This window comes from Kitasatospora sp. NPDC001095 (assembly GCF_053598615.1).
Genome location: NZ_JBSFKQ010000010.1, coordinates 57672 through 115342, shown reverse-complemented (window position 1 = coordinate 115342; position 57671 = coordinate 57672). Strand labels below are relative to the sequence as shown.

The following is a 57671-nucleotide window of genomic DNA, read 5'->3' as shown; positions in this document are numbered from 1 at the left end:
GCACCGCACGGCGCCGTCCCCGCCCAGAAGCCGATCGCCGCCGGTCCGGCGCCGTGGAGCGAGCAGCTGCACTCCGCGCTGACCGGCCTCGGCTACGCCCCGCGCGAGGCGGACGAGGCGGTCGCCGCCGTCACCCCGGAGGCCGAGGCGCAGCCGACGCCGGACGTCGGCGCCCTGCTCAGGCTCGCCCTGCGCGGCCTCAACCGCGCCCGCTGATCACCTGACGATCTGTCTGCTTGTCGACACTGGAGACTCTGGAGCCCGCGAGGATGTACGACTCGGAACCCGCCGACCGGCTGGTCACGGCCGCCGCCGACGGCGAGGACCAGGCGGTGGAGGCGGCGCTGCGCCCCAAGCTGCTGGACGAGTTCATCGGCCAGGAGCGGGTGCGCGAGCAGCTGTCGCTGGTGCTCCAGGCCGCCCGCAAGCGCGGCAGCGCGCCCGACCACGTGCTGCTGAGCGGCCCGCCCGGGCTCGGCAAGACCACCCTGTCCATGATCATCGCCGCCGAGCTGGGCGCCCCGATCCGGATCACCTCCGGCCCGGCCATCCAGCACGCGGGTGACCTCGCGGCGATCCTCTCCTCGCTCACCGAGGGCGAGGTGCTCTTCCTCGACGAGATCCACCGGATGTCCCGGCCGGCCGAGGAGATGCTCTACATGGCGATGGAGGACTTCCGGGTCGACGTGATCGTCGGCAAGGGACCGGGCGCCACCGCCATCCCGCTGGAGCTGCCGCCCTTCACCCTGGTCGGCGCCACCACCAGGGCCGGCCTGCTGCCGCCGCCGCTGCGCGACCGCTTCGGCTTCACCGGGCACATGGAGTTCTACGCCCCGGCCGAGCTCCAGCGGGTGGTGCACCGCTCGGCCGCGCTGCTGGACGTGGAGATAGACCCGGCCGGTGCGGCCGAGATCGCCGGGCGCTCGCGGGGCACCCCGCGCATCGCCAACCGGCTGCTGCGCCGGGTCCGCGACTACGCCCAGGTCCGGCACGACGGCCTGGTCAACGCCGAGATCGCCGCCCAGGCGCTGGACGTCTACGAGGTGGACGCCCGCGGGCTGGACCGGCTGGACCGCGCGGTGCTGGACGCGCTGCTGCGGCTGTTCGGCGGCGGTCCGGTCGGTTTGTCGACACTCGCCGTCGCCGTGGGGGAGGAGTCCGAGACGGTCGAGGAGGTCGCCGAGCCCTTCCTGGTCCGCGAGGGGCTGCTCGCCCGCACTCCGCGTGGTCGGATCGCCACCGCTGCCGCCTGGCAGCACCTCGGCCTGACTCCGCCGGTCCAGACCACTCGCAGAAGTGTTCCGGCGCAGTCGGAGCTGTTCCCCGCCGACGAAAGTTGACCGCCATCGGCTGAACGGGTGAGATCGGCGGGTCGGCTCCCGTCCGGTGCTCCCGAGGTGGCGCGGGGAGTGGCCCGGAGCGAAGTCCGGTGAAACTGTGCAGGCGGAGGGTCGCCACTTTCGGCGGCAGGATGCGATGCTTGGCGTTGTCCGATCGATTCGGGGTCGCCTAGACTCCGCCGGACCGCCCCTCTCACCTGACGGGCCGACCAATACCACACAGGCCGCCGGCCGGCGGCCCGTAAAGGACCCTGGCTGCAGTGAACCTCATCATCCTTCTCCTCCCGATCATCGCGATCGTGCTCATGTTCCGGTCGCAGAAGAAGCGCCAGCAGCAGATGCAGCAGATGCAGACGGCGCTGGAGCCCGGGGCGGGGGTGCGCACCATCGGTGGCCTGTACGCCCAGGTGAAGGCGGTCAACGAGGAGACCGTCGAGCTGGAGATCGCGCCCGGCGTGGTCACCCACTTCACCAAGAGCGCCGTCGCGGCCGTCCTGGACCCCCAGGAGTACGACGCGATCATCAACGGCCGCCCCGCCGATGACGAGCTGCCCGAGCCGGAGGCCGAGGACGCCGACGCCGCGCCGGTCGAGGACAAGCCGCTGACGCTCACCAAGGACAGCGCCGCGAAGGGCGATGCCGAGGGCGGGGCTCCCGAGAGCAAGTAGTACGGCCGGGCAACCCGCCCGGCCGCGCGGCATCCGCCGCGAGCCCACAGGACCTCAGGGCCGCAGAACCGCCGTACCCCCGTCCCGACTATCGCCGGCCGGGGGTACGGCCGGGAAAGTGGCATGGACAGGGAGAAACGAGCAAGGTGGCAACACCCAAGTCGCGCCCGCGCGACGGCTACCCAGGGCGGGCGCTGGCCCTCATCCTGGTCGTCACCGTCGGACTGGTCGCCCTCATGTTCGGGACGGGCACCACCAAGCCCCGGCTCGGGATCGATCTCGCCGGTGGCACCAGCATCACGCTGACCGCGAAGTCGTCCGATCCCAAGGCTCTCAACAAGTCCAACATGGACATCGCCGTCGGGATCATCGAGCGCCGCGTCAACGGCATGGGTGTCTCCGAGGCGGAGGTCCAGACCCAGGGCTCGGACACGATCATCGTGAACATCCCCAAGGGCGGTGACCGGCAGAACGCGGCGGACCAGGTGGGTACCACCGCGAAGCTGTTCTTCCGCCCGGTCCTGGCCGTTGCCCCCAGCGGCATCTCCGCACCGGAGCCGACCGGCACCCCGTCCGCGGCCGCCACCGGCACCCCGGGCGCCACGCCGGCCGCCACCCCCTCCGCCGGTGCCCAGTCCGCGGCCCCGAGCGCCACCAAGCAGGGTCGCCCCGCGAGCGAGGCGCTGGCCGCCGAGGGCGCCAGCCCGACCGCCGCCGCCACCGGTGCCGCCCCCGCCGCCACCGGTGCCGCCCCCGCCGCCACCGGCAGCGCGGCCCCGGCCGCCACCGGCGCCCCGAGCACCCCGGCCGTCCCGCAGACCCCGGCCGACATCAGCAACGCGATGACCCAGGGCACCGTGCCGCCCGAGCTGGCCGCCGCCTTCGCCGCCCTGGACTGCTCCAAGCCGGACGTCCGCGCCGCCCAGACCGGCGCCGAGGACAAGGCCGTCGTCGCCTGCTCCCAGAAGGCCGAGAACGGCTACTACGAGAAGCTGGCCCTCGGCCCCGCGGCCGTGAAGGGCGCGGACGTCTCCAAGGCCCAGGCCAGCATCGACACCCAGACGGGTGCCGGCTGGCAGGTCCAGCTGCAGTTCAACGGCACCGGCACCGACGCCTTCGCCAAGGTCACCGGCCAGCTGGCCGCCCAGGCCCCGCCGACCAACCAGTTCGCCATCGTGCTGGACAACCAGGTGGTCTCCCACCCGCAGGTCAACGGGCCGATCCCGGGTGGCAGCGCGGTCATCACCGGCCGCTTCAGCCAGGCCGAGGCACAGGACCTCGCCAACGTGCTGAGCTACGGCGCCCTGCCGCTGGAGTTCGCCAAGAGCGACATCACCACCGTCTCCCCGGCGCTCGGCAGCGACCAGCTCAAGGCCGGTCTGGTCGCCGGCCTGATCGGCATGGTCCTGGTGGTCGCCTACTCGCTGATCTACTACCGCGGCCTCGGCCTGGTCTCGATCGCCGGTCTGCTCGTCTCGGCGGCCCTGACCTACTCGATCATGAGCCTGCTCGGCAACGCGATCGGCTTCGCGCTGAACCTGCCGGCGGTCTGCGGTGCGATCGTCGCGATCGGCATCACCGCCGACTCCTTCATCGTGTACTTCGAGCGCATCCGCGACGAGGTCCGCGAGGGCGCCCCGCTGCGCCCGGCGGTCCAGCGGGCCTGGCCGCGCGCCCGGCGCACCATCCTGGTCTCGGACTTCGTGTCCTTCCTCTGTGCCGCCGTGCTCTACGTGGTCTCGGTCGGCAAGGTCCAGGGCTTCGCGTTCACCCTGGGTCTGACCACCCTGCTCGACGTGGTGGTGATCTTCCTCTTCACCAAGCCGCTGATCACGCTGCTGGCCCGCCGGAAGTTCTTCCTGAACGGCCACCCGTGGTCCGGCCTGGACCCGAAGCGGCTGGGCGCCCGCCCGCCGCTGCGCAGCAGCCGTCGCCGTAGCCCCTCCTCTGCCGCCGTGAAGGAGGCCTGACACCGTGTCACGCTTCTCCAACCTGGGCCACCGGCTCTACCAGGGCGAAGTCAGCTTCGACTTCGTCGGACGCCGTAAGCTCTGGTACTCCATCTCCGGCGTGATCGTGCTGGTCGCGGCGATCGGCCTGGCCATGGGCCTGCACCTGGGCATCGAGTTCAAGGGCGGCTCGGTCTACACCGTGGCCAAGCCCGGCCTGACGGTCTCCCAGGCGCAGGACACCGCCAACGGGGTCGTCTCCTCGCACCCGCTGGTGCAGTCGACCGACAGCGGCAAGATCCGCATCCAGGTCAGCACCGAGGAGCCGAAGAGCTCGGACGAGATCCGCTCCGAGCTCTCGCAGAAGCTCGGCGTGCCGCTGGACACCGTCGAGGCCCAGGTGATCGGCCCCAGCTGGGGCAAGCAGATCTCCCAGAAGGCGCTCACCGGCCTGATCGTCTTCATGGTCCTGGTGACGGTCTACCTGGCGATCGCCTTCGAGTGGCGGATGGCGGTCTCCGCCCTGGTCGCCCTCATCCACGACCTCCTGATCACCATCGGCGTGTACGCCCTGGTGGGCTTCGAGGTCACCCCGGGTACGGTGATCGGCTTCCTGACCATCCTCGGTTACTCGCTCTACGACACGGTCGTCGTCTTCGACACCGTGAAGGAGAACACCAAGGGGATCACCAAGCAGAACAAGCTCACCTACAGCGAGGCCGCCAACGCCGGCCTCAACCAGACCCTGGTGCGCTCGCTCAACACCACCGTGGTGGCGCTGCTGCCGGTCGCCGCGCTGCTGTTCATCGGTGGCGGCCTGCTGGGCGCCGGCACCCTGAACGACATCTCGCTCGCGCTGTTCATCGGCCTCGCGGCCGGTGCCTACTCCTCGATCTGCGTCGCCACCCCGCTGCTGGCGCAGCTCAAGGAGGAGCAGCCGGAGATGAAGGCGCTGCGCAAGCGGGTCCTGCAGCACCGGGCCGCCGCGGCCGCCAAGGCCGAGGCCGCGGACGGTGCCGAGGCGGACGGGGAGCCGACGGGCGAGGAGCAGCCTGCGGGTATGGTCGGACAGCGTGGCCGGTCGGCCGGCACCGCCCGTGCCAAGGGCCGTCCGTCCACCAAGCGCTGACCCCGGGCAGGACCCCGGGCCCCACCGGACCGTTAAGGACAGAACCGTGACCACCGTCGACACCGCACTGGCCGAGCTGCTGAACAGCCGGATCCGGGACGTCCCGGACTACCCGAAGCCGGGTGTGCTGTTCAAGGACATCGCGCCGCTGCTCGCCGACGCCGAGGCCTTCGGCGCCCTGACCGGCGCGCTGGCGGACCGGGCCGCGCAGCTCGGTGCGACCAAGGTGGTGGGCCTGGAGGCGCGCGGCTTCGTGCTGGCGGCTCCGGCGGCCTTCGCGGCCGGGCTCGGCTTCGTGCCGATCCGCAAGCAGGGCAAGCTGCCCGGTGAGGTGTTCCGGCGCTCGTACGAGCTGGAGTATGGCTCGGCGACGCTGGAGGTGCAGTGCGACGCCTTCGCTCCCGGTGAGCGGGTGCTGGTGGTGGACGACGTGCTGGCCACCGGCGGCACCATCGGCGCCTCGCTGGACCTGGTGAAGGAGGCCGGGGCCGAGCTGGCGGGCGTCGTGGTGCTGATGGAGCTGGGCTTCCTGGACGGCCGCGAGCGGCTGGCCGGGCACCTGGACGGCGCTCCGCTGGAGACGCTGGTCACGGTCTGACGGACACCTTGGAAGGACGGCGGTCGGAACATCCGACCGCCGTCCTTCCGTTTCCTGGCACGGCCGGATGAACACCCCGGCGCCAGGCTCGGTACCATGAAGATTCATCCCCTCCCGGTTCTGCCCGACCGTTCGGGTCCCGGCAGGGGGCGGCCCCGGTGCCCCGAGGAGTTGTCCTTGCCCGACGAGGTTGTGCCCACGGCCGCAGCGGCCACCCCCGAAAACCGTCCCACGCCCTCGGGGGCCACCCCGGCACGCCCGGCGCCGACCTCGTCGCGTTCGCTCGGCCCCTCCGGCCGCGGCTCCACCGGCGGCATGCGAGCCCGGCTGGCCCGCCTGGGCGGCCAGCGCTCCAGCGTGCTCAACCCCGTCCTGGAGCCGCTGTTCCGCTCGATCCGGGCCAACGACCCCAAGGCCGACCCGGCGCTGCTGCGCGACATAGAGAAGGCGTACGCGGTCGCCGAGAAGTGGCACCGCGGGCAGAAGCGCAAGAGCGGCGACCCGTACATCACCCACCCGCTGGCGGTGGCGACGATCCTGGCCGAGCTCGGCATGGACGCCCCGACCCTGATGGCCGGGCTGCTGCACGACACCGTCGAGGACACCGACTACGGCCTGGAGACCCTGCGCAAGGACTTCGGCGACTCGGTGGCCCTGCTGGTGGACGGCGTCACCAAGCTGGACCGGGTCAAGTTCGGCGAGGCCGCGCAGGCCGAGACCGTCCGCAAGATGGTCGTGGCGATGGCCAAGGACCCGCGGGTCCTGGTGATCAAGCTGGCCGACCGCCTGCACAACATGCGCACGATGCGCTACCTCAAGCGGGAGAAGCAGGAGAAGAAGGCCCGCGAGACGCTGGAGATCTACGCCCCGCTGGCGCACCGGCTGGGCATGAACACCATCAAGTGGGAGCTGGAGGACCTCGCCTTCGCGATCCTCTACCCCAAGATGTACGACGAGATCGTCCGGCTGGTCGCCGAGCGCGCCCCCAAGCGGGACGAGTACCTGGCGACCGTCATCGACCAGGTCCAGGCGGACCTGCGCGGCGCCCGGATCACCGCCTCCGTCACCGGCCGGCCGAAGCACTACTACTCGGTCTACCAGAAGATGATCGTCCGGGGCCGGGACTTCGCCGAGATCTACGACCTGGTGGGCATCCGGGTCCTGGTCGACACCGTCCGCGACTGCTACGCGGCGCTGGGCACCATCCACGCGCGGTGGAACCCGGTGCCGGGGCGGTTCAAGGACTACATCGCGATGCCCAAGTTCAACATGTACCAGTCGCTGCACACCACGGTGATCGGTCCCGGGGGCAAGCCGGTCGAGCTGCAGATCCGCACCTTCGACATGCACCGGCGGGCCGAGTACGGCATCGCCGCGCACTGGAAGTACAAGCAGCGCGCGGTGGCCGGGGCGTCCAAGGTGCGTACCGACACCCCGACCCAGGTCCGCAAGGACGACAAGGCCGGCGCCGTCAACGAGATGGCCTGGCTGCGGCAGCTGCTGGACTGGCAGAAGGAGACCGCCGACCCGGGCGAGTTCCTGGAGTCGTTGCGCTTCGACCTGGCCAGCAACGAGGTCTTCGTCTTCACCCCCAAGGGCGACGTGATAGCCCTGCCGGCCGGGGCCACCCCGGTCGACTTCGCCTTCGCCGTGCACACCGAGGTCGGCTACCGGACGATAGGCGCCCGGGTCAACGGGCGGCTGGTGCCGCTGGAGTCGACCCTGGAGAACGGCGACACCGTCGAGGTGTTCACCTCCAAGGCGGAGAACGCCGGCCCGTCCCGGGACTGGCTGGGCTTCGTCAAGTCGCCGCGCGCCCGCAACAAGATCCGCGCCTGGTTCTCCAAGGAGCGCCGCGAGGAGGCGATCGAGCACGGCAAGGAGGCGATCGTCCGGGCGATGCGCAAGCAGGGCCTGCCGATCCAGCGGATCCTGACCGGCGACTCGCTGGTCACCCTGGCCCACGAGATGCGCTACCCCGACATCTCCTCGCTCTACGCCGCGATCGGCGAGGGCCACGTCGCCGCGCCGAACATCGTGCAGAAGCTGGTGCAGGCGCTCGGTGGCGAGGAGGGCGCGACCGAGGACCTGGCGGAGACCGCCACCCCGACCCACGACAACCGCCGTGCGGCGCGCCGCCGGGCCAAGGGCGACCCGGGGGTGATCGTCAAGGGTGTCGAGGACGTCTGGGTCAAGCTCTCCCGCTGCTGCACCCCGGTGCCGGGCGACCCGATCGTCGGCTTCGTGACCCGCGGCAACGGCGTCTCGGTGCACCGCGCGGACTGCGTCAACGTGGACGCGCTGAGCCAGCAGCCGGAGCGCATGATCGACGTCGAGTGGGCGGCCACCCAGTCCTCGGTCTTCCTGGTGGCCATCCAGGTCGAGGCGCTGGACCGCTCCCGGCTGCTCTCGGACGTCACCCGGGTGCTGTCCGACCAGCACGTCAACATCCTGTCGGCGGCGGTGCAGACCTCCCGGGACCGGGTGGCGATGAGCCGCTTCACCTTCGAGATGGGCGACCCGAAGCACCTGGGCCACGTGCTCAAGGCGGTGCGCGGCGTCGAGGGCGTGTACGACGTCTACCGCGTCACCTCCGCCCGCAAGTAGCGGCGCCGCCCCGCCCCGCCCTGGGGCGGCAACAGCGCGGAAGGCCCCCCGGGAGTGCTCCCGGGGGGCCTTCGCGGTTCGGCGGGTCAGGGCGGTCAGCCGCTGAACTCCTCCTGGCTCTTGTGCGCCTGGTCCAGCAGGGTCCGCACGCCGGCCAGCTCGGACTCCAGCTTGGCGACCTTGGAGGAGTTGCCGGCCGCGCGGGCCTTGTCCAGGTCGGCCTGGATCTTGTCGGCCTTCGCCTGGAACAGGCCCACCATGCCGGCCGCGCGGGCCTTGGCCTCCGGGTTGGAGCGCTTCCACTCGGCCTCCTCGGCCTCGCGGATGGCCCGCTCGACCGCGTTCAGCCGGCCGTCCAGCTTCGGACGGACCTCGCGCGGCACGTGGCCGATGGCCTCCCAGCGCTCGTTGACCTCGCGCAGCGCGGCCTTGGCGGCCTTGAGGTCGGTGATCGGCAGGATCGCCTCGGCCTCGGCGGCCAGCGCCTCCTTGAGCTTCTGGTTCTCCACCTGCTCGGCGTCCCGCTCGCTGAACACCGCGGAGCGGGCCTGGAAGAAGACGTCCTGGGCGCCGCGGAACCGCGCCCACAGCTCGTCCTCGATGTCCCGCTGGGCCCGGCCGGCGGCCTTCCAGCGCGCCATCAGGTCGCGGTAGGAGGCGGCGGTGCTGCCCCACTCCGTGGACGAGGACAGCGCCTCGGCCTCGGCGACCAGCGACTCCTTGGTCTGCCGCGCCCTCTCGCGCTCGGCGTCCAGGGTGGCGAAGTGCGCCTTGCGGTGCTTGGAGAAGACCGAGCGGGCGTGCGAGAAGCGGTGCCACAGCTCGTCGTCGCTCTTGCGGTCAAGCCGCGGCAGGCCCTTCCAGGTGTCCACCAGGGCGCGCAGCCGGTCCCCGGCCTCCCGCCACTGGGTGGACTCGGCGAGCTGCTCGGCCTCGGAGACCAGGGCCTCCTTGGCCGAACGGGCCTCGTCCTGGGCCTTGGCGCGAGCGGCCTTGCGCTGCTCGCGCCGGCTCTCGATCTCACCGGCGAGCGTGTCCAGCCGCTTGGCCAGGCCCTCCAGGTCGCCGACCGCGTGCCCCTCGACCACCTGGGCACGCAGGTGCTCCAGCGCGGCCTGGGCGTCCTTCGCGGCCAGGTCGGTGGTGCGCACCCGCTTCTCCAGCAGGCCGATCTCCACCTCGATGCCCTGGTACTTGCGCTCGAAGTAGGCGAGGGCCTCCTCGGGCGAGCCGGCCTGCCAGGAACCGACGACGCGTTCACCGTCGGCCGTCCTGACGTAGACCGTGCCCTGCTCGTCCACACGGCCCCACGGGTCGCTGCTCATAGCGCGTCCTCCACATGACGTCGCGCCCGCGCCGGGGCGGCGCGCGTCCGTCGTCCACAGTTGATGTGCGACGGACCGAAAGAGTCCGCCGTCCCCGTCCGCCGTGCCTTGCTGCCGAGGGTGACGGCTAGGCGGGTCCGGGCACCCTATACAACGCCAACATAGGCGACCAGGACCGGTGCTGTCCGCATCCGGGCCGGGCGATTTCGGTCCGGGGCCGTGCGGGGGCGGCGCGCACGCCGCCCGCCGACGGCCCCGGAGTCGGTCAACCCTTCGCCACCGTAACGGAGTTGAAGGTGACGTCGGCCATCGGGTGGCCGTCGGGCGAGCCTTCCAGGGTGCCCGCGGCGGCGATCTTCTGCACCGCGTCCAGACCGCCGGTGATCTTGCCGAAGGGCGTGTAGTTCGGCGGCAGCTTGGTGTCCTTGTAGACCAGGAAGAACTGGCTGCCGTTGGTGCCCGGGCCCGAGTTGGCCATCGCCACGGTGCCGGCCGGGTAGGTCGCGCCGGCCAGGTTCTCGTCCGCGAACTTGTAGCCGGGACCGCCGGTGCCGCCCGGGACGGTCGCGCTGGCGGTCGGGTCGCCGCACTGGAGCACGAAGATGCCGTCGGTGGTGAGGCGGTGGCACTTGGTGTGGTCGAAGTACTTCTCGCCGGCCAGGAAGGCGAAGGAGTTCACGGTGTGCGGGGCCTTGGCCGCGTCCAGCGCGATCGTCACCTTGCCGCAGTTGCTGTCCAGCGTCATGGCGTACGAGCCGCTCGGATCGATCGTCATCGGCGGCTCGGCCTGCCACTGCTTGCCGTTGGGCGCGCCCGGCGCCGGGGCGGCGCAGCCCTCGACCGGCTTGCGGGTCGGGGTGGTCGGCTCCGCGGTCGGCGCGGCCTGGGCGCTGTTCGCGGCCGAGGCCTTCTTGTCGCCCTTGTCGTCCGAACTGAACGCGCCGGTGGCGATCAGGGTGCCACCGCCGGCCAGCACCACGACCGCGAGCGAGGCGCCCAGGATCGTGTTGCGCCGCTTGCGCGCGGCCTCGGCCGCGACCCGGCGCTCCAACTGGCGCTCGTACTTCTCTCGGGCGAGCTGCCGCCGCCGCTGTTCGCTGCTGACCACCGGCCGTGTCTCCTACGGATGTGCGGGAAAAGTGGATGGATTCCGGAGCGGATCATCGCATCCCTCGGCGGCCAAGTGTAGGGACCCGGCCCGTAAGAACGCGGTGAACCTGTCAGGCCGCGCGCCCCGCCACCGCCATCTGGTTCGCAACCGGACCCGGACCGCCGGTAGGCTGCGCTTACACCACTTGACTTGCATCCCGTAGCCGTCGCCGACCACATAACGAAGGACGAGCGTGTTCATCGCCGGATTCCCCGCTGGAGCCTGGGGCACCAACTGCTACCTGGTCGCTCCGGCGGCGGGCGAGGAGTGCGTCATCGTCGATCCCGGCCACCAGGCGGCCCGGGGCGTCGAGGAGATGGTCCGCGAGCACCGGCTGAAGCCCGTCGCCGTGCTGCTCACCCACGGCCACATCGACCACGTGGCCTCGGTGGTCCCGGTCTGCGGCGCCCGCGGCGTCCCGGCCTGGATCCACCCCGAGGACCGCTACATGATGTCCGACCCGGAGAAGGCGCTCGGCCGCTCCCTGGGCACCCAGCTGATGGGCGAGCTCACCGTCGGCGAGCCCGACGACGTGCGCGAGCTCACCGACGGCAGCGTGCTGGAGCTGGCCGGCCTGAAGCTCACGGTGGACCACGCCCCGGGCCATACCGGGGGGTCGGTGACCTTCCGGACGCCCGGTGCCGAGGACCTCCCCCCGGTGCTGTTCTCGGGTGACCTGCTGTTCGCCGGCTCCATAGGGCGTACCGACCTCCCGGGCGGGGACAGCGAGGCGATCATGAACTCGCTGGCCCGGGTGTGCCTGCCCCTCGACGACTCCACCGTGGTCCTCTCCGGCCACGGCGGTCAGACCACCATCGGCCGCGAGCGCGCCACCAACCCCTACCTCCGACAGGCAGCAGGGGCGGCGGGCGCCCCGGCTTTCCCGCGACGAGGAATGTGACGGAAGAGAAGTTGAGCACCTTCACCGCCCCCAAGGGCACCTACGACCTGCTGCCCCCCAGCTCCGCGACGTTCCTGGCGATCCGCGACCGGCTCTCCGAGCCCTCCCGCCGGGCCGGTTACGGCTACGTCGAGACCCCGGTCTTCGAGGACGTGAAGCTGTTCTCCCGCGGTGTCGGCGAGTCCACCGACATCGTCTCCAAGGAGATGTACACCCTCACCACCAAGGGCGGCGACGAGCTCGCGCTGCGCCCCGAGGGCACCGCCCCGGTGCTGCGCGCCGCCCTCCAGGCCAACCTGCACAAGCAGGGCAACCTGCCGGTCAAGCTCTGGTACTCCGCCTCGTACTACCGCTACGAGCGCGCCCAGAAGGGCCGCTACCGCCAGTTCTCCCAGGTCGGCGCCGAGGCGATCGGCGCGGAGGACCCGGCGCTCGACGCCGAGCTGGTCATCCTGGCCGACGACGCCTTCAGCTCGCTCGGGGTGCGGAACTACTCGCTGCTGCTCAACAGCCTCGGCGACAAGCAGTGCCGCCCCGTCTACCGCGCCGCGCTGATCGAGTTCCTCTCCGGCCTGGACCTGGACGAGGAGACCCGCCGCCGCGCCGAGATCAACCCGCTGCGCGTCCTCGACGACAAGCGCGAGTCCGTGCAGGCCCAGCTGGTCGACGCGCCGATGCTGCGCGACTACCTGTGCGAGGAGTGCAAGGCGTACCACGAGAAGGTGCGCGAGCTGCTCACCGCGGCGGGCGTGGCCTACGTGGACGACCCCAAGCTGGTGCGCGGCCTGGACTACTACACCCGCACCACCTTCGAGTTCGTGCACAACGGCCTCGGCGCCCAGTCCGCGATCGGCGGCGGCGGCCGCTACGACGGCCTGTCCGAGATGATCGGCGGCCCGGCGCTGCCGTCCGTCGGCTGGGCGCTCGGCGTGGACCGCACCTTCCTCGCGATGGAGGCCGAGGGCATCGCCCTGGAGCTGCCGTCCGCCACCGCCGTGTACGCCGTCGCGCTCGGCGAGGAGGCCAAGGACGTCCTGTTCGCCAAGGTGACCGAGCTGCGCCGGGCCGGTGTGGCCACCGACCTCGCCTTCGGCGTCAAGAGCATCAAGAACGCCATGAAGTCCGCCGACCGGTCCGGCGCCCGCTTCGCCCTGATCGCCGGGGACCGGGACCTCGCCGAGGGCGTCGTCCAGCTCAAGGACCTGAGCACCGGCGAGCAGACCCCCGTCGCCCTCGACGCACTCGTCACCACCCTGAAGGAGAAGCAGCTGTGATCCGCACGCACGACGCGGGCACGCTCCGCCCGGAGCACGCAGGCACCACCGTCACCCTGGCCGGCTGGGTCGCCCGCCGCCGCGACCACGGCGGCGTCGCCTTCATCGATCTGCGCGACGCCTCCGGCACCGTGCAGATCGTGGTCCGCGACCTCGACTCGGTGCACGGCCTGCGCGCCGAGTACTGCGTCAAGGTCGTCGGCGACGTCCGGGTCCGCCCCGAGGGCAACGAGAACCCGGACATCCCGACCGGCGCCGTCGAGGTCGTCGTCAGCGAGATCGAGGTGCTCTCCGAGGCCGCCCCGCTGCCCTTCCCGGTCGCCGAGTACGAGCCGGGCACGGTCAACGAGGAGGTCCGGCTGCGCTACCGCTACCTGGACCTGCGCCGTGAGGGCCCGGCCAAGGGCCTGCGCCTGCGCTCCAAGGTCAACAACATCATCCGCCGGGTGATGGAGGAGAACGACTACCTCGACATCGAGACGCCGTACCTCACCCGCTCCACCCCCGAGGGCGCCCGCGACTTCCTCGTCCCGGTCCGCCTCCAGCCCGGCCACTGGTACGCCCTGCCGCAGTCGCCCCAGCTGTTCAAGCAGCTGCTGATGGTGGCCGGCATGGAGCGCTACTACCAGATCGCCCGCTGCTTCCGCGACGAGGACTTCCGCGCCGACCGGCAGCCGGAGTTCACCCAGCTGGACATCGAGGCCTCCTTCGTCGACCAGGAGGACATCCTGGCCCTCGGCGAGAAGATCATCGGCGCCATCTGGCGCGAGGTGCACGGCTACGAGGTCCCGAACCCGCTGCCGCGGATGACCTACGCGGACGCCATGGGCCGCTACGGCTCGGACAAGCCGGACGTCCGCTTCGGCCAGGAGCTCACCGACCTGACCGAGTACTTCAAGGGCACCGACTTCCGCGTCTTCCAGGCCCCGTACGTCGGCGCCGTGGTCATGCCCGGCGGTGCCTCGCAGCCGCGCAAGCAGCTGGACGCCTGGCAGGACTGGGCCAAGGCGCGCGGCGCCAAGGGCCTGGCGTACGTCCTCATCGACGCCGAGACCGGCGAGCTGCGCGGCCCGGTCGCCAAGAACCTCTCCGAGGAGCACCTGGCCGGCCTCGCCGCCGCCGCGGGCGCCAAGAACGGCGACGCGATCTTCTTCGCGGCCGGCAAGGAGCGCGCCTCGCAGGAGCTGCTCGGCGCCGCCCGTCTGGAGATCGGCCGCCGCTGCGAGCTGATCGACGAGTCCAAGTGGGCCTTCCTCTGGGTCGTCGACTTCCCGATGTTCGAGCCGATCGAGGACGACAAGGGTCAGTTCCAGGGCTGGCACGCGGTGCACCACCCGTTCACCGCCCCGACCGCGGAGTCGCTGGCCACCTTCGACACCGACCCGGGCTCGGCGCTGTCCAACGCCTACGACCTGGTCCTCAACGGCTCGGAGCTGGGCGGCGGTTCGATCCGTATCCACCAGCGCGACGTGCAGAAGCGGGCGTTCGACGCGATCGGCCTCTCCGAGGAGGAGGCGGCCTCGCAGTTCGGCTTCCTGCTGGACGCCTTCAACTACGGCCCGCCGCCGCACGGTGGTGTCGCCTTCGGCCTGGACCGCATCGTCACGCTGCTGGGCGGGTACGACACCATCCGGGACGTCATCGCCTTCCCGAAGACGTCCACCGGCGGCGACCCGCTGACCGGTGCCCCGACCCCGATCACCCCGGCACAGCGCCGCGAGGCCGGCGTGGACGCCCAGCCGAAGGTCCGCGAGGACGCCAAGGGCGAGGCTCAGCCCAAGTCCTGACACCGCGTCATCCGCTAACCTGCAACGGCCCCGGACGGTCCACCCACCGTCCGGGGCCGGTCCACAACGGTGTGTGACACAGGGAGGGTTGACTCAATGCAGGTCACAACGAGAGTCGAATGTCCGGATGACGCCCCGGCGACCAGGCGCGTCCACATGGCCGCGTTCCCAGGGCCGGACGAGGCGGACCTGGTGGACGCGCTGCGCCGCGATCCCGCCTGGCTGCCCGGCCTGTCCGTGGTGGCGGTCGACGAGGCCGGGCTGGTGATCGGGCACGCGCTGCTGAGCCGGCTGCGGGTCGGCGACGGCAGGGGGCTGGCGCTCGCGCCGGTCGCGGTGGCGCCCGAGTGGCAGCGCCGGGGCGTCGGCGAGCTGGTCGTCCGGGCCGCGCTGACGGCGGCCGAGGACGCGGGCGAGAAGCTCGTGGTCGTCCTCGGCGATCCGGAGTACTACAAGCGGTTCGGCTTCGCGCCGGCCGGGCGGCACGAGGTCACCGGCCCGTTCGAGGTGCCGGAGACGTACTTCCAGGCGCTGCCGCTGACGGGGTACGACGGCGGCCCGCGCGGGCTCTGCCGCTACCCCGAGCCCTTCCTCGCCCTCTAGGGCCCGTCTCCCTCGGGTGCCTCTCCCAGGGCCGGTCCACGAGACCGCCCCGGTCGCCACGGCCCCGCCGACCTGCGGATCCGGCCAGCGGCGCCTACGGTGAGTGCGCATCAGCATTCGACCGAACGGAGGACCCGAGGGTGGCCGAGCAGCAGCGCAGCGGCAAGCCGGAGAAGCTGGCCAAGAGGCCGTACGAGAGGGAGCTGCTGCGGCTCCAGCAGGAGCTGGTGAAGCTCCAGGAGTGGGTGCGGGTCGAGGGCGCCCGGCTGGTGGTGGTCTTCGAGGGGCGTGACGCGGCGGGCAAGGGCGGAGCGATCCAGCGGGTGACGGAGTACCTGAACCCGCGCATCGCCCGGGTCGCGGCGCTGCCCACGCCGACCGAGCGGCAGAAGACCCAGTGGTACTTCCAGCGCTACGTCGAGCACCTGCCGGCCGCCGGGGAGATCGTGCTGTTCGACCGCAGCTGGTACAACCGCGCGGGCGTCGAGCGCGTGATGGGCTTCTGCGACGACGACGAGTACTGGCAGTTCCTGCACCAGTGCCCGACCTTCGAACGGATGCTGATCGAGTCGGGCATCCTGCTGCGCAAGTACTGGTTCTCGGTGAGCGACACCGAGCAGGAGCGGCGGTTCCGGGACCGGCTGGCGGACCCGATGAAGCGCTGGAAGCTCTCCCCGATGGACGTCGAGTCGATCACCCGCTGGGAGGACTACTCGCGGGCCAAGGACGAGATGTTCCTCCACACCGACGTCCCGGACTCGCCCTGGCACGTGGTGGAGAGCGACGACAAGCGCCGGGCCAGGATCAACATGATCGCCCACCTGCTGTCCACCGTGCCGTACCAGGAGACGAAGGTCCCGCAGATCAGGCTGCCGCGCCGCCCCGCGTCGCGCGGCTACCAGCGCCCCCCGCGTGACCTGCAGAAGTACGTCCCGGACCACGCCGCCGCGCTGGAGTAGCGGCCCGGGCTGTCCGGGGCCTCGCATAGGCTTCCGGTGTGGACGAACCGGACCTCTTCACCGCCGCAGCCGAGGAACGCCAGACCAGGGAGCCCGGCCGGGCGCCCCTGGCCGTACGGATGCGTCCGCGCACCCTGGACGAGGTGGCCGGGCAGCGGCAGCTGCTGAAGCCAGGCTCGCCGCTGCGCCGGCTGGTCGCGGGCTCGCGCGGCCCGGCGGCGACCAGCTCGGTGATCCTCTGGGGGCCGCCCGGCACCGGCAAGACCACCCTGGCGCACGTGATCAGCCAGGCCGTCGAGGGCCGCTTCGTGGAACTGTCCGCGATCACCGCCGGGGTCAAGGAGGTCCGGGCGGTGATCGACGGCGCCCGGCGGGCGGTCGGGATGTCCGGCCGGGAGACGGTGCTTTTCCTGGACGAGATCCACCGCTTCTCCAAGGCCCAGCAGGACTCTCTGCTGCCGGCCGTGGAGAACCGGTGGGTCACCCTGATCGCGGCGACGACGGAGAACCCGTACTTCTCGGTGATCTCCCCGCTGCTGTCCCGCTCGCTGCTGCTCACCCTGGAGTCGCTGACCGACGAGGACATCCGGGCGCTGCTGCGCCGCGCGGTGGCCGACGAGCGCGGCCTGGAGGGCGCGCTGGAACTGTCCGCGGAGGCCGAGGACCACCTGGTGCGCCTGGCCGGCGGGGACGCCCGCAAGGCGCTCACCACCCTGGAGGCGGCGGCCGGGGCGGCGCTGGAGGAGGGTGAGCCGAGCATCACGCTGGCCCTCACCGAGACGGCGGTCAACCACGCGGCGGTGCGTTACGACAAGGACGGCGACCAGCACTACGACGTGGCCAGCGCGCTGATCAAGTCGATCCGCGGCAGCGACGTGGACGCCACCCTGCACTACCTGGCCCGGATGATCGAGGCGGGGGAGGACCCGCGGTTCATCGCCCGCCGACTGATGATCTCGGCCAGCGAGGACGTCGGCCTGGCGGACCCGACGGCCCTGCAGACGGCGGTGGCGGCGGCCCAGGCGGTGGCCCTGATCGGCTTCCCGGAGGCCCGGATCATCCTCTCCCAGGCGGCCATCGCGCTGGCCCTCGCGCCCAAGTCCAACGCCGCCTACCTGGCGATCGACGCGGCGCTGGCGGACGTCCGGCAGGGCCTGGCCGGCGCCGTCCCGTCCCACCTGCGGGACGCCCACTACGGCGGCGCGGGCAAGCTCGGCCACGGCAAGGGCTACCGGTACCCGCACGACCTGCCGGAGGGCATCGCCGCCCAGCAGTACGCGCCGGACGCGGTGCACGGCAAGGAGTACTACCAGCCGACCAGGCGCGGCGGCGAGGCCCGGTACGCGGACGTGGTGGAGTGGACGCGCGGGCGGCTGCGGGGGGAGCGCAGGGCGGAGAAGAAGGACGGGAGGAAGCCCGAGGAGCAGCCCGGGGAAAAGGGCGAGTGATCCACCGGTATACTTCGTCGGAGTGCCATGTCCCGGGACGGCGGCGGGGGAGACCCCACCGACCGGCCGCACCAGCGGGGCATCGGCGGTAGGCCTCCTCCGGGAGGCCCGCACCAGGAGCGTCGCGCACCGTCACCGGTGTCGCGGGCGGCCCGGGTTCCCGGGTCCGTCCGTGTGACCAGCACTTCCGTGCCCGGCTCCGGAGAGCGGCTGATCCCATCGCGCAGGCGGCGGGGTTTTCTCCGGGTCGCGACATGCGACCTCCGTCAACACCTGGTGAAGCCGTATTCGTAAGCAAGGAAGGTTTGGTTCATGGCGAACCAGAAGCGTCCCAAGGTCAAGATCGCGCGCGCGCTCGGTGTGCCGCTGACCCCGAAGTCCGTCAAGTACTTCGAGGCCCGCCCGTACCCGCCCGGCCAGCACGGCCGTGGCCGCAAGCAGAACTCGGACTACAAGGTCCGTCTGCTCGAGAAGCAGCGTCTGCGCGCTCAGTACGACCTGAGCGAGAAGCAGATGGCGCGCGCGTTCGACCGCGCGAAGAAGGCCGAGGGCAAGACCGGTGAGGCGCTCGTCGCCGACCTGGAGACCCGTCTGGACTCCCTGGTCCTGCGTTCGGGCATCGCCCGCACCATCTACCAGGCCCGCCAGATGGTCGTCCACGGCCACATCGAGGTCAACGGTGGCAAGGTCAACAAGCCGTCGTTCCAGATGAAGCCGGGCTACGTGGTGACCGTCCGCGAGCGCAGCAAGGAGAAGGTCCCCTTCCAGGTCGCCCGTGAGGGTGGCTACGCGGGTGAGGGCCAGACCCCGAAGTACCTCGAGGTCAACCTGAAGGCCCTGGCCTTCCGCCTGGACCGTGCGCCGCAGCGCAAGGAGGTCCCGGTGATCTGTGACGAGCAGCTGGTCGTCGAGTACTACTCGCGCTGACCCGGCTTCGCTCTTCGCGAACACCAGCGAGCCCCCGTCGCCTTCCGAGGCGACGGGGGCTCGCCCCTTTTCCCGCCCGCGTCAGATGCTCTCGCCGGTCATCGCGGCGGCCAGCCGCAGGTGGGGGCGGGCCTCCTCGGCGCGGCCCTGGCGCTCCAGGGTGCGGCCGAGCATCAGCCGGGCGTAGTCCTCGGCCGGGTCGGCCTCCAGGATCCGCAGCAGCTCGGCCTCGGCGCGGCGCAGCTGGGCCGAGTGGAAGTAGCTGCGGGCCAGCAGCAGCCGGACGGAGAGGTTGGTCGGCTCCTCGGCCAGTACGCCTTCGAGCATGCGGGCCGCGTCGGTGTAGGCCTTGGAGTCGAAGTAGAACTTCGCCATGCGGTACTCGTCGGCGGCGTTGTTGACGGCCATGGTGTTCCTTCCGGGCGGTTACTTGCCTCCTCAAGCAATCGGCAAGTTTCAACTATTCCGCGCCGGTGAGGGCGCCGACGCGGGCAGCGCCGAGCGGGTGCCCGGGGCCGGCGCCGAGCCCCCGCCGCCGAGCGCCCGGACGACCGCCGCGTCCAGGTCCAGCAGGGTGCCGGCCTCGTAACAGTCCTCGTACTCCTGGGCGGTCAGCCCGGCCAGGGCCCGCTCCGCGCACTCCTGGTGCGGGCCGAAGAAGCTCCGCGAGCCCAGGAACGGGTTGCCGACCGTGCGCCAGAGCCGGTGCGCGGCTCCCTGCAGCACCCGGGCCTCGCGCAGGTCACCCGGCTCGCCCGGTCTGCCCGGCTCCGTCTCCAGCAGCGCCAGCAGGTCGACGCCCAGCGCGAGGCCGAGCAGGTCGTGGAAGAGGTGGTGCAGCCGTACGCACTCCCGGGCCAGCGTCCGGGCGGGCTGGACGGCGCCGTCCAGCCAGTGCGAGTACGCCATCGCGTAGTGCACGTACCCGTAGGCCCACTGCTCGCCGTGCTCCTCGCACAGCTCGCGGGCCTGGCGGAACCAGAGCTCTCCGCTGTCCGGGTCGCCCTGGAACAGGTAGGCCAGGCCCAGTTCCAACATGGCCATCACCACGTTGCTGTTGAGCTCGCCGATGGTCCGGTAGTGCCAGAGCGCCTCCTCGAACAGCTCGGCGGCCCGGTCGGGGTCGTCGCCGACCAGCGCGACACAGCCCTGGCGGTGGACGGCGTAGGCCAGGGCCCGGTCGTCGCCGGTGTTCAGCGCCTGGCGGCGGCAGTCCTCCAGTGCCGGTCGGGCGAAGCCGAGGTCGCCCTGGAGGACGGCCAGGTGACCGGTGACCCAGAGCGCCTTCGCCCGGACGTCGGTCGGCTCGCGGTCCAGGGCGAGCGCGCGGTCCAGCCAGTGCCGGCCCTCGTCGAGGTGGCCGCAGCCGACCCAGTAGAACCAGAGCGTGGCGGCCAGCAGCAGGGCGATCTGCTCCTCGCCGGGCTCGCCGAGGCAGTACTCCAGCGCCGCGCGGAGGTTGGCGTGGGCGAGCGCGGTGCGCTCGGCGGTCTCCGCCTGCCGGGGGCCGAACCACTCGGCCTCGCCCCAGGTGGCGACGCCCAGGTACCAGTCGCGGTGGCGGCGCAGCAGCCGCTGCTCCTCGCCGGCGGCGCGCAGCCACTGGCCGCCGTACTCGCGCAGGGAGTCCAGCAGCCGGAAGCGCACGCCGAAGGCGCTGTCCCCGCTCAGGACGACGGACTTGGCGACCAGCTCGTCCAGGAGGTCGAGCACCTCCTCGGCCTCGATGCCCTCGCCGGCGCAGACGTACTCGGCGGCCTCCAGGTCGAAGCCGCCGACGAAGACCGAGAGGCGGGCCCAGAGTAAACGTTCCTGCACAGTGCACAGCTCATGGCTCCAGCCGATCGTCGTGCGCAGCGCCCGGTGCCGGGGCAGGGCCGTCCGGGAGCCGCCGATGAGCAGCCGGAAGCGGTCGTCCAGTCGGGCGGTGACCTGCTCCACGGACAGCGCGCGCAGCCGCCCGGCGGCCAGCTCCACGGCCAGCGGCAGGCCGTCCAGCCGGCGGCAGAGCAGCGCGACCGCCTCCGCGTTGGCCTCCGTCACCTCGAAGGACGGCAGCACCGCCCGGGCCCGGTCGGCGAACAGCTGGACCGCGTCCGGCAGCGCGCCCGGCCGCACCGGGCCGGGCGGCGCGAGGTCGACCGGCAGCGGCGCGAGGGCGAGCAGGTGCTCGCCCGAGGCCCGCAGGGCGGTGCGGCTGGTGGTCAGCAGCCGCAGGCCGGGCAGCGCCCGCAGCAGCGCGTCGGCCAGGTCGGCGCAGGCCTCCACCAGGTGCTCGCAGCCGTCCAGCACCAGCAGCAGGCGCCGGCCGGCCAGCCGCTCGGTCAGGACGTCCAGCGGCGGACGGGCGGTGCCGCCGGCGAACCGCAGCGCCTCCAGGACGGCGTCGCCGAGCAGCAGCCCGTCCTGCACCGGGGCCACGTCCACCAGCCAGGTGCCGTCCGGGAACGCGCCGGCCGCCCGCGCCGCCGCGCGCAGCGCCAGCCGGCTCTTGCCCACGCCGCCGGGACCGGTGACGGTCACCAGCCGGGCCGAGGCCAGCAGGCCGGTCAGCTCGGCCAGTTCGTCCTGCCGCCCGACGAAGGCCGTCACCTCGGCCGGCAGCCGGCCGGGCTCAGGACCGTGCGGTCCCGCCGCGGGCTCCCAGGGCTGTGCTCTCCGGTCCCCGGCCAAAGGCTGCTCCCCGTGCTCCAGGCCGGACCGCCGGGGTCCGGACGCGCGTAGGGCCGTACGGGCGACGGCCTGCCAGGCAGAACGAGGTGACCGGCCGGTAGGTTACGCGCGCGGATCGCACATCCGACCGGATCGCCGGGGAGAGAACCCGGTCCGGGAATCAGGCGTGGGCGCGATAGGGTTCCGTCTGAAGAACTGCAAGGCGAGGGAGCGCGCAAGGTGTCCGTGGGAGAGCTGGCCGGATTGCTCGTCGCCGTGTTCTGGGCGGTCCTGGTCACCCTGCTCGCCGTGGTGCTGGTCCGCCTCTCCCGGGTGCTCAAGGAGGCCGCCGTCCTGGTCTCCGCGGTGACCGAACAGGCCGTCCCGCTGCTGACCGACGCGGGCACCGCCGTGCGCAGCGCCAACCAGCAGCTGGAGCGGGTGGACGAGATCACCGCCAACGTGCAGGACGCCGCCGCCAACGCCAACGCGCTCTCCTCCACCGTGGCCGCCACCCTGGGCGGACCGCTGGTCAAGGTCGCGGCGTTCAGCTACGGCGTGCGCAAGGCCGTCGCGCGGCAGCAGGGCGGTCTGCCGCCGGTGCCGTCGCAGGTCGGCGAGCGCGAGGAGCTGGCCCGGCTGATCCGGGCCGAGGTGCGCGCCGCGACCGCGCCCAGGACCGGCCTGCTCTCCCGGGTCCGGCGTGCGGTGAGGGGCTGACGGCATGGGACGCGTCTTCTGGATGGCGGTCGGCGCCGGCGCCACCGTCTGGGCCATGAAGAAGGCCAACGAGGCCGCGCAGCGGCTCACCCCGGACAGCCTCTCCGGCACCGCCGCGCGCGGTGCGCTGCACCTGGGGGACCTGGCCAAGCAGTTCGCCCAGGACGTGAGGGCCGGAATGGCCGAGCGCGAGGAGCAGCTGAAGGACGACCTCGGGCTGCACGGCACCGCCGTGGCGGAGCCCCGCGGGGCCCGCCGGGTCCTGCGCGGGGAGCCGCAGTACCGAGCTATCTCGGCGGCGCCCGGTAGCCCGGCCGCCGCCCTGCCTCCGTCCCGCGCCCGTTCCGTACCCGACGGCGCCCGTACCACCCCCCAGACCACTGAAGAAACGCCCCGCCGTGCCCTGCCGCCGCGGGGCGGCACCCCGAACCGGAAGGACCAATAATGGAGTCGGCTGAGATCCGCCGCCGCTGGCTGCGCTTCTTCGAGGAGCGCGGCCACACCGTCGTTCCGTCGGCGTCCCTGGTCGCCGACGACCCCACCCTGCTGCTCGTCAACGCCGGCATGGTGCCGTTCAAGCCCTACTTCCTGGGCGAGGTCAAGCCGCAGTTCTCGCGCGCCACCAGCGTCCAGAAGTGCGTGCGCACCCTGGACATCGAGGAGGTCGGGAAGACCACCCGGCACGGCTCCTTCTTCCAGATGTGCGGCAACTTCTCCTTCGGCGACTACTTCAAGGAAGGAGCCATCAAGTTCGCGTGGGAGCTGCTCACCAGCCCCGTCGCGGACGGTGGCTACGGCCTGGAGAAGGAGAAGCTCTGGATCACCGTCTACAAGGACGACGACGAGGCCGAGCAGATCTGGCGTGACGTCATCGGCGTGCCCTCCGAGCGAATCCAGCGCCTGGGCATGAAGGACAACTTCTGGTCGATGGGCGTCCCCGGCCCGTGCGGCCCGTGCTCGGAGATCAACTACGACCGCGGCCCCGCGTACGGCGAGGAGGGCGGCCCGGCCGTCAACGGCGAGCGCTACCTGGAGATCTGGAACCTGGTCTTCATGCAGTACGAGCGCGGCCACGGCGACGGGAAGGACGGCTTCGAGATCCTCGGCGACCTGCCGAGCAGGAACATCGACACCGGCCTCGGCCTGGAGCGCCTCGCCGCCGTCCTGCAGGGCGTCGACAACCTCTTCGAGATCGACACCAGCCGGATGATCCTCGATCGCGCCGCCGAGCTCACCGGCCACAGCTACGGCGCCGACCACAAGTCGGACGTCTCGCTGCGCGTGGTCACCGACCACATCCGCACCGCGCTGATGCTGGTCGGCGACGGCGTCACCCCGGGCAACGAGGGCCGCGGCTACGTGCTGCGCCGCATCCTGCGCCGCGCCATCCGCAACATGCGCCTGCTGGGCGCCACCGAGCCGGTGGCCAAGGAGCTCATCGACGTCGCGATCAAGGCGATGGCCCCGCAGTACCCCGAGCTGGAGGCCGACCGCAAGCGCATCGAGACGGTCGTCGTCGGCGAGGAGGCCGCCTTCCTCCAGACCCTGAAGGCCGGCACCAACCTCCTGGACGTCGCGGTCACCGAGACCAAGCAGTCCGGCGGCGCGGTGCTCTCCGGCGAGCAGGCGTTCAAGCTGCACGACACCTACGGCTTCCCGATCGACCTCACCCTGGAGATGGCCGAGGAGCAGGGCCTCCAGGTGGACGAGGCCGGCTTCCGCCGCCTGATGCAGGAGCAGCGGGACCGCGCCAAGGCGGACGCCAAGGCCAAGAAGATGGGCCACGCCGACGTCGCCGCGTACCGCGAGGTCGCCGACAAGTCCGGTGCCAGCGTCTTCACCGGCTACGCCCTCACCGAGGGCGAGGCCACCGTGGTCGGCCTGCTGGTGGACGGCGTTCCCTCGCCGGCCGCCTCCGAGGGCGACGAGGTCGAGATCATCCTCGACCGCACCCCGTTCTACGCCGAGGGCGGCGGCCAGCTCGCCGACCAGGGCCGGATCCGGCTGGAGTCCGGCGCGGTGGTGGAGATCCGCGACGTGCAGCAGCCCGTGCCGGGCGTCATCGTGCACTCCGGCGGGGTGCTGTTCGGCGAGGTCGTGCTGGGCGCCTCGGCGTACGCCACGATCGACACCGAGCGCCGCCGGGCGATCGCCCGCGCCCACTCGGCCACCCACCTGACCCACCAGGCGCTGCGCGACGCGCTCGGCCCGACGGCCGCCCAGGCCGGCTCCGAGAACGCCCCCGGCCGCTTCCGCTTCGACTTCGGCTCGCCCGCCGCCGTCCCCGGCAGCGTGCTGGTCGACGTCGAGCAGAAGATCAACGACGTGCTGGGCCGCGAGCTGGAGGTCACCGCCGAGGTCATGACGATGGACCAGGCCCGCAAGGCCGGCGCCATCGCGATGTTCGGCGAGAAGTACGGCGACGAGGTCCGGGTCGTCACCATCGGCGACTTCTCCAAGGAGCTGTGCGGTGGCACCCACGTCGGCAACACCGCCCAGCTGGGCCTGGTGAAGCTGCTCGGCGAGTCCTCGATCGGCTCCGGCGTGCGCCGCGTCGAGGCGCTGGTCGGCTCCGACGCGTACCGCTTCCTGGCCCGTGAGCACACCGTGGTCTCCCAGCTCACCGAGCTGGTCAAGGGCCGCCCGGAGGAGCTGCCGGAGAAGATCTCGGGCATGCTCGCCAAGCTCAAGGACGCCGAGAAGGAGATCGAGCGCTTCCGCGCCGAGAAGGTGCTGGCCGCCGCGGCGGGCCTGGCCGACTCGGCCGAGGACGTGCACGGCATCGCCGTGGTCGCCGCTCAGGTCGCCGACGGCGTGGGCGCGGACGAGCTGCGCAAGCTGGTCCTGGACGTGCGCGGCCGCCTGGGCTCGCGCCCGGCCGTGGTCGCCGCCTTCACCGTGGCGAACGACCGCCCGCTGACCGTGATCGCCACCAACGAGGACGCCCGCGGCCGCGGCATCAAGGCCGGCGAGCTGGTCCGCACCGCCGCCAAGACCCTCGGCGGCGGCGGTGGCGGCAAGGACGACGTCGCCCAGGGCGGCGGCTCCAACCCGGCCGCGGTCGGCGAGGCCATCGCCGCGGTGCGCGGTCTGGTCGCGGAGCGCGCCAGCTGATGGAGCAGGAGGAGAGGCCCTTCCGGCGTGGGCGGCGGATCGCCGTCGACGTCGGGGACGCCCGGATCGGGGTCGCGTCCTGCGACCCCGACGGGGTGCTCGCCACGCCCGTGGAGACCGTCCCGGCCGGGGTGAAGTCGCAGGCCAGGATCGCCGCCATCGTCGACGAGTACGGCGCGATGGAAGTGATCGTCGGCCTGCCGCGCTCGCTCAGCGGCAAGGAGGGCCCGGCGGCGGAGAAGGTCCGGGCGTACGCGGCCCGGCTGGCCAACCGGGTCTACCCGGTGCCGGTGCGGCTGGTGGACGAGCGGATGTCGACCGTCACCGCGACCCACGGGCTGCGCGCGTCCGGGGTCAAGGCGAAGAAGGGCCGCTCGGTGGTCGACCAGGCCGCCGCGGTGGTGATCCTCCAGACCGCCCTTGAGTCCGAACGGGTGAGCGGACGCCCGCCCGGTGAGAGCGTCGAGGCGGTCGGCTGACCGGCCTGGTCTAACGTCCCGTCGAGGGGCCCGTGCGGACGCGTCCGCACGGGCCCCTTCTCGTTCGTTTCCCTGTCCGGTCCGGATCGGTCCGCATCGATCCGGACCGGTTCGGGACCGCCGAAGGGGCGCGAGTCATGACCGACCAGGACTTCCACCCAGGGCTCACCCCCGGGCACCTGGGTGCGCCGGTGCTGGAGCCGGAGGGCCGCCCGCCGGGTGCGCCCCGTCCGCGCTTCGATGCGCCGGATCCGCACCGTCGGCGCGACGGACTGGCCTGCGGGCTCACCGCCTTCGCGCTGATCGCGGTGTTCGGTGGGATCGGGCTGACCGGGTACACCTGGGTCCAGGCGCAGCGCAGGCCCCCGGCCGCCGCCGACTTCGCCGGGCAGGGCACCGGCAGCGTGCAGGTCTCGGTGCCGGAGGGCGCGGGCCTGTCCCAGATCGCGTCCGCGCTGGTCCGCAACGGGGTGGTGGCCAGCTCGCTCGCCTTCACCCGGGCCGCGAAGGGCAGCGCGGCCGCGGCCGGGCGGATCCAGCCGGGGACGTACACACTGAAGCTGAAGATGTCGGCCGCGGCGGCGCTGGCGGTCCTGATCGACCCGGCCAACGCCAACGGCCTGACCATTCCCGAGGGTTGGCGCGGCTATCAGATCTACGAGGCCATCGACAAGAAGCTGAACCTGCCCCCGGGCACCGCCCAGCGGACCGCCCAGGAGCAGGGCGCCGAACTCGGCCTGCCGGACTTCACCAACGGCAGCCCGGAGGGCTACCTGTTCCCGGCGACGTACAGCGTCACCGAGGGCACCACCGCCATCGACCTGCTGAAGCAGATGGTGGAGCGGGCCGGCAAGGAGTTCAGCCGGGACGACTCCACCGTGGTCGCCCAGAACCTGGGGCAGAGCGTGTACGGGCTGGTCACCGTGGCCAGCCTGGTCCAGGGCGAGGCCGACAACACCGAGGACATGGGCAAGGTGGCCCGGGTGATCTACAACCGGCTGGCCAGGGGCATGCCCCTGCAGTTGGACTCCACCATCAACTACGCGCTCGGCCGTTCGACCCTGAACACCTCGGTGACCGACACCAGGCTGGACTCCCCGTACAACACCTACCTGCACCCCGGGCTGCCGCCGAGCCCGATCTCCAACCCCGGGCGGCAGGCGATCATGGCAGCGCTGGACCCGACGCCGGGGGACTGGCTGTACTTCGTCACCGTGAAGCCGGGGGACACCCGCTTCACCGACAGTTTCGACGTGCAGCAACGCAACGTGGCGGAGTTCAACGCCAACCGGGCGACGGCCAAGTCGAGCGCCCCGGCCTCGGGCGCCCCGGCCTCGGGCACGCCGGCATCGGGCACGCCTGCCGGCCCGGACTCCCCGGCGGCCTCGGGGCCGGGGGCCGCGGGCGGAGCCGGGGCGCCCTCCGGCGCCGGTGGGGGGACGCCGTGACGGAGCTGTGCGCCGCCGGTGAGATCGTCCACCGACGGCGCGGGCGCCCGGCGGGGGTAAGGCTGCGGTACGGTAACGTCTCCCTCCAGGCGCTGCGCTAGCACGCCGGTTCGAGATTCAGCCGGGACGGCGTCGTCCCGGACGGCCGGTTCGATCCTCCGGTCGTCACCGTCGGTTAAGGGGATCGATGACCGATCTGGGTGGGGGCTACAACCCCCAGGGCGAGCCGTGGCACCCCGGTGATCCCGGGTACGACGGCCGGCAGCCGGTCCCCGGCCAGCAGGACGGCCAGTGGCAGCAGCAGTACCCGCAGCAGGGCCAGCCGGTCCAGCAGCCGTACGGGGACGTGCAGCAGGGGTACGCGCAGCAGCAGATGATGGCGCAGCAGGGCTACCAGCAGCAGATGCCCCAGCAGCAGATGCCGCAGCAGGGCTACCCGGGCGGTCAGCAGGGCTATCCGCAGCAGATGGCGCAGCAGGGCTACCCCCAGCAGGGGTACGCGCAGCCGATGCAGCAGCCGCAGCAGCCGATGCAGCAGGGTTACCCGCAGCAGCAGGCGCCCCAGCCCCAGCAGCAGATGCCGCAGCAGGGCTACCCGCAGCAGGGCTTCCCCGGTGGTCAGCAGGCGCCCCAGCAGCAGTTCCCCCAGCAGCAGGTCCAGCAGGAGCCGTCGCCCCAGCAACAGGTCCCGCAGCAGCAGCCGTCCCAGCAGCCGCAGGCGCCGCGCCGTCGGGCCAGGCAGCAGCCCGCCCCGGAGCCCGCGCCGGCCTCCGGCCCCGGCCCGGACGGGATCGACTGGGAGGCCGAGGCCGCCGCGCTGGAAGCCGGCGCCGATCCGGTCGGCGCCGCGCACGAGGGCGGCACGGACGAGCGGGACGGCCACGAGGACGGCCGCCACGAGGACGCCGGCTACCCCGACGAGCACGCCGAGGCCGCGGAGGCCGGCTTCCTCGGGGAGCAGGACGACTCCCGCGAGGCCCAGAAGAAGCGCAAGGAGAAGGGCAAGAAGTCGGGCCGCCGCAACGGCGGCGCCTGCCTGCTGGTCGCCCTGGTGCTGCTCGGCGCCATGGGCGGGGCCGGCTGGTGGGGCTACGGCTTCTACCAGGACCACTTCGGCCCGGCGCCGGACTTCACCGGCGAGGGCACCGGCTCCGTCCAGATCGAGGTCAAGAAGGGCGCGGTCGCCGGGCAGATCGGCCTGGTGCTGAAGAACGCCGGCGTGGTCAAGAGCGTCGACGCGTACAGCGAGGCGTGCAAGGCCGAGCCCAAGTGCAACACCGTCCAGTACGGCTACTACCAGCTGAAGAAGGAGATGCCGGCCGCCGCCGCGCTCAAGGAACTGCTCGCCCAGGCGGGCGGCGCGGCGATCGTCGTCCCCGAGGGCAAGAACTCCACCGAGATCTACACCCTCATCGACACCAAGCTGAAGCTGCAGCCGGGCACCACGGCGGGCGTCGCCAAGGCCCAGGTCAACGACCTCGGCCTGCCGCCGTACGCGAACGGCAACATCGAGGGCTTCCTCTGGCCGACCCGCTACAACGTCTCCGAGGGCATGAAGCCCGAGGACCTGCTCAAGCAGATGGTGAAGAACGCCACCGAGAAGTACGCGGGCCTGGACGCCCAGGCCGCCTCGGTGGGCCTGAAGACCGGCTACGAGGTGCTCATCGAGGCGAGCATCCTCCAGCGCGAGGGCAACAACCCGGGGGACTTCGCCAAGATGGCCAAGACCATCCAGAACCGGCTGGCCGCCGGCGGCGAGATCAACCACCGGCTCGGCATGGACACCACGCTCCAGTACTCGCTGAACCGCAAGGAGCTCGACAAGAAGGACATGGACGACGCGGCCAACAAGTACAACACCTACATCAACCCGGGCCTGCCGCCCGGGCCGATCTCCAACCCCGGCGACGAAGCGCTCAGCGCGGTGCTGCACCCGGCGGACGGGAAGTGGCTGTACTTCATCGCGATGTCCCCGACCGACACCCGGTTCGCCGAGACGAGCAAGGAGCACTACGCCAACGTCAAGGAGTACTGCCAGGCGGCCGGGCAGAGCTTCGACGAGGCGCGCGGCCACTGCACCACCAAGAAGTAGCCACGGCCGTACGACAGTTCGCGGAGAGGCAGCGTTGACCAGCAAGCACCGGGCGGCCGTACTCGGCTCGCCGATCGCCCACTCGCTCTCGCCGGACCTGCACCGGGCGGCCTTCGCGGCGCTCGGGCTGGACGGCTGGCGCTACGACCGCTTCGAGGTCGACGAGGCCGCGCTGCCCGGGTTCGTCGCGGCGCTGGACGAGGCCGAGTGGGCCGGTCTGTCGCTGACCATGCCGCTGAAGCGGGCGATCATCCCGCTGCTCGACGAGGTCAGCGCGACGGCCCGCTCGGTGGACGCGGTGAACACCGTGGTGTTCACCGCCGACGGTCGGCGCACCGGGGACAACACCGACGTCCCCGGGCTGGTCAACGCGCTGCGCGAGCGCGGGATCGCCGAGGTGCCGGAGGCGGCCGTCCTGGGTGCCGGGGCCACCGCCTCCTCGGCGCTGGCCGCGCTCGCCCAGATCTGCACCGGCGAGGTGACGGTCTACGTGCGCGGTGCCGAGCGGGCCCGGGAGATGGCTGTGCTGGGCGACCGGCTCGGCGTGGCCGTCCGCACCGCCGACTGGGAGCGCGGCGCCGAGGCGCTGGCCCGGCCGCTGACCGTCTCCACCACGCCGGTCGGCGCGACCGACGCGTTCGCCGGGGCGCTGCCCGCCGAGCCGGGCGCGCTCTTCGACGTGCTGTACCACCCGTGGCCGACGGCCCTGGCCGCGGCCTGCGCCGCGCGCGGGGCGACCGTCCTGGGCGGGCTGGACCTGCTGGTGCACCAGGCCGTGCTGCAGAGCGAGGCCTTCACCGGGCGGACGCCCGGGCCGCTGGCGGCGATGCGCGCGGCGGGGGAGAAGGCGCTCGCCGGTCACTGAGCCCGGGGGCGGGCCCCGCGGACCGTCCGGACCTTCGGCGGGTTCCGGGAGGGCGTTCCGGCCGGATGGTGGCCGGTTGCTGTCCGTCACGCGGACTGTGCCGCCGGGTGCTGCTGGGGCATGAAAGGATTCAGGGACAAGGCACGCCCGGGGCGGGCCCCGGCGGTGCCGAGGTCCGGTCCGCTGATGAAGGAGCTCCGTTGGGTACGTTGCGCTGGCTGACGGCGGGGGAGTCGCACGGTCCCGCACTCGTCGCGACGCTGGAAGGCCTGCCCGCCGGTGTACCGGTCACCACCGACGTGGTGGCCGACGCGCTGGCGCGCCGCCGGCTCGGTTACGGCCGCGGGGCGCGGATGAAGTTCGAGCAGGACGAGGTGACCTTCCTCGGCGGCGTCCGGCACGGTCTGACCATGGGCAGCCCGGTCGCGATCATGGTCGGCAACACCGAGTGGCCGAAGTGGGAGCAGGTCATGTCGGCCGACCCGGTCGACCCCGAGGTGCTGGCGGGCCTGGCCCGCAACGAGGCGCTCACCCGCCCCCGGCCCGGCCACGCCGACCTGGCCGGCATGCAGAAGTACTCGATCGACGAGGCCCGGCCGATCCTGGAGCGCGCCAGCGCCCGTGAGACGGCCGCCCGGGTCGCGCTGGGCGCCGTCGCCCGTGCCTACCTGCGCGAGGTGGCCGGGATCGAGATCGTCAGCCACGTGGTCGAGCTGGCCGCCGCCAAGGCGCCGGCCGGCGTGGTGCCGCTGCCCTCGGACGAGGCCCGGCTGGACGCCGACCCGGTGCGCTGCCTGGACGAGGACGCCTCGAAGGCGATGGTCGCGGAGATCGACCAGGCCCACAAGGACGGCGACACCCTGGGCGGCGTGGTCGAGGTGCTGGCGTACGGCGTGCCGGTGGGCCTCGGCTCGCACGTGCACTGGGACCGCCGGCTGGACGCGCGGCTGGCCGCCGCGCTGATGGGCATCCAGGCGATCAAGGGCGTCGAGGTCGGCGACGGCTTCGAGCTGGCCCGGGTCCCGGGCTCCCAGGCGCACGACGAGATCGTCCCGACCGCCGAGGGCGTCAAGCGCACCTCCGGCCGCTCCGGCGGCACCGAGGGCGGCCTGAGCACCGGCGAGGTGCTGCGGGTGCGCGCCGCGATGAAGCCGATCGCGACCGTGCCGCGGGCGCTGCAGACCCTGGACGTGCGCACCGGCGAGCCGGCCAAGGCACACCACCAGCGCTCGGACGTCTGCGCGGTGCCGGCCGCGGGCATCGTCGCCGAGGCGATGGTCGCGCTGGTGCTGGCGGACGCGGTCAGCGAGAAGTTCGGCGGCGACAACGTCTCCGAGACCCGCCGCAACGTGCAGGGCTACCTCGACCACCTGATCGTCCGATGACCACACCCCTGGTGGTGCTGGTCGGCCCGCCCGGCAGCGGCAAGTCCACTGTCGGGCGGGTGCTGGCCGAGCGCCTGGGCGTGGGCTTCCGGGACACCGACGCCGACATCGAGGCGACGGCCGGCAAGCCGATCCCGGAGATCTTCGTCGACGAGGGCGAGCCGCACTTCCGCGCGCTGGAGGCGCAGGCCGTGCGCGCGGCCGCCGAGGGACACGACGGGGTGCTGGCGCTGGGCGGCGGCGCGGTGATGGCCGAGGCCACCCGCGCGCTGCTGCACGGGCTGCCGGTGGCCTTCCTGGAGGTCCCGCTCGCCGACGCGGTCAAGCGGGTCGGCCTGGACGCCCCGCGCCCGCTGCTGGCCGTCAACCCGCGGGCCCGCTGGCGCGAGCTGATGGAGGCCCGCCGCCCCCTCTACCTGGAGGTGGCCACCGCCGTCGTCGACACCGCCGGGCGCAGCCCGGAGCAGGTCGCGGACGCCGTACTGGAAGCACTGGAGCTGAAGACCCCCCATGAGTGACACGACCGTCAGGATCAACGTCGGCGCCGGTGCCGGCCATGACGCGTACGAGGTGCTGATCGGGCACCAGCTGCTGGGTGAGCTGGCGCCGCTGGTCGGTACCCGGGCGAAGCGGGTGGCGGTGATCCACCCGGAGGCGCTGGCCGCCACGGCGGACGCGATCCGTGAGGACCTGGCCGGCGAGGGCTACGAGGCCATCGTGCTGCAGGTGCCGAACGCCGAGGAGGCGAAGAGCGCCGAGGTCGCCGCGTACTGCTGGTCGGTGCTGGGGCAGACCGGGTTCACCCGCAGCGATGTGATCGTCGGACTGGGCGGTGGCGCGACCACCGACCTGGCCGGGTTCGTCGCGGCGACCTGGCTGCGCGGGGTGCGCTGGATCTCGATGCCCACCACGCTGCTCGGCATGGTCGACGCGGCGGTCGGCGGCAAGACCGGCATCAACATCGCCGAGGGCAAGAACATGGTCGGTGCGTTCCACCCGCCGGTGGGCGTGCTGGCCGACCTCGCCACGCTGGAGACCGTGCCCCGGCACGACTACGTCTCCGGCCTGGCCGAGGTCATCAAGTGCGGCTTCATCGCCGACCCGGTGATCCTCGACCTGATCGAGGCCGACCCGGAGGGCGCGAAGACGCCGGCCGGGCCGCACACCGTCGAGCTGATCCGCCGGGCCGTCCAGGTCAAGGCCGACGTGGTCTCCGGGGACCTCAAGGAGTCCGGGCGCCGGGAGATCCTCAACTACGGCCACACCCTGGGCCACGCCATCGAGCGCAACGAGCGCTACAAGTGGCGGCACGGCGCGGCGATCTCCATCGGCATGGTCTTCGCCGCCGAACTCGGCCGTCTGGCCGGGCGGTTGGACGACGAGACGGCGGACCGGCACCGCACCGTGCTGGCCTCGGTCGGCCTGCCGCTGAGCTACCGGGCGGACGCCTGGCCGAAGCTGCTGGACGCGATGAAGATCGACAAGAAGTCGCGCGGCGACCTGATCCGCTTCATCGTGCTGGACGGCCTGGGCAAGACCTCCGTGCTGGAGGGCCCCGACCCGTCGCTGCTGGTCGCCGCGTACGCGGAGGTCTCGGCGTGACCAGGGTGATGGTCCTCAACGGCCCCAACCTGGGCCGGCTGGGCAGCCGCGAGCCGGACGTCTACGGCGCCACCTCGTACGCCGGCCTGGTCGAGCGCTGCACCGAGCTGGGCAAGGAGTTCGGCTTCGAGGTCGAGGTCCACGAGACCAACTCCGAGCAGCAGATGGTGCAGTGGCTGCACGAGGCCGCCGACGGGCAGGTGCCGGTGGTGATCAACCCCGGCGCGTTCACCCACTACTCGTACGCGATGCGGGACGCCGCGGCCCAGCGCACCGCGCCGCTGATCGAGGTGCACATCTCCAACCCGTACGCCCGGGAGACCTTCCGGCACACCTCGGTGATCGCCGCGGTGGCCTCCGGCACCATCGCCGGATTCGGCCTCGGTTCGTACGAGCTCGCGCTGCGCGCGCTGGCCGAACGGCTCACCACCCGCTGAGGGCAAGGGCGGTGGCCCGACGGCGGACTGTGCCCGCCGCCGGGCCGCCGTGTAGTGTCCACGCTGAGAGGTGTGGGGAGGTGTCGTGACGCAGTACACCGGAGGCGGGCAGGTCCCGCCGCGTCCCGTGGCTCCGCCGGTGCCGCCGGGGGGCGGTGCACGGGGGGTGTCGTCGGGGACGTCGTCGGGGGCGCCGCTCTCCCCGCCGTCCGTGCCGCCGGTCCACCCGGCGCCCACGGCCCCCGCCGCTCCCGGGCCCGCCGCCCATCCGGCTCCGGCCCCCGGGGCCGCACCGGCACCGACCGCGCCGGTGCCCGCCGGCGGCACCGGGCACTTCGTGCTGCCGTCCGGCGCACCCGTCCAACTGCCCGCCCAGCCGCCGCAGCAGCACGCGCCCAGCGGTCCGATCGCCGTCCTGCTGATCGGACCGGCCGGAGCCGGCAAGACCACCGTCGCCCGCCACTGGGCCGAGCGGCGGGCGGGACCGACCGCGCACATCAGCCTGGACGACGTCCGCGAGTGGGTGCAGTCCGGCTTCGCCAACCCGCAGTCCGGTTGGAACGACGCCTCCGAGGCGCAGTACCGGCTGGCCCGCCGCACCTGCGGCTTCGCCTGCCGCAACTACCTGGCCAACGGCATCTCCTGCATCATCGACGACGCCGTCTTCCCGGACCGCCCGGCGATCGGCCTCGGCGGCTGGAAGCGGCACATCGGCCCCGGCATGATCCCGGTCGTGCTCCTGCCCAGTCTGGACTCGGTGCTGCACCGCAACGCCCGGCGCAGCGGCAACCGCCGGCTCGGGGACGAGGAGGTGGCCCGCATCCACGGGCGGATGGCCGGCTGGTATAACTCCGGGCTGCCGATCATCGACAACTCCTACCTGGACGTCGCCGGGACGGCCGCCGAGCTGGACCGCGTCATCCTGGCCCGGCTGATGGGCGTCCCGGTCCGCTGACCTGCGGCGCGGCGGGGCCTGTCGGACCCGGCTGCGATGATGGACGGGTCCAGCCGCAGCACCCGGAGGAGCTGACGCCCGTGCCCGAAGGCCACATCATCCACCGCCTGGCCGCCGAGAACCGGAAGGCCTTCGGCGGCCGCCCGGTGCGGGTCTCCAGCCCCCAGGGCCGGTTCGCCGACGAGGCCAAGGTGATCGACGGGCAGCTGCTCACCGCGACGGAGGCCACCGGCAAGCACCTCTTCCTCGGCTTCGAGGAGGGCGCCTGGGTGCACGTCCACCTCGGCCTCTACGGCGGCTTCACCTTCGGCACCGGCCCGGCGCCCGAGCCGGTCGGGCTGGTCCGGCTGCGGCTGGAGAACGAGGACGGCTACGCCGACCTGCGCGGTCCCAACACCTGCGCGCTCGTCACCGAGGAGCAGAAGGCCGCCGTCGCCGCCCGGCTGGGCCCCGACCCGCTGCGCGCCGACGCCGACCCGGAGGCCGCCTGGCGCCGGATATCGGGCAGCCGCACGACCGTCGCCGCGCTGCTGATGGACCAGAAGGTGCTGGCCGGAGTGGGCAACGTCTACCGGGCCGAGGTGCTGTTCCGCCACGGCATCGCCCCGCACCGGGCCGGGCGCGAGATCACCCGTCGGGAGTGGGACGCGGTCTGGGCCGACCTGGTCGCCCTGATGCGGGAGGGCGCCACCGCCGGGCGGATCGACACCGTCCGCCCCGAGCACACCCCCGAGGCGATGGGCCGCGCGCCCCGGGTGGACGACCACGGTGGCGAGGTGTACGTCTACCGGCGGGCCGCCATGCCCTGCCTGGTCTGCGGCACCGACGTGCGGACGGAGGAGCACGCCGCCCGCAACCTGTTCTGGTGCCCGACCTGCCAGGCGGCGTGAGCGGAACCGGCCGGGACGCGCGCTGCCCCGGGACGCGTGCCGCCCCGTGTCGTAGGCAGCGCCGCTGACCTGCGACGATGGGTGTCGCGCGCGCCGTGACGCGTGCCCTGTCCGTACGGCCACGTGTGAACGTGGAGCGAAAGGAAGTCCCATGATCTTCATTACGGTCAAGTTCCCGGTCCGCCCGGAGCGCGCCGACGACTGGCTGAGCCTGGTCGACGAGTTCACCCAGGCCACCCGCCAGGAGCCCGGCAACCTCTTCTTCGAGTGGTCCCGCAGCGTCGACGACCCCAACGAGTTCGTCCTGGTCGAGGCGTTCCGCGACGGCGAGGCGGGCAAGGCGCACGTGGAGTCGGCGCACTTCACCAAGGCCATGGAGGAGCTGTCGTACGCGGTGGCCGCCAAGCCGCGGATCGTCTCGACCGAGATCCCCGGCATGGACGGCTGGGCGGAGATGGGCGAGATCACCCCCCGGTGACCTGAAGCTCCCTCCGGTCGGGTGCCCAGCCCGTAGGCTGGGGCCCGGCCGGTCGGAGGGAGCAGGCGGATGGAGCGGCGCGAGGTGTCCAACACCGTGTCGGGTGCCACGGTGGGCGGCCACGTGGTGCAGGCCGGGACCATCGGATCGGTGCACTTCCACGATCGGGAGCCGCTGCCGAGGCCGCGTCAGATCCGCCCGCCACGCGGCCCCTTCGTCAACCGGAAGCCGGAACTCGCCGCGCTGACCCGGGCTTTGGGTCGGGCCGAGGAGGACGGGCTCGGGGTCGTGGTGTTCACCGGCCTCGGCGGGGTCGGCAAGACCGAGCTGATCGCCAAGTTCGCCAGGGACCACCGGGAGCACTTCCCTGACGGGGACCTCTACGCCGACCTGAAGGCCTACCGGCACCACGGCGGGGTGGACCTGCCCGGGTTGCTGGCCGGCTTCCTGCGTGCCCTCGGCACCGAGCCCCCGGTCGTGGAGGCCGAGCGGTTCACGGCGTTCCGCACCGCCACCGCCGAGCGCCGGTGCCTGTTCTTCCTGGACAACGTCGAGCACGCCGCGGAGGTCCGCGCGCTGCTCCCGTCCAGTGGACTGGTGGTGGTCGCGAGCCGACGGCGGTTGCCCGCGCTGCGGACGGACGGTGCCGAGGTGCGCCGGCTCGGGCCGCTGAGTGCGACGGCGGGCGCCGAACTGGTGCGCGGCTGGGTGGGCTCCGGGCGGGGCACCGACGGGGAACTGGCGGAGCTGGTCGAGCTGTGCGGCGGGCTGCCGCTCGCGCTGAACGCGGTCGGGAGCCAACTGCTGGACCGGGACAGCCTGCCGGTCGGCCGGGTGGTGGCCGAACTGCAGGACCGGGAAGGCGGGTTGGCGATGCTGGAGGACGAGGAGAGCGATCTCGGCGCGACCTACGACCTGGTCTACGAGCGGCTGTCGGCGCGGGGCCGGGCGCTCTATCACCTGATCGGCGTACACCCCGGCCCCTTCGTGTCCGCCGAACTGGCGCGCGCGGTCGGCGTCGAGCGGGCCGAGCGGGCGATCGCGGAACTGCGTGACGTCCACTTGCTGGACGAGGTGGTGGACGACGACGAGGGTGAGAACCGCTACCGGGCCCACGACGTGGTGCGGCTGCACGCCTACGGCCGGACCCAGGAGCTGCCCGACCGCGGGGCCCTCCTCGCCGCTGTCGTGGCGTACTACCGGGGCCGGGCGTCGGTCGCCGACCGTGCGATGGCCGCGAAACGGCTCCGCCTCCAGGACCCGAGCGGTGACGAGCTGCCCCGCTTCCCCTCCGACACCGCCGCGCTGGAGTGGCTGTACGCCGAGCGCGCCAACTTCCGCGCGGTGGTGGAGTCGGCGGCCGAGCAGGGGTGGCACGGCGAGGTGTGGCGGCTCTGCGAGTCGCTCTGGCTGCTGTACCACGACCGCAAGCTCTACCAGGACTGGATCGCCACCCACCGGATCGGCGTCGAGTCGGCGCAGTGGGACAACCAGCCCGCCGCCGTGGTCCGGATGCGCAACCAGCTGGCCCGGGCCTACCACGAGCGGAAGGAATTCCGGCTCGCCGCCGAGCAGTTGGCGCTCGCCACGGAGCAGGTGCCGCTGGTGGCCGACCGGCAGGTGCTGGGGGTGCTGTACGAGACGGACGGTCTGCTCTGCCTGGCCGACGGCCGTCCCGGCGACGCGGTGGAGCGGTTCACCCTGGCCCTCGCGGAGAACCGGGGCGACGAGCACGGCGAGATCGTCCAGAGCTACAACCTGGCGCAGGCGCTGATCGCGGACGGGCGCGCGGAGGAGGCGCTGACCGTGCTGGCCGGGGCCACTGATCAGGCCGAGCGGACGCAGGACGTCGACATGTTGATGAAGCTGCCGCTGGTCCGGGCCCGGGCCCACCGGGCGCTGGGGCAGCTGGACCTCGCCCTCGCCCAGGCCCAGGACTGCGCCCGGCAGGCCAGGCATCGGAGCCAGTACGCGAAGGAGGCGCAGGCCCACACCCTGCTCGCCTCCCTCGCCGAGGAGCGGGGCGACGAGGAGCTGGCCGAGCGCAGCCGTGCGCGGCTGCGGGAGCTGCAGGGCTAGACGCGTTTCAGGGCCCGGTGCGGAACGACACCCGGGTGCGGTGCTCGCCGGTGCGGACGGTGAGCCCGTGGTCGGGGAGGGCGGCCGGGGCGCCGCCCTCGGCGAGCCAGCAGGCCACGGCCGAGCCGAGCAGCAGCGGGTCGATCGCCGGGTCGGGGCGGTTCCAGTCCGGTTCGGCGCGGGCTTCCAGCAGCAGGCCGGTGCGCAGCCGGAGCAGGTGGCGGGCCGGGCTGAGGGCGGCCACCGCGACGGCGAGGCCGGGGAGTTCGGCGGCGGTGTCGGCGAGCCAGCGGGCGGCGGGGAGTTCGGCGTGCACCTCGGTGCGGGCGAGGACCTCGGCGGTGTAGCGCAGGGCGTCGCCGGGGTGGTCGTCGGTGAGGGCGTGGAAGCCGCGCGGGGTGTGGCCGTCCGGGTCGAAGGGGTAGCGCCGGAGGCTGACGTCGGTGCCCTCGCTCCGGCCCTCGACGTCGTACGCGGTGGGTCCCTCGGTGGCGGCGGGGTGCGGGACGGGCTTGGGGTAGGGCGGCAGGGCCGGTTCGTCCCGGGGTTCGTCCAGCTCCTTCAGGAAGGAGTAGAGCAGTGGGCGCAGCAGGCGGGCGGACTCGCCGCGGTGGGCGAGCGACCGGTCGGTGATGTCGCTCAGGTCGGCCGGGTCCCGGGCCAGGGCCAGTTCGAGCTGGGCGGTGAGGTCCCCGTCGGGGTCGAGGACGGGCGCGGCCTGGCCGAAGGCGTAGCCGGGGGAGCGCGGGTCGAGTTCGGCGGCGCCGGTGGCGACGAGCAGGGTGCGGTGGTCCAGGGCGGCGCCGTAGACGGTGACCGAGCCGTGGTCGCCGATCACGCAGTCGGCGGCGACGAGCGCGGCCTGCCAGCCCTGGTGGGGCGGGATCAGGCGCAGGCCCATCCGGCAGGCGGCGGCGAGCAGCGCCTCGGGGTCGTGGCGGCTCCACACGTTGGGGTGCAGGACGACGGCCACCGTGTACTCGTCGGCGGGCAGTTGGCGGACCAGCCGCTGGGGCAGGTCGGGGTGGCGGCCGAATAACGAGTGTTCGCTCCAGGTGGAGCTGACGACGACGAGCCGTCGGCCGCCGACGGCGCCGAGCGCGGCGCGGTAGCCGTCGCGGGAGCGCCGGCTGCCGAGCATCCGGTCGAAGCACGGGTCGCCGACGACCTGGGCGACGTCCAGCGCCTCGGGGCAGGAGTCCCGCAGCCGGTCCAGCTGCTCGGGGTGGGAGAGGCCCAGGACGTCGACGAACACCCGTCCGCGGTGGGTGAGTTCGTTGCGGGACAGGCCGGCGGCGCTGACCGTGTCGCCGGTGGACTCGGTGACCAGGCGGTTGTAGCCGGCGCCGTGCGGGAGGACGACGAGGCGGGCGTCCAGGCGGTGCATGGAGGAGTGGACGGCGCAGGCGACGGCAAGGTCGAAGCGGCGGTGGACGGCGTCCTCCCAGTCCAGCACGGTGAAGCCGGACAGGCCGTGCAGGTACTCGTCCAGGGCGCGGTCGGCGAAGGCGGAGCCGGGGTTGACGGTGAAGTAGCGCTCGATGCCGTCAGGGCTCAGCAGGGTGAGGACGTCCAGGACCCGGGTGGCCGAGGTGAGGGTGCGGGCGACCGCCAGCACGCGGGCCCTGACCGGTCGGGTGTTCCAGCGGTCGGCGGGCCAGGCGTGGGGGTGGGACGGCACAGCATGATCGTACTCATCCGGTCGGGCCGCGGCGCGGTTCCGAGTGCGGGTCAGCCCGCGGCCGCGCTGGGCTCGTGGTGCTCGGCGGCGGCGCACTCGTCGAGCAGGGGGCGCATGGCCTCGTCCACGAGCCGGTAGCGCACCACTCGTCCGTCCCGGTCGCCGGTGACCACGCCGGCCGTGCGGAGCAGCCGCAGGGCCTGGGAGACGGCCGGGTCGCGCATGCCGGTGGCGACGGCGAGATCGCTGACGGCGAGCGGGCCGGCCCGATGGAGGGCGAGCAGCAGGGCGAGCCGGCCGGGGTCCGCGAGCAGGGAGAACCGCTCGGCCCAGGACCGGACGTGCGCGGGCTCGCCGATCGCGGCGATGGCCTCGCAGACCCGGTGTCCGTCGATGGTGCGGTGGCCCGCGCGGTCCTCCGGTACGAGATGCATGCGGACATTCTCGCAGGCAGGGGCCTGTGATCCTGGACACCTGCGCAGGTGCGCAGCCTTGCATGGGTCGGGGCGGGGCCCTACGGTGTTCCCCGCCGTGGTGCTCGGGAAGACCGGTGACGGACCCTCAGGGGTCCCAGCCCGGAGCGGCCCTCGCCACTGTGATCGGGTCGCTCCTCCGTCCACGGAGGAGCGTCGTCCGCACCCATGAAGCCACTGGGCGCCTCGTGCGCCTGGGAAGGCGGGTGCGGGTGTTCCCGTCAGCCAGGAGACCGGCCACGGCAGCTCACGAGGTTTTCCACGAGGTGCTGGAGCGTGATCCGCATGACCCTGCCCGAAACCGTTTCCGCCGGGACCGGACCCGGCCCCGCCGCGCTGCCCACCTTCAGATGGCGGCGCGAGGACACCGTCCGTACGGCCGGGCTGATGGCGGTGATCGTGGCCATGCACGTGGCGGCCTTCGGCACGCTGATCTTCCTGGTCGCACCCGAGCGGTACGCGGTCGGCACCCAGGTCTTCGGGGTGGGCCTGGGTATCACCGCGTACACCCTCGGCATGCGGCACGCCTTCGACGCCGACCACATCGCGGTGATCGACAACACCACCCGCAAGCTGATGGCGGACGGCAAGCGGCCGGTCTCGGTGGGCTTCTGGTTCGCCCTCGGGCACTCCTCGATGGTGGTGCTGATGGCCGCCCTGGTGGCGGGCGGCGCGCAGCTGGCGAACACGCTGATGGACGACGAGTCGCCCACCCACAAGTGGCTGGGCGTGGTCGGGACGACGGCCTCCGGCGCCTTCCTCTACCTGATCGGCGCGCTCAACCTGGCGGCGCTGCTCGGCATCCTCAAGGTGTTCCGCTCGATGCGGGCCGGGCGGTTCGACGAGAAGGAGCTGGAGGCGCACCTCGACTCGCGCGGCCTCATGGCCCGGGTGCTGAACCGGGCGACCCGTTCGATCACCCGGCCGGGGCAGATGTTCCCGGTCGGCATGGTGCTGGGCCTGGGCTTCGACACCGCGACCGAGGTCACCCTGATGGTGATGGCCGGCTCGGGTGCGGCCTCCGGGCTGCCGTGGTACGCGATCGTCTGCCTGCCGCTGCTGTTCGCGGCCGGGATGAGCCTGTTCGACACCCTGGACGGGACGTTCATGAACTTCGCGTACCAGTGGGCCTTCGCCAACCCGGTGCGCAAGGTGTACTACAACCTGACCATCACCGGTCTGTCGATCGCGGTGGCCTTCATCATCGGCACCATCGAGCTGGTCGGGGTGCTGCACGAGAAGCTCGACCTGACCGACCCGGTCACCGGGTTCATCGCGGACATCTCGCTGGACAACGTCGGCTACGCCATCGCCGGGCTGTTCGTGGTCGTCTGGGCGATCGCGATCGGGTACTGGAAGCTCGCCCGGGTCGAGAAGCGCTGGACGCCCGACAGCCCGTGACCGGGCGGCCGCCGGCCTCCGAACACGTGGAACGGCGCCTCCCCGAACCCGGGGAGGCGCCCGCGGCCCGCCCGTTCCCGGACACCGGGTCGGCGCCGAACGACGCGCCCGGGTGGGGGAGCGGGGAGCGGGGTGCGCGGCGCGGTCGCGCGGGGGCGTGCAGGGGGCACCGGGGGTTCTGTCGGGGGCGCTCGGCGGGCGGTTCGGGCCGGGGGTTCGTAGGCTCGACGCATGGCGGATGCGTACGCGGGGCGGCGGGAGCGGGTGAGGGAGCACTGCAGTGCGGCCGGGGCCGACGCGGCGCTGATCACCCGTGCGGCGAACGTGCGGTACCTGACGGGCTGCGCGCCCTGCGGGGCGAGTCTGCTGCTGACCAGAGAGCGGGCCCTGCTCGCACTGCCGGACGACCTGCCGCCGGACGACACCGGCGAGCACCTGATCGCCCCGGACGTCACCCGGCTGCCGGTGGCGGGCGGGTCGGACACCGCGCTGGCCGCCGCGTCGGCCGCCGCGCGCTCGGGGGTGGCGGGCCTGGCGGTGGAGGAGCACGACCTGACCGTCAGCCGGCACCGGGCGGTCGGCGGCCTGACCGAGGGGGCGCGGCTGATGGACCTGGGCCGGACCGTGGAGCGGCTGCGGGTGGTCAAGGACGAACGCGAGATCGCCGACCTGCGGATCGCCGCCGAGATCGCCGACCAGGCGCTCGGCGAGCTGCTGGAGTCGATCCTGGTCGGCCGCACCGAGCGGCACCTGGCGATGGAGCTGGAGCGCCGGATGATCGACCACGGCGCCGACCGGGCGGCCTTCCCGGTCTCGGTCGGCACCGGCAGCCACTCCGGCCAGGCCGCCCACCAGCCGACCGACCGCCGGGTGGAGGAGGGCGACTTCCTGACCGTGGTGATGGGCGCCCAGTACCGCGGCTACGGCGTCTCCACCGCCCGCACCTTCGTGATCGGCGCCGCTCCCGCACCCTGGCAGGTGGAGCTGCACCGGCTGGTCTTCCGGGCCCAGCGGGCCGGGCGGGAGGCGCTCGGACCAGGGGTGGAGCAGTGCGTACCCGACCGGGCCGCCCGGCAGGTCCTGGAGGCGGCCGGCCACACCGAGGCCTCCCCGCACCCGGTGGGCCACGGCATCGGGCTGGAGATCCGGGAGGCCCCGCGACTCGGTCCGGCGGACATGGGTAAACTGGACAGCCGCGTACCGGTCACCGTCGGCCCAGGGGTCCACCTCCCGGGCAAGGGCGGAGTCCGGATCGAGGACACGCTCGTCGTGCGCCCCCTCGAAGAGGGCGGGCCCGAGCTGCTCACCATCACCACCAAGGAGCTCCTCGCCCTGTGACCGCGGCCCCCGGGCCGTGGGCGGCAGGACGCACCCCTTGGTTCCTTGACAGCTATATCCAGGAGTAAGTGCGCCCGTGGCTTCCACGAACGATCTCAAGAACGGCATGGTCCTCAAGCTGGAGGGCGGCAAGCTCTGGTCCGTCGTCGAGTTCCAGCACGTCAAGCCCGGCAAGGGCCCGGCCTTCGTGCGTACCAAGCTCAAGGAGGTCCTGACGGGCAAGGTCGTCGACAAGACCTTCAACGCGGGCACCAAGGTCGAGACCGCCAACGTCGACAAGCGCGGCATGCAGTTCTCGTACAAGGACGGCGAGAACTTCGTGTTCATGGACATGGACACCTACGACCAGCTGACCATCGAGCCGTCGGTCGTCGGCGACGCCGCCAAGTACCTGCTGGAGGGCTTCGAGGCCCTCGTCGCGCAGAACGAGGGCTCGGTCCTGTACATCGAGCTCCCGGCCGCCGTCGAGCTGACCATCGCCAACACCGAGCCGGGCGTCCAGGGCGACCGCTCCACCGGTGGCACCAAGCCGGCCACCCTGGAGACCGGTGCCGAGATCCAGGTCCCGCTCTTCGTCACCACCGGCGAGAAGGTCAAGGTCGACACCCGCGACGGCAGCTACCTCGGCCGGGTGAAGTAAGTCCGTGTCGGCCGCACGCAGCAAGGCCCGCACCAGGGCCTTCCAGATCCTCTTCGAGGCCGACCACCGCGGGGTCGACCCGCAGCAGGTCCTCGCCGACTGGGTGGCCCGCGCCCGCGAGCCCAAGCCCGACGAGGGCACCCCGCAGGTGGGTGAGTACACCATGGAGCTCATCGAGGGGTACGTCCAGCACGCCCGCCGCATCGACGACCTGATCGAGCAGTACGCCGTGGGCTGGACCCTCGACCGGATGCCGATCGTGGACCGCAACGTCCTGCGGCTCGGTGCGTACGAGCTGATCTGGGAGGACGGCGTCCCGGACGCGGTCGTCCTGGACGAGTCCGTCGAGATCGCCAAGGAGTTCTCCACGGACGACTCCCCGGCGTTCGTCAACGGCATGCTCGCCCGCTTCCTGGAGCTGAAGCCGGGCATCCGCCGGTAACAGGCGCCCCCGTGAACGGCCGCCGGACCCGAACAGGTGTCCGGCGGCCGTTCCGCGTTTCCCCCGGTCGGCGTAGGCTGTGGACCTACTTGTCAGTAACTTGACGTCCGGAACCACGCGTGAAGGGCAGGTCCCGCCACATGACCACGGCGACCCGCAGCGAGTTCGACCAGGGCATCGCCCTGACCAGGCACCCCGAGGAGGCCGGCCGCTACGAGGCCGAGCTCGGCGCCGGCTGGCAGATCGGCGGCGGGGTGAACGGCGGACTGCTGCTCGCCGTGGCCGGACACGCGCTGTCGCTGGAGCACGAGGCGCACCCGGACCCGGTGTCGATCAGCGGTTACTACCTGTCCGCCTCCACCCCCGGCCCGGCCACCGTCCGCACCGAGGTGCTGCGCACCGGCCGCGGCCTGTCCACCGGCACCGCCTCGCTCAGCCAGGACGGCGTCGAGCGGCTGCGCGTGGTGGCAAGCCACGGCGACCTCGCCGCCGCCGACGGCGAGGTGCGCACCAGCGCGCAGCCGCCGCAGCTGCCGCCGCCGGACCAGTGCATCGGCGTCGAACACGCGCCCAAGGAGCTGATCGCCCAGGCCGCCCTGCTGGAGCGGTTCGACCTGCGGCTGGACCCGGCCACCGTCGGCTGGGCGCTCGGACAGCCCTCCGGCAACGGGCGGATCCAGGGCTGGTTCCGGCTCGCCGACGGCCGCGAGCCCGACCCGCTGCTGCTCCTGCTGGTCGCCGACGCGCTGCCGCCGGTCACCTTCGACCTCGGCATGCCGGGCTGGGCCCCCACCATCGAGCTGACCGTCCACCTGCGCGCCAAGCCCGCGCCCGGCTGGCTTCGCGTCACCCACGCGACCCGCAACCTGGCCGGCGGCTACTTCGAGGAGGACGCGGAGGTCTGGGACGAGTCCGGCCGGCTGGTCGCCCAGTCCCGCCAGCTGGCCCGGGCGCCCCGGCCGGCCTGACCCGAGGCCCCGGAGGGGTCCGTATTACCGGTGGTTACATTCCTGTGACACGCCGTACGTGTGCGGCGCGCGCGGATGGGGAGGAAGACGGTCAGCGGCGAGCTCGTCGCCGACCGTCAACTTCACCCGACCGCCGAAGCCAGGAGCCATCGATGAGCCAAAAGGGGCGCGCCCGCCGTAACTCCGACTGCACCTCGGGCGGCTCGCGGCCCGTGGTGCGGGCTCCGCACCGGCCGCGGCCGGCCGAGGGGGCCGAGCAGGCGTTCGTCATCGGAGTGCTCACCAGCGCGGCGGACTTCGCCCGGGCCCGCGCCTGGGGGATCTCGGACGCCCCCGACCACGAGCGCTACCTGGCCGACACCGCCGACCTGCTGGCCGAGGCGCTGGAGCGGTTCGACTCCGTCCGGGCCCGGATGTTCCACCCGCAGGACTTCGAGGAGTTCTGCGTGCTGCACGGGCTGGACCCGGCCGAGCCCGCCGCCCGTGACCGCTACCTGGTCAACCCGGCCCTGCAGACCCAGCTGCTGTCCTACCAGGGCGAGGAGCTGGCCGGGGACTTCGTGCCGCGCCTGGTGCGCGCCCGGGAGAACGGGCTGACGCTCCGCCACGCCGACCTGCTGCTCGACGGGGGCCTGTACGGGGGCGCGGGCGCGCCCGACGAGGAGCACGCCGCCTGGGTGGGCGCCGCCTACCAGCGCGGGGGCGAGGTGTTCCGGCGGATGCTGGTCGGCGCGGGCGCCGGCGTGTACGAGCTGCGCCTGCGGGTGGACGCGCCCGGCGGGACGCTGACCGCCGCGGCGCGGGTGCTCCAGTGGGAGGACGGCGTGGTCCGGATCAACGACGAGGACCTGGAGCTGGTCTGCGCGGTGCTCTGCACCGGGCTGGCCCTGGAGCTGCCGGGCGTCGCGGTGCTGCACGGCTCACAGGGCTCGGCGGCCACCTGCGGGGAGTACCTGCCGGCCTCCTGGGCCTGGTCGAGCGGCGGCCAGGAGTGGGCGCCGGCCGACCGGCCGGTCCGGCTGGACGGCGTGGCCGCGCAGCCCGGTTACAGCCTGGGCACGGTCTGCTGACGCCCGCGCCGCGCCGCCGCGGTGCGACAACACCGCGGCGCGGCCCCCGAACCGGGGAGCCGCGCCGTGACGTTTCTGCTTGCCAGCACTACGGAAACGAGTGCTGGGCCGTCCCTCGATCCGCTGGCGGGAGCCGGTGCGGTGAGCCTCAGCTCGCGTCCTCCTCGCGCACCGCACGGCGCGCGTCGGGGTTCAGCACGCCCCAGGAGATCAGCTGCTCGGTGAGGATCGACGGGGACTGGTCGTAGATGACGGCCAGGGTGCGCAGGTCGTCCTGGCGGATCGACAGCACCTTGCCGTTGTAGTCGCCGCGCTGGCTCTGGATGGTCGCCGCGTAGCGCTGCAGCGGGCCGGCCTTCTCGGAGGGGACCTGGGTCAGTCTCTCCAGGTCCAGGACCAGGCGCGGCGGCGGCTCGGCCGCGCCGCCGGGGGTGCCGCCGGGCAGCAGCTCCTGCACCGGGACGCCGTAGAACTCCGCCAGCTCGGCCAGTCGCTGCACGGTGACCGCACGGTCACCACGCTCGTACGAGCCGACGACGACTGCCTTCCATCGCCCCTGGGACTTCTCCTCGACACCGTGCAGGGAGAGCCCCTGCTGGGTGCGGATCGCTCGGAGCTTGCCTCCGAGTTGCTTCGCGTAGTCGCTGGACATTGATCTCCCCGGACGAGATTGCTTCGCGTTCAGTGGTGGGTCACGGGCGATTGCCGACGTCGTTACCGGTGGGTCCGACGTCCGTCTCGTAACTCACTGTGAGGTTACGTAGAGTAAGGTAGATGCGTCAAGCCGAATGGGGCAGTCGTGCGAATGGCCCGCATCGTCGGCGCGTCCGGAGTGTTAACCCCGGGAAGCGGAATGATGGACTTCTGTTTGCGATCCGGCGCGCTGGTAGGATGACCCGAAGCCCACGCCCGGCCGGCGGGGGCCATCCCAGACATCCTTTAAGACCCGTCCCGTGAGGCGGGGAAGGAGGTCCGCTTCGGCATGACCACACACCATGAACCGACGCCCCGGCCACCGCACCAGGTGCTGGACGGCGCGGACATCGCCCGGGTCGTCACCCGGATAGCGCACGAGATCGTCGAGCGCGCCAAGGGCGCGGAGGACGTCGTGCTGCTCGGCATCCACACCAGGGGCGTCCACCTCGCCCGCCGCCTGCACGGCCGGCTGGCCCAGATCACCGGGCGCGAGATCCCGCTGGGCACCCTGGACATCACCATGTACCGGGACGACCTGCGGCTGAAGCCCGCCCGCGCCCTGGAGCACACCGAGATCCCGCCCGGTGGCATCGACGGCAAGCTCGTCATCCTCGTCGACGACGTGCTCTTCTCCGGCCGCACCATCCGCGCCGCGCTCGACGCGCTGAACGACATCGGCCGCCCGCGCGCCGTCCAGCTCGCCGTCCTGGTCGACCGGGGCCACCGCGAGCTGCCGATCCGCGCCGACTACGTGGGCAAGAACCTCCCCACCTCGCTGCGCGAGGCCGTGCAGGTGCGCCTGTCCGACAGCGACGGCGTGGACGCCGTCCTGGTCGGCGACCGCGACTTCGCCGTCCGCTCCTCGCAGGCCCTGGCCTCCCAGCCTTCCGAACCGCACCTCCCGGAGTGACCCGCGTGAAGCGCCACCTCGTCTCCGCCGCCGATCTCAGCCGCGACGACGCGCTGCTGATCCTGGACACCGCCGAGGAGCTGGCCCAGCTCTCCGGCCGGGCCGTCAAGAAGCTGCCCACGCTGCGCGGCCGCACCGTCGTCAACCTCTTCTTCGAGGACTCCACCCGGACGAAGACCTCCTTCGAGGTCGCCGAGAAGCGCCTGTCGGCCGACGTCATCAACTTCTCCGCCAAGGGCTCCTCGGTCTCCAAGGGCGAGAGCCTCAAGGACACCGCGCTGACCCTCCAGGCGATGGGCGCCGACGCGGTGGTCATCCGCCACCACGCCTCCGGCGCGCCGGCCCGCCTGGCCCAGTCCGACTGGCTGCACGGCAGCGTCATCAACGCCGGTGACGGCACCCACGAGCACCCCACCCAGGCGCTGCTCGACGCCTTCACCATGCGCCGCCACCTCAACCCCGGCAGCGGCAACGACCTCGCCGGGCGCCGGGTGACCATCGTCGGCGACGTCCTGCACAGCCGGGTCGCCCGCTCCAACGTCCACCTGCTGAACACGCTGGGCGCGCAGGTCACCTTCGTCGCCCCGCCGACGCTGCTGCCGATCGGGGTCGAGAACTGGCCCTGCGAGATCAGCTACGACCTGGACGCCGTGCTGCCCAAGACGGACGCGCTGATGATGCTGCGGGTGCAGCGCGAGCGGATGAACGCCGCGTTCTTCCCGACCGAGCGCGAGTACAGCCGCCGCTACGGCATGAACGGCCGCCGGATGGCCCAGCTGCCGGACCGGGCGATCGTGATGCACCCCGGCCCGATGGTCCGCGGCATGGAGATCACCGCCGAGGTCGCCGACTCGCCGCGCTGCACCGCCATCGAGCAGGTCGCCAACGGCGTCTCCGTCCGGATGGCCGTCCTCTACCTGCTCCTCGGCGGCGCCGTCTTCGCCGACACCCCCACCCCCACCGACTCCTCCCGCACCGACTCCGTGGAGACCTCCCAGTGACGAGCTACCTGATCCGCAACGCCAAGATCCTGGGCGGCGACCCGCAGGACCTCCACCTCGCCGACGGCGTGATCAAGGCGATCGGCACCGGCCTGACGGTCGAGGCCGACATCGAGATCGACGCCACCGGCCTGATCGCCCTGCCCGGCCTGGTCGACCTGCACACCCACCTGCGCGAGCCCGGCCGCGAGGACGCCGAGACCGTCCTCACCGGCACCCAGGCCGCCGCGATGGGCGGCTTCACCGCCGTCCACGCGATGGCCAACACCACCCCGGTGGCCGACACCGCCGGCGTGGTCGAGCAGGTCTGGCGGCTCGGCCAGGAGGCCGGCTACTGCGACGTGCAGCCGGTCGGCGCCGTCACCGTCGGCCTGGAGGGCAAGAAGCTCGCCGAGCTCGGCGCGATGCACGAGTCCGCCGCCAATGTCCGGGTCTTCTCCGACGACGGCAAGTGCGTGGACGACGCGGTGCTGATGCGCCGCGCCCTGGAGTACGTCAAGGCCTTCGACGGCGTCGTCGCCCAGCACGCCCAGGAGCCCCGGCTCACCGAGGGCGCCCAGATGAACGAGGGCCAGGTCTCCGGCGAGCTCGGGCTCGGCGGCTGGCCGGCCGTCGCCGAGGAGTCGATCATCGCCCGCGACGTGCTGCTCGCCGCGCACGTCGGCTCCCGGCTGCACGTCTGCCACCTCTCCACGGCCGGCTCGGTCGAGATCGTCCGCTGGGCCAAGTCCAAGGGCTGGGACGTCACCGCCGAGGTGACCCCGCACCACCTGCTGCTCACCGACGAGCTGGTCCGCACCTACGACCCGGTGTACAAGGTGAACCCGCCGCTGCGCACCGCCGAGGACGTCCAGGCGCTGCGCGCGGCGCTGGCCGACGGCACCATCGACGCCGTCGCCACCGACCACGCGCCGCACCCGGACGAGGACAAGGACTGCGAGTGGGCCGTGGCCGCGATGGGCATGGTCGGCCTGGAGACCGCGCTGTCCGTCGTGCAGCAGACCATGGTCGACACCGGCCTGCTGAACTGGGAGGGCGTCGCGGACCGGATGTCGCACCGCCCGGCCCGGATCGGCCGTCTCACCGGCCAGGGCCGGCCGGTCTCGGTGGGTGAGCCTGCCAACCTGGTCCTGTTCGATCCCGCGTACCGTGGAGCCGTGAACCCGGACAGCTTCGCCACCCGTAGCCGCAACACCCCGTACAAGGGCCTTGACCTGCCCGGACGGGTGCACGCCACCTTCCTGCGGGGCCGCGCCACGGTGCTGGCCGGGGAGCTCGTCGAGCAGGACGGCACCCGGTGATGGACCACGCCGCGCTCGCCCAGGAGCAGGCGAAGGTCACCAACTGGCCCGGCTACATCGGCTGGTCCGTCGGGCTGCTGATCGTGATCGGCCTCGTCTACTGGCTGATGCGCCAGGGCTGGAACTGGCGGCGCACCCTGCAGTCCGGCATGCCGCCGCTGCCGGCCGTGCCGACCCGCGCCGGGCGCACGATCCTGGAGACCAGCGGCCGGTACCACGGCACGACCACCGCCGGGAACTGGCTCGACCGGGTCGTCGCCCACGGCCTGGGCACCCGCAGCCGCGCCGACCTCACCCTCGGCGAGGACGGTCTGCTGGTGCAGCGCCCCGGTGACGTCGACTTCTGGATCCCGGCCGAGCACCTGACCGGTGCCCGCACGGACTCCGGCATCGCCGGCAAGGTCGTCCCCTCCGGGCTGCTCGTCGTCACCTGGACGCTCCCCCAGCCTTCGGCCGGGGGGACCCCCATGGGCACCATCGAGCTCGACTCCGGCTTCCGGGCCGACCACCCCGATGAGCACGCCGCCTGGGTCGAGGCGATCGCTCAGCTCGCAACACGTACGAAGACGAAGACGGAAGAGGCCGCGCAATGACCGCACCTGCCCCCACCACGCAGCGCCAACGGCGGGAACGAGTGCCTGCCGTGCTCGTCCTGGAGGACGGCCGGACCTTCCGCGGCCAGGCCTACGGCGCCATCGGCGAGACCTTCGGCGAGGCGGTCTTCAACACCGGCATGTCCGGCTACCAGGAGACCCTCACCGACCCGTCGTACCACCGCCAGGTGGTCGTGATGACCGCCCCGCAGATCGGCAACACCGGCTGGAACGACGAGGACGACGAGTCCAAGCAGATCTGGGTCGCCGGTTACGTCGTGCGCGACCCCGCCCGGGTCGCCTCCAACTGGCGCTCCCGCCGCTCGCTCGACGAGGAACTGGTCGCCCAGGGCATCGTCGGCATCAGCGGCATCGACACCCGCGCGCTGACCCGCCACCTGCGCGAGCGCGGCGCGATGCGCTGCGGCATCTTCTCCGGCGAGGCGCTGGCCGACCCGGCCGCCCTGCTCACCCGGGTGCAGGAGTCGCCCGAGATGAAGGGCGCCGACCTGTGCGCCGAGGTGGCCACCACCGAGGCGTACGTCGTCCCCGCGATCGGCGAGAAGCGCTTCACCGTCGCCGCGCTGGACCTCGGCATCAAGGGGATGACCCCGCACCGGATGGCCGAGCGCGGCATCGAGGTGCACGTGCTGCCGGCCAATTCCACCCTGGAGGACCTCTACGCGGTCCAGCCGGACGGCGTGTTCTTCTCCAACGGCCCGGGCGACCCGGCCACCGCCGACCACCAGGTCGCCGTCGCGCAGGGCGTGCTGGAGCGCGGGACGCCGTTCTTCGGCATCTGCTTCGGCAACCAGATCCTCGGCCGCGCCCTGGGCTTCGGCACCTACAAGCTCAAGTACGGCCACCGCGGCATCAACCAGCCGGTGCAGGACCGCACCACCGGCAAGGTCGAGGTGACCGCCCACAACCACGGCTTCGCCGTGAACGCCCCGCTGGACACGGTGAGCGACACGCCCTACGGGCGGGTCGAGGTCTCCCACGTCTGCCTCAACGACGACGTGGTCGAGGGCCTCCAGGCACTCGACGTCCCCGCCTTCAGCGTGCAGTACCACCCCGAAGCTGCTGCCGGCCCGCACGACGCGGCCTACCTCTTCGACCGTTTCGTGAAGCTCATGGAGGCCCAGCGTGCCTAAGCGCACCGACATCAAGTCCGTCCTGGTGATCGGCTCCGGCCCGATCGTGATCGGCCAGGCCGCCGAGTTCGACTACTCGGGTACGCAGGCCTGCCGGGTCCTCAAGGCCGAGGGCCTGCGGGTCATCCTGGTCAACTCCAACCCGGCCACGATCATGACCGACCCGGAGATCGCCGACGCCACCTACGTCGAGCCGATCACCCCGGAGTTCGTCGAGAAGATCATCGCCAAGGAGCGCCCCGACGCACTGCTGCCGACCCTGGGCGGCCAGACCGCGCTCAACACCGCGATCTCGCTGCACGGCGCCGGCACGCTGGAGAAGTACGGCGTCGAGCTGATCGGCGCCGACGTCGAGGCGATCAACAAGGGCGAGGACCGCGACCTCTTCAAGGGCGTCGTCGAGGCCGTCAACGCCAAGATCGGCCACGGCGAGTCCGCCCGCTCGGTCATCTGCCACACCATGGACGAGGTGCTGGCCGGCGTCGACACGCTCGGTGGCTACCCGGTCGTCGTGCGCCCCTCCTTCACCATGGGCGGCGCCGGCTCCGGCTTCGCCCACAACGAGGAGGACCTGCGCCGCATCGCCGGCCAGGGCCTGACCCTCTCGCCGACCACCGAGGTGCTCCTGGAGGAGTCCATCCTCGGCTGGAAGGAGTACGAGCTGGAGCTGATGCGCGACAAGAACGACAACGTCGTGGTCGTCTGCTCCATCGAGAACTTCGACCCGATGGGCGTGCACACCGGTGACTCGATCACCGTCGCCCCGGCGATGACGCTCACCGACCGCGAGTACCAGATCCTGCGCGACATCGGCATCGCCGTCATCCGCGAGGTCGGCGTCGACACCGGCGGCTGCAACATCCAGTTCGCCGTCAACCCCGACGACGGCCGGGTCATCGTCATCGAGATGAACCCGCGCGTCTCCCGCTCCTCGGCGCTCGCCTCCAAGGCCACCGGCTTCCCGATCGCCAAGATCGCCGCCAAGCTGGCCGTCGGCTACACCCTGGACGAGATCCCGAACGACATCACCGAGGAGACCCCGGCCTCCTTCGAGCCGAGCCTCGACTACGTCGTCGTCAAGGTGCCGCGGTTCGCGTTCGAGAAGTTCCCGAGCGCCGACGCCACGCTGACCACCACCATGAAGTCCGTCGGCGAGGCCATGGCCCTCGGCCGCAACTTCCCCGAGGCGCTCCAGAAGGCGCTGCGCTCGCTGGAGAAGAAGGGCTCCCAGTTCTCCTGGACCGGCCCCCTCGGCGACAAGGCGGAGCTGCTGGCCAAGGCGGTCGTGCCGACCGACGGCCGGATCAACACCGTGATGGAGGCCATCCGGGCCGGCGCCACCCCGGAGGAGGTGTTCGAGGCCACCAAGATCGACCCGTGGTTCGTCGACCAGCTCTTCCTGCTCGACGAGATCGCCGGCGAGCTGGCCGAGGCCGCCGAGCTCACCCCCGAGCTGCTGCGCCACGCCAAGCGGCACGGCTTCTCCGACCAGCAGATCGGCGAGATCCGCGGCCTGAAGCCGGACGTCGTCCGCGAGGTGCGCCACGCCCTCGGCATCCGCCCGGTGTTCAAGACCGTCGACACCTGCGCCGCCGAGTTCGCCGCCAAGACCCCGTACTTCTACTCGTCCTACGACGAGGAGAACGAGGTCGCCCCGCGCACCAAGCCCGCCGTGATCATCCTGGGCTCCGGTCCGAACCGCATCGGCCAGGGCATCGAGTTCGACTACTCCTGCGTGCACGCCTCCTTCGCGCTCGCCGACGCCGGGTACGAGACCGTCATGGTCAACTGCAACCCGGAGACCGTCTCCACCGACTACGACACCTCCGACCGGCTCTACTTCGAGCCGCTCACCCTGGAGGACGTGCTGGAGATCGTCCACGCCGAGCAGCAGGCCGGCCCGCTCGCCGGTGTGATCGTCCAGCTCGGCGGCCAGACCCCGCTGGGCCTGGCCCAGGCGCTCAAGGACAACGGCGTGCCGATCGTCGGCACCCAGCCCGAGGCGATCGACCTCGCCGAGGAGCGCGGCGCCTTCGGCCGCGTCCTGCGCGACGCCGGCCTGCCGGCCCCCAAGCACGGCACCGCCTTCTCCTTCGAGGAGGCCAAGGCGATCGCCGACGAGATCGGCTACCCCGTGCTCGCCCGCCCGTCCTACGTGCTCGGCGGCCGCGGCATGGAGATCGTCTACGACGAGGCCTCGCTGGCCTCGTACCTGGAGCGGCACGCCGGTCTGATCTCCGAGCACCCGGTGCTCATCGACCGCTTCCTGGACGACGCGGTGGAGATCGACGTCGACGCGCTCTACGACGGCACCGAGCTCTACCTCGGCGGCGTCATGGAGCACATCGAGGAGGCCGGCATCCACTCCGGCGACTCCGCCTGCGCGCTGCCCCCGATCACCCTCGGCGGCTTCGACATCAAGCGCCTGCGCACCTCCACCGAGGCCATCGCCCGCGGTGTCGGCGTCCGCGGCCTGATCAACATCCAGTTCGCCATGGCCGGGGACATCCTCTACGTCCTGGAGGCCAACCCGCGCGCCTCCCGGACCGTCCCGTTCACCTCCAAGGCGACCGCGGTGCCGCTGGCCAAGGCCGCCGCCCGGATCTCGCTCGGCGCCACCATCGCCGAGCTGCGCGCCGAGGGCCTGCTCCCGGCCGAGGGCGACGGCGGCACCCTGCCCGCCGACGCGCCGATCGCGGTCAAGGAGGCCGTGATGCCGTGGAGCCGCTTCCGCGACGTCCACGGCCGCGGCGTGGACACCGTGCTCGGCCCGGAGATGCGCTCGACCGGTGAGGTCATGGGCATCGACAAGGTCTTCGGCACGGCCTACGCCAAGTCGCAGACCGGCGCCTACGGCGCGCTGCCGACCAAGGGCAAGGTCTTCGTCTCCGTCGCCAACCGGGACAAGCGCAACCTGGTCTTCCCGGCCCGCGCGCTGGTCGGCCTCGGCTTCGAGCTGCTCGCCACCGCCGGCACCGCCGAGGTGCTCCAGCGCGGCGGCATCCCCGCCACCGTGGTGCGCAAGCACAGCGAGGGCGAGGGCCCGAACGGCGAGCGGACCATCGTCCAGCTGATCCACGCCGGCGAGGTCGACCTCATCATCAACACGCCGTACGGCACCGGTGGGCGCCTCGACGGCTACGAGATCCGCACCGCGGCCGTGGCCCGCGCGGTGCCCTGCCTGACCACCGTCCAGGCGATGGGCGCGGCCGTCCAGGGCATCGACCGGCTGCTGCGCGACGAGGTCGGGGTGATGTCGCTCCAGGAGCACGCCGAGCTGATCAACGCCGGCCGCAAGTAGCACCACCGCAGTGGGGGGCACCGGAGCCTTTGGGTGCCCCCCACTTCCATGCCCGAGTACGGCTTCTGGTCCGGGAGTTGAACCACCCTTGTACAAGCTTCTGTTCGATCTGGTCTTCAAGAAGATGGACCCCGAGAAGGCCCACCACCTGGCCTTCTTCTGGATCCGCCTGGCCTCCTCGGTGCCCGGCCTGCGCACCCTGGTGCGGCTGGTGCTCGCCCCGCGGGACCGCGCCCTGCGCACCCGCGCCCTCGGCCTGGACCTGCCCGGTCCGTTCGGCCTGGCGGCCGGCTTCGACAAGAACGGCGTCGGCATCGACGGCCTGTCGATGCTCGGCTTCGACTACGTCGAGATCGGCACCATCACCGGCGAGCCCCAGCCCGGCAACCCGGCGCCCCGGCTGTTCCGCCTGGTCGAGGACCGCGCGCTGATCAACCGGATGGGCTTCAACAACCAGGGCTCGGCCCGGGTCGCCGCCCGGCTGGCCGCCCGCCCGCACACCAGCTCCACCCCGGTGATCGGCGTCAACATCGGCAAGACCAAGGTGGTCGAGGAGGCCGACGCCGTCGCCGACTACGTGAAGTCCACCGAGCGGCTCGCCAAGTACGCCGACTACCTGGTGGTCAACGTCAGCTCGCCGAACACCCCCGGGCTGCGCAACCTCCAGGCCGTGGACCACCTGCGGCCGCTGCTCGCCGCCGTCCGCGAGGCCGCCGACCGCACCACGCCGCACCACGTGCCGCTGCTGGTCAAGATCGCCCCCGACCTGGCCGACGAGGACGTCGACGCGGTCGCCGACCTCGCCCTGGAGCTGGGCCTGGACGGCATCATCGCCACCAACACCACGATCGGCCGCGAGGGCCTGCGCACCGACGCCCGGCGGGTCGAGGAGATCGGCATGGGCGGCCTGTCCGGCGCCCCGCTCAAGGCCCGTGCCCTGGAGGTGCTCCAGCGGTTGCGCGCCCGCACCGAGGGCCGGCTGACCCTGGTCTCGGTCGGCGGCATCGAGACCGCCGAGGACGCCTGGCAGCGGATCGTCCACGGCGCCGACCTGGTCCAGGGCTACAGCGCCTTCATCTACGAGGGCCCGTTCTGGTGCCGGAAGATCCACAAGGGCCTGTCCGCCAAGGTCCGCGCGGGCGGCTTCCGCAGCCTGGCCGAGGCCGTCGGCAGCGCCGTCCGCGGCGCGTGAACACCCCCATCGGTTCTGGAAAGGACGACATGACCCTCGCCCCGTTCGGCGCCCGGCTGCGCCAGGCCCTCGACACCCGCGGCCAGCTCTGCGTCGGCATCGACCCGCACGCCTCCCTGCTCGCCGCGTGGGGGCTCGGCGACGACCTCGCCGGGCTGGAGACCTTCAGCCGCACCGTGGTCGAGGCGCTGGCGGACCGGGTGGCCGTGCTCAAGCCGCAGGCCGCCTTCTTCGAGCGCTTCGGCAGCAAGGGCGTCGCGGTGCTGGAGAAGACCGTCGAGGAGGCCAGGGCGGCCGGCGCGCTGGTCCTGATGGACGCCAAGCGCGGCGACATCGGCTCCACCATGGCCGCGTACGCCGAGGCCTTCCTGTCGCCGGCGAGCCCGCTGTTCTCGGACGCGGTGACGGTCAGCCCGTACCTGGGCTTCGGCTCGCTGCGCCCGGCCCTGGACCTGGCCCGGGAGCAGGGCTGCGGCGTGTTCGCGCTGGCGCTCACCTCCAACCCGGAGGGCGCCGAGGTGCAGCGCGCGGTGGGCGCGGACGGCGAGCCGGTCGCGGCCTCGGTGCTGCGCCAGCTGGCGGCCGAGAACGAGGGCGCCGCGCCGCTCGGCTCCTTCGGCGCGGTCGTCGGCGCGACGCTGGCCGACGCGGGCGTGGAACTGGCCATCAACGGCCCGCTGCTGGCGCCCGGGATCGGCGCCCAGGGCGCGACCATGGCGGACCTGCCGCGGGTGTTCGGCGGTTCGGTGATCAACGTGGTGCCGAGCGTCAGCCGGGACGTGCTCAAGCACGGGCCCTCGGTGCCGGCGCTGCGGGAGGCGGCGGAGCGCTTCGTCGGGGAGTTCGCGGACGCCGTCGGGTAGGGCGCCGAGTAGACCACCGCGTAGGCGGTCGGGTCGGCGGTCGGGTCGGCCGTCAAGTCGGCCGTCAAGTAGCGGAACCCGTCGTTCAGGTAGCCGCGCGGTGACCCTGCGGAGTGTCCGCAGGACCGCGCGGTGGCCGCGGAGCCGACGTGAGCGCCGTCACATCGGCACCGCCAAAGCCTCGCAATCGCGGTCATTTTGCCCTGGAAAGTCCTGGTCGGCCTTGGCTGACCAGGACTTTTCGTGTTCTTTTCCTGACGTGGCGCCGCAATCCGGGTAGTGTCCGGCGATAGGTCATCGGCGAGCCGCGATTTCCGTGGCTCCCGCAGGTCAGGGCCTTGTGGTTCCCCTTGCGGACGGTGTCCTCGGTACCGAACCAGTCCTAGCTCAATCCATCCATCCACACCCTGAGGTGAACGGCGTGGCCCTTCCGCCCCTTACCCCTGAACAGCGCACCGCCGCGCTCGCCAAGGCCGCCGAGGCTCGCCGGGAGCGCGCCGAGGTCAAGAACCGGCTCAAGCACTCCGGCGCCTCCCTGCACGAGGTCATCAAGGCCGGCAAGGCCGACAACGACGTCATCGGCAAGATGAAGGTCTCGGCCCTGCTGGAGTCCCTTCCGGGCGTCGGCAAGGTCCGCGCCAAGCAGATCATGGAGCGCCTCGGCATCAGCGAGAGCCGCCGCGTCCGCGGCCTCGGTACGAACCAGATCGCTTCCCTGGAGCGGGAGTTCGGCGGTGGCGCCGCCTGACCGTGCCCCCGTGGTCCCAGGATCCCCCGCGATCCGGG

The 57671-nt window shown here is 72.5% G+C and carries 51 protein-coding genes and 1 riboswitch (1 of these 52 only partly in view); of the genes, 44 read left to right on the top strand and 7 right to left on the bottom strand.

The features are described 5' to 3' along the window. From ruvA to ACWDBB_RS12210, 7 genes are all read left to right on the top strand, one after another. On the top strand, nucleotides 1-216 hold the final stretch of the coding sequence (gene ruvA, locus ACWDBB_RS12240) for a Holliday junction branch migration protein RuvA (protein ID WP_402405106.1). It extends 396 nt beyond the left edge of the window; only the last 216 of its 612 coding nucleotides appear in the window; the start codon falls outside the window, past its left edge; its stop codon occupies nucleotides 214-216. Nucleotides 217-269: 53 nt separating this feature from the next. Beyond that, the gene (gene ruvB / locus ACWDBB_RS12235) at nucleotides 270-1340 is read left to right on the top strand and encodes a Holliday junction branch migration DNA helicase RuvB (RefSeq protein ID WP_449789497.1); all 1071 of its coding nucleotides are present in this window, start codon (nucleotides 270-272) and stop codon (nucleotides 1338-1340) included. 260 nt (nucleotides 1341-1600) lie between these two features. Continuing rightward, nucleotides 1601-2008 carry a preprotein translocase subunit YajC gene (yajC, locus tag ACWDBB_RS12230; protein WP_449789496.1) on the top strand — a complete coding sequence of 136 codons (408 nt, stop codon included), beginning with the start codon at nucleotides 1601-1603 and terminating at the stop codon, nucleotides 2006-2008. Nucleotides 2009-2154: 146 nt separating this feature from the next. Further along, entirely contained in the window at nucleotides 2155-3978 is a 1824-nt protein-coding gene (gene secD / locus ACWDBB_RS12225; RefSeq protein WP_449789495.1) for a protein translocase subunit SecD, read from the top strand. Between the two features lie 4 nt (nucleotides 3979-3982). After that, nucleotides 3983-5086: a protein translocase subunit SecF gene (gene secF, locus ACWDBB_RS12220; protein ID WP_449789494.1), complete on the top strand. Its 1104-nt coding sequence runs from the start codon at nucleotides 3983-3985 to the stop codon at nucleotides 5084-5086. 46 nt (nucleotides 5087-5132) lie between these two features. Next, nucleotides 5133-5684, top strand: coding sequence for an adenine phosphoribosyltransferase (locus tag ACWDBB_RS12215; protein ID WP_449789493.1), 552 nt, complete (start codon nucleotides 5133-5135; stop codon nucleotides 5682-5684). A gap of 96 nt (nucleotides 5685-5780) precedes the next feature. Next, nucleotides 5781-8291: a RelA/SpoT family protein gene (locus ACWDBB_RS12210; RefSeq protein ID WP_449789492.1), complete on the top strand. Its 2511-nt coding sequence runs from the start codon at nucleotides 5781-5783 to the stop codon at nucleotides 8289-8291. A 95-nt stretch (nucleotides 8292-8386) separates the two neighbouring features. On the opposite strand, the gene ACWDBB_RS12205 is transcribed toward ACWDBB_RS12210, so the two are convergent. Both ACWDBB_RS12205 and ACWDBB_RS12200 read right to left on the bottom strand, forming a co-directional pair. Next, nucleotides 8387-9616 carry a DUF349 domain-containing protein gene (locus tag ACWDBB_RS12205; RefSeq protein ID WP_449789491.1) on the bottom strand — a complete coding sequence of 410 codons (1230 nt, stop codon included), beginning with the start codon at nucleotides 9614-9616 and terminating at the stop codon, nucleotides 8387-8389. A 265-nt stretch (nucleotides 9617-9881) separates the two neighbouring features. Further along, the gene (locus tag ACWDBB_RS12200; protein ID WP_449789490.1) at nucleotides 9882-10724 is read right to left on the bottom strand and encodes a peptidylprolyl isomerase; all 843 of its coding nucleotides are present in this window, start codon (nucleotides 10722-10724) and stop codon (nucleotides 9882-9884) included. 235 nt (nucleotides 10725-10959) lie between these two features. Between ACWDBB_RS12200 and ACWDBB_RS12195 the strand changes: the two genes are divergently transcribed. From ACWDBB_RS12195 to rpsD, 7 genes are all read left to right on the top strand, one after another. Next, nucleotides 10960-11667, top strand: coding sequence for an MBL fold metallo-hydrolase (locus ACWDBB_RS12195; protein WP_074002379.1), 708 nt, complete (start codon nucleotides 10960-10962; stop codon nucleotides 11665-11667). 11 nt (nucleotides 11668-11678) lie between these two features. After that, nucleotides 11679-12941 (top strand): histidine--tRNA ligase, encoded by a 1263-nt coding sequence (gene hisS / locus ACWDBB_RS12190; RefSeq protein ID WP_449789489.1) that lies wholly within the window; start codon nucleotides 11679-11681, stop codon nucleotides 12939-12941. Continuing rightward, the gene (aspS, locus tag ACWDBB_RS12185) at nucleotides 12938-14728 is read left to right on the top strand and encodes an aspartate--tRNA ligase (protein WP_449789488.1); all 1791 of its coding nucleotides are present in this window, start codon (nucleotides 12938-12940) and stop codon (nucleotides 14726-14728) included. The genes hisS and aspS overlap by 4 nt, the downstream gene beginning before the upstream one ends. Nucleotides 14729-14884: 156 nt before the next feature. Then, on the top strand, nucleotides 14885-15331 hold the full coding sequence (locus ACWDBB_RS12180) for a GNAT family N-acetyltransferase (protein ID WP_449789487.1): 447 nt from the start codon (nucleotides 14885-14887) through the stop codon (nucleotides 15329-15331). A gap of 140 nt (nucleotides 15332-15471) precedes the next feature. Then, the gene (gene ppk2 / locus ACWDBB_RS12175; protein WP_449789486.1) at nucleotides 15472-16290 is read left to right on the top strand and encodes a polyphosphate kinase 2; all 819 of its coding nucleotides are present in this window, start codon (nucleotides 15472-15474) and stop codon (nucleotides 16288-16290) included. Nucleotides 16291-16328: 38 nt separating this feature from the next. Then, the gene (locus ACWDBB_RS12170; RefSeq protein WP_449789485.1) at nucleotides 16329-17738 is read left to right on the top strand and encodes a replication-associated recombination protein A; all 1410 of its coding nucleotides are present in this window, start codon (nucleotides 16329-16331) and stop codon (nucleotides 17736-17738) included. 312 nt (nucleotides 17739-18050) lie between these two features. Then, entirely contained in the window at nucleotides 18051-18665 is a 615-nt protein-coding gene (rpsD, locus tag ACWDBB_RS12165) for a 30S ribosomal protein S4 (RefSeq protein ID WP_030056230.1), read from the top strand. 81 nt (nucleotides 18666-18746) lie between these two features. Here the strand turns inward: rpsD and ACWDBB_RS12160 are convergent, their stop codons facing one another. Both ACWDBB_RS12160 and ACWDBB_RS12155 read right to left on the bottom strand, forming a co-directional pair. After that, nucleotides 18747-19073, bottom strand: coding sequence for a tetratricopeptide repeat protein (locus tag ACWDBB_RS12160; RefSeq protein ID WP_449789484.1), 327 nt, complete (start codon nucleotides 19071-19073; stop codon nucleotides 18747-18749). A gap of 48 nt (nucleotides 19074-19121) precedes the next feature. Then, nucleotides 19122-21257: an ATP-binding protein gene (locus tag ACWDBB_RS12155; RefSeq protein WP_449789483.1), complete on the bottom strand. Its 2136-nt coding sequence runs from the start codon at nucleotides 21255-21257 to the stop codon at nucleotides 19122-19124. Nucleotides 21258-21557: 300 nt separating this feature from the next. On the opposite strand from ACWDBB_RS12155, the gene ACWDBB_RS12150 reads away from it, so the two are divergent. The 15 genes from ACWDBB_RS12150 to ACWDBB_RS12080 all read left to right on the top strand — a co-directional run bounded on the left by ACWDBB_RS12150 (nucleotide 21558) and on the right by ACWDBB_RS12080 (nucleotide 37861). Next, nucleotides 21558-22037: a DUF948 domain-containing protein gene (locus tag ACWDBB_RS12150; RefSeq protein ID WP_449789482.1), complete on the top strand. Its 480-nt coding sequence runs from the start codon at nucleotides 21558-21560 to the stop codon at nucleotides 22035-22037. A 4-nt stretch (nucleotides 22038-22041) separates the two neighbouring features. Next, entirely contained in the window at nucleotides 22042-22482 is a 441-nt protein-coding gene (locus tag ACWDBB_RS12145; RefSeq protein ID WP_402406532.1) for a DUF6167 family protein, read from the top strand. Further along, the gene (gene alaS, locus ACWDBB_RS12140; protein ID WP_449789481.1) at nucleotides 22482-25151 is read left to right on the top strand and encodes an alanine--tRNA ligase; all 2670 of its coding nucleotides are present in this window, start codon (nucleotides 22482-22484) and stop codon (nucleotides 25149-25151) included. The genes ACWDBB_RS12145 and alaS overlap by 1 nt, the downstream gene beginning before the upstream one ends. Then, entirely contained in the window at nucleotides 25151-25630 is a 480-nt protein-coding gene (ruvX, locus tag ACWDBB_RS12135) for a Holliday junction resolvase RuvX (protein ID WP_392874730.1), read from the top strand. The genes alaS and ruvX overlap by 1 nt, the downstream gene beginning before the upstream one ends. Before the next feature lie 137 nt (nucleotides 25631-25767). After that, nucleotides 25768-27078 carry an endolytic transglycosylase MltG gene (mltG, locus tag ACWDBB_RS12130; RefSeq protein ID WP_449789480.1) on the top strand — a complete coding sequence of 437 codons (1311 nt, stop codon included), beginning with the start codon at nucleotides 25768-25770 and terminating at the stop codon, nucleotides 27076-27078. 187 nt (nucleotides 27079-27265) lie between these two features. Next, the gene (mltG, locus tag ACWDBB_RS12125; protein ID WP_449789479.1) at nucleotides 27266-29170 is read left to right on the top strand and encodes an endolytic transglycosylase MltG; all 1905 of its coding nucleotides are present in this window, start codon (nucleotides 27266-27268) and stop codon (nucleotides 29168-29170) included. Between the two features lie 34 nt (nucleotides 29171-29204). After that, nucleotides 29205-30035 (top strand): shikimate dehydrogenase, encoded by an 831-nt coding sequence (locus ACWDBB_RS12120; protein WP_449789478.1) that lies wholly within the window; start codon nucleotides 29205-29207, stop codon nucleotides 30033-30035. A 200-nt stretch (nucleotides 30036-30235) separates the two neighbouring features. Beyond that, nucleotides 30236-31420 carry a chorismate synthase gene (aroC, locus tag ACWDBB_RS12115; RefSeq protein WP_392874742.1) on the top strand — a complete coding sequence of 395 codons (1185 nt, stop codon included), beginning with the start codon at nucleotides 30236-30238 and terminating at the stop codon, nucleotides 31418-31420. Continuing rightward, nucleotides 31417-31938 carry a shikimate kinase gene (locus tag ACWDBB_RS12110; RefSeq protein ID WP_402406547.1) on the top strand — a complete coding sequence of 174 codons (522 nt, stop codon included), beginning with the start codon at nucleotides 31417-31419 and terminating at the stop codon, nucleotides 31936-31938. The genes aroC and ACWDBB_RS12110 overlap by 4 nt, the downstream gene beginning before the upstream one ends. Continuing rightward, complete coding sequence (gene aroB, locus ACWDBB_RS12105) at nucleotides 31931-33022, top strand: 3-dehydroquinate synthase (RefSeq protein WP_449789477.1); 1092 nt, start codon at nucleotides 31931-31933, stop codon at nucleotides 33020-33022. Before ACWDBB_RS12110 ends, aroB begins: the two co-directional genes overlap by 8 nt. Nucleotides 33023-33030: 8 nt before the next feature. Beyond that, on the top strand, nucleotides 33031-33459 hold the full coding sequence (aroQ, locus tag ACWDBB_RS12100; RefSeq protein WP_392875774.1) for a type II 3-dehydroquinate dehydratase: 429 nt from the start codon (nucleotides 33031-33033) through the stop codon (nucleotides 33457-33459). A gap of 85 nt (nucleotides 33460-33544) precedes the next feature. Beyond that, nucleotides 33545-34414, top strand: coding sequence for an AAA family ATPase (locus tag ACWDBB_RS12095; protein ID WP_449789476.1), 870 nt, complete (start codon nucleotides 33545-33547; stop codon nucleotides 34412-34414). Between the two features lie 80 nt (nucleotides 34415-34494). Continuing rightward, nucleotides 34495-35304, top strand: coding sequence for an Fpg/Nei family DNA glycosylase (locus tag ACWDBB_RS12090; protein WP_449789475.1), 810 nt, complete (start codon nucleotides 34495-34497; stop codon nucleotides 35302-35304). A gap of 151 nt (nucleotides 35305-35455) precedes the next feature. Beyond that, complete coding sequence (locus ACWDBB_RS12085; protein WP_449789474.1) at nucleotides 35456-35782, top strand: putative quinol monooxygenase; 327 nt, start codon at nucleotides 35456-35458, stop codon at nucleotides 35780-35782. A gap of 84 nt (nucleotides 35783-35866) precedes the next feature. Next, nucleotides 35867-37861, top strand: a complete 1995-nt coding sequence (locus ACWDBB_RS12080) for an AAA family ATPase (protein ID WP_449789473.1) — start codon at nucleotides 35867-35869, stop codon at nucleotides 37859-37861. A gap of 7 nt (nucleotides 37862-37868) precedes the next feature. Here the strand turns inward: ACWDBB_RS12080 and ACWDBB_RS12075 are convergent, their stop codons facing one another. Together ACWDBB_RS12075 and ACWDBB_RS12070 are read right to left on the bottom strand one after the other, a co-directional pair. Further along, nucleotides 37869-39542 (bottom strand): hypothetical protein, encoded by a 1674-nt coding sequence (locus tag ACWDBB_RS12075; RefSeq protein ID WP_449789472.1) that lies wholly within the window; start codon nucleotides 39540-39542, stop codon nucleotides 37869-37871. 50 nt (nucleotides 39543-39592) lie between these two features. Beyond that, complete coding sequence (locus tag ACWDBB_RS12070) at nucleotides 39593-39976, bottom strand: ArsR/SmtB family transcription factor (protein ID WP_449789471.1); 384 nt, start codon at nucleotides 39974-39976, stop codon at nucleotides 39593-39595. A gap of 81 nt (nucleotides 39977-40057) precedes the next feature. Continuing rightward, a riboswitch (cobalamin riboswitch) is annotated at nucleotides 40058-40271 on the top strand. 29 nt (nucleotides 40272-40300) lie between these two features. On the opposite strand from ACWDBB_RS12070, the gene ACWDBB_RS12065 reads away from it, so the two are divergent. From ACWDBB_RS12065 to ACWDBB_RS12040, 6 genes are all read left to right on the top strand, one after another. Further along, a complete protein-coding gene (locus ACWDBB_RS12065; RefSeq protein WP_449789470.1) occupies nucleotides 40301-41416 on the top strand; it encodes a HoxN/HupN/NixA family nickel/cobalt transporter in 1116 nt (371 codons plus the stop codon). Nucleotides 41417-41647: 231 nt separating this feature from the next. After that, on the top strand, nucleotides 41648-42754 hold the full coding sequence (locus ACWDBB_RS12060; protein ID WP_449789469.1) for an aminopeptidase P family protein: 1107 nt from the start codon (nucleotides 41648-41650) through the stop codon (nucleotides 42752-42754). 76 nt (nucleotides 42755-42830) lie between these two features. Continuing rightward, on the top strand, nucleotides 42831-43394 hold the full coding sequence (efp, locus tag ACWDBB_RS12055; protein ID WP_449789468.1) for an elongation factor P: 564 nt from the start codon (nucleotides 42831-42833) through the stop codon (nucleotides 43392-43394). Between the two features lie 4 nt (nucleotides 43395-43398). After that, the gene (gene nusB / locus ACWDBB_RS12050; RefSeq protein WP_402406573.1) at nucleotides 43399-43836 is read left to right on the top strand and encodes a transcription antitermination factor NusB; all 438 of its coding nucleotides are present in this window, start codon (nucleotides 43399-43401) and stop codon (nucleotides 43834-43836) included. 140 nt (nucleotides 43837-43976) lie between these two features. Next, on the top strand, nucleotides 43977-44804 hold the full coding sequence (locus tag ACWDBB_RS12045) for a thioesterase family protein (protein ID WP_449789467.1): 828 nt from the start codon (nucleotides 43977-43979) through the stop codon (nucleotides 44802-44804). A 152-nt stretch (nucleotides 44805-44956) separates the two neighbouring features. Further along, on the top strand, nucleotides 44957-45874 hold the full coding sequence (locus ACWDBB_RS12040) for a hypothetical protein (protein ID WP_449789466.1): 918 nt from the start codon (nucleotides 44957-44959) through the stop codon (nucleotides 45872-45874). A gap of 148 nt (nucleotides 45875-46022) precedes the next feature. On the opposite strand, the gene bldD is transcribed toward ACWDBB_RS12040, so the two are convergent. Continuing rightward, nucleotides 46023-46526, bottom strand: a complete 504-nt coding sequence (bldD, locus tag ACWDBB_RS12035; protein WP_030056198.1) for a transcriptional regulator BldD — start codon at nucleotides 46524-46526, stop codon at nucleotides 46023-46025. A gap of 330 nt (nucleotides 46527-46856) precedes the next feature. Here bldD and pyrR point away from each other — a divergent pair, with 330 nt between their 5' ends. The 9 genes from pyrR to mihF all read left to right on the top strand — a co-directional run bounded on the left by pyrR (nucleotide 46857) and on the right by mihF (nucleotide 57633). Then, nucleotides 46857-47480, top strand: coding sequence for a bifunctional pyr operon transcriptional regulator/uracil phosphoribosyltransferase PyrR (gene pyrR, locus ACWDBB_RS12030; protein WP_449789465.1), 624 nt, complete (start codon nucleotides 46857-46859; stop codon nucleotides 47478-47480). A 5-nt stretch (nucleotides 47481-47485) separates the two neighbouring features. Next, a complete protein-coding gene (locus ACWDBB_RS12025; RefSeq protein WP_392874788.1) occupies nucleotides 47486-48481 on the top strand; it encodes an aspartate carbamoyltransferase catalytic subunit in 996 nt (331 codons plus the stop codon). Further along, entirely contained in the window at nucleotides 48478-49782 is a 1305-nt protein-coding gene (locus tag ACWDBB_RS12020; RefSeq protein WP_449789464.1) for a dihydroorotase, read from the top strand. The genes ACWDBB_RS12025 and ACWDBB_RS12020 overlap by 4 nt, the downstream gene beginning before the upstream one ends. Further along, the gene (locus ACWDBB_RS12015) at nucleotides 49782-50375 is read left to right on the top strand and encodes a PH-like domain-containing protein (RefSeq protein WP_449789565.1); all 594 of its coding nucleotides are present in this window, start codon (nucleotides 49782-49784) and stop codon (nucleotides 50373-50375) included. Before ACWDBB_RS12020 ends, ACWDBB_RS12015 begins: the two co-directional genes overlap by 1 nt. Beyond that, nucleotides 50372-51529: a glutamine-hydrolyzing carbamoyl-phosphate synthase small subunit gene (carA, locus tag ACWDBB_RS12010; RefSeq protein WP_449789463.1), complete on the top strand. Its 1158-nt coding sequence runs from the start codon at nucleotides 50372-50374 to the stop codon at nucleotides 51527-51529. The genes ACWDBB_RS12015 and carA overlap by 4 nt, the downstream gene beginning before the upstream one ends. Next, nucleotides 51522-54830, top strand: a complete 3309-nt coding sequence (gene carB / locus ACWDBB_RS12005) for a carbamoyl-phosphate synthase large subunit (protein ID WP_449789462.1) — start codon at nucleotides 51522-51524, stop codon at nucleotides 54828-54830. The genes carA and carB overlap by 8 nt, the downstream gene beginning before the upstream one ends. Before the next feature lie 88 nt (nucleotides 54831-54918). Further along, nucleotides 54919-56022, top strand: a complete 1104-nt coding sequence (locus tag ACWDBB_RS12000; RefSeq protein ID WP_449789461.1) for a quinone-dependent dihydroorotate dehydrogenase — start codon at nucleotides 54919-54921, stop codon at nucleotides 56020-56022. 29 nt (nucleotides 56023-56051) lie between these two features. Continuing rightward, on the top strand, nucleotides 56052-56885 hold the full coding sequence (pyrF, locus tag ACWDBB_RS11995; protein WP_449789460.1) for an orotidine-5'-phosphate decarboxylase: 834 nt from the start codon (nucleotides 56052-56054) through the stop codon (nucleotides 56883-56885). A gap of 421 nt (nucleotides 56886-57306) precedes the next feature. After that, nucleotides 57307-57633, top strand: a complete 327-nt coding sequence (mihF, locus tag ACWDBB_RS11990; protein WP_030056187.1) for an integration host factor, actinobacterial type — start codon at nucleotides 57307-57309, stop codon at nucleotides 57631-57633. Nucleotides 57634-57671: the final 38 nt, after the last annotated feature.

Excerpts from the sequence above, each read along its gene's own strand:
- ruvB (WP_449789497.1), top strand. The coding sequence starts at position 270 with ATGTACGACTCGGAACCCGCCGACCGGCTGGTCACGGCCGCCGCCGAC.
- ACWDBB_RS12210 (WP_449789492.1), top strand. The coding sequence starts at position 5,781 with ATGAAGATTCATCCCCTCCCGGTTCTGCCCGACCGTTCGGGTCCCGGC.
- ACWDBB_RS12205 (WP_449789491.1), bottom strand. The coding sequence starts at position 9,616 with ATGAGCAGCGACCCGTGGGGCCGTGTGGACGAGCAGGGCACGGTCTAC.
- ACWDBB_RS12180 (WP_449789487.1), top strand. The coding sequence starts at position 14,885 with ATGGCCGCGTTCCCAGGGCCGGACGAGGCGGACCTGGTGGACGCGCTG.
- rpsD (WP_030056230.1), top strand. The coding sequence starts at position 18,051 with ATGGCGAACCAGAAGCGTCCCAAGGTCAAGATCGCGCGCGCGCTCGGT.
- ACWDBB_RS12160 (WP_449789484.1), bottom strand. The coding sequence starts at position 19,073 with ATGGCCGTCAACAACGCCGCCGACGAGTACCGCATGGCGAAGTTCTAC.
- ACWDBB_RS12145 (WP_402406532.1), top strand. The coding sequence starts at position 22,042 with ATGGGACGCGTCTTCTGGATGGCGGTCGGCGCCGGCGCCACCGTCTGG.
- alaS (WP_449789481.1), top strand. The coding sequence starts at position 22,482 with ATGGAGTCGGCTGAGATCCGCCGCCGCTGGCTGCGCTTCTTCGAGGAG.
- ruvX (WP_392874730.1), top strand. The coding sequence starts at position 25,151 with ATGGAGCAGGAGGAGAGGCCCTTCCGGCGTGGGCGGCGGATCGCCGTC.
- mltG (WP_449789480.1), top strand. The coding sequence starts at position 25,768 with ATGACCGACCAGGACTTCCACCCAGGGCTCACCCCCGGGCACCTGGGT.
- mltG (WP_449789479.1), top strand. The coding sequence starts at position 27,266 with ATGACCGATCTGGGTGGGGGCTACAACCCCCAGGGCGAGCCGTGGCAC.
- ACWDBB_RS12110 (WP_402406547.1), top strand. The coding sequence starts at position 31,417 with ATGACCACACCCCTGGTGGTGCTGGTCGGCCCGCCCGGCAGCGGCAAG.
- aroB (WP_449789477.1), top strand. The coding sequence starts at position 31,931 with ATGAGTGACACGACCGTCAGGATCAACGTCGGCGCCGGTGCCGGCCAT.
- aroQ (WP_392875774.1), top strand. The coding sequence starts at position 33,031 with ATGGTCCTCAACGGCCCCAACCTGGGCCGGCTGGGCAGCCGCGAGCCG.
- ACWDBB_RS12085 (WP_449789474.1), top strand. The coding sequence starts at position 35,456 with ATGATCTTCATTACGGTCAAGTTCCCGGTCCGCCCGGAGCGCGCCGAC.
- ACWDBB_RS12070 (WP_449789471.1), bottom strand. The coding sequence starts at position 39,976 with ATGCATCTCGTACCGGAGGACCGCGCGGGCCACCGCACCATCGACGGA.
- ACWDBB_RS12065 (WP_449789470.1), top strand. The coding sequence starts at position 40,301 with ATGACCCTGCCCGAAACCGTTTCCGCCGGGACCGGACCCGGCCCCGCC.
- ACWDBB_RS12060 (WP_449789469.1), top strand. The coding sequence starts at position 41,648 with ATGGCGGATGCGTACGCGGGGCGGCGGGAGCGGGTGAGGGAGCACTGC.
- ACWDBB_RS12045 (WP_449789467.1), top strand. The coding sequence starts at position 43,977 with ATGACCACGGCGACCCGCAGCGAGTTCGACCAGGGCATCGCCCTGACC.
- ACWDBB_RS12040 (WP_449789466.1), top strand. The coding sequence starts at position 44,957 with ATGAGCCAAAAGGGGCGCGCCCGCCGTAACTCCGACTGCACCTCGGGC.
- bldD (WP_030056198.1), bottom strand. The coding sequence starts at position 46,526 with ATGTCCAGCGACTACGCGAAGCAACTCGGAGGCAAGCTCCGAGCGATC.
- pyrR (WP_449789465.1), top strand. The coding sequence starts at position 46,857 with ATGACCACACACCATGAACCGACGCCCCGGCCACCGCACCAGGTGCTG.
- ACWDBB_RS12015 (WP_449789565.1), top strand. The coding sequence starts at position 49,782 with ATGGACCACGCCGCGCTCGCCCAGGAGCAGGCGAAGGTCACCAACTGG.
- carA (WP_449789463.1), top strand. The coding sequence starts at position 50,372 with ATGACCGCACCTGCCCCCACCACGCAGCGCCAACGGCGGGAACGAGTG.
- pyrF (WP_449789460.1), top strand. The coding sequence starts at position 56,052 with ATGACCCTCGCCCCGTTCGGCGCCCGGCTGCGCCAGGCCCTCGACACC.